The 56954-nt window shown below is 65.2% G+C and carries 48 protein-coding genes, 1 tRNA gene and 1 pseudogene (2 of these 50 only partly in view); 32 read left to right on the top strand and 18 right to left on the bottom strand.

Annotated features, from left to right (window positions below):
• The 3 genes from HNP98_RS15535 to HNP98_RS15525 all read left to right on the top strand — a co-directional run.
• On the top strand, positions 1-249 hold the end of the coding sequence (locus HNP98_RS15535) for an arabinan endo-1,5-alpha-L-arabinosidase (protein ID WP_173811076.1). It extends 1269 nt beyond the left edge of the window; 249 of the gene's 1518 nt are visible here — the last part of the coding sequence; its start codon lies off the left edge, out of view; its stop codon occupies positions 247-249.
• A 127-nt stretch (positions 250-376) separates the two neighbouring features.
• Complete coding sequence (locus tag HNP98_RS15530) at positions 377-2209, top strand: NPCBM/NEW2 domain-containing protein (RefSeq protein WP_173811075.1); 1833 nt, start codon at positions 377-379, stop codon at positions 2207-2209.
• Between the two features lie 44 nt (positions 2210-2253).
• Complete coding sequence (locus HNP98_RS15525; RefSeq protein ID WP_173811074.1) at positions 2254-4293, top strand: glycoside hydrolase family 127 protein; 2040 nt, start codon at positions 2254-2256, stop codon at positions 4291-4293.
• 154 nt (positions 4294-4447) lie between these two features.
• Here the strand turns inward: HNP98_RS15525 and HNP98_RS15520 are convergent, their stop codons facing one another.
• Together HNP98_RS15520 and HNP98_RS15515 are read right to left on the bottom strand one after the other, a co-directional pair.
• A complete protein-coding gene (locus tag HNP98_RS15520) occupies positions 4448-5422 on the bottom strand; it encodes a glycoside hydrolase family 43 protein (RefSeq protein WP_317171125.1) in 975 nt (324 codons plus the stop codon).
• Positions 5423-5517: 95 nt separating this feature from the next.
• Positions 5518-6576: an arabinan endo-1,5-alpha-L-arabinosidase gene (locus HNP98_RS15515; protein WP_246275158.1), complete on the bottom strand. Its 1059-nt coding sequence runs from the start codon at positions 6574-6576 to the stop codon at positions 5518-5520.
• 374 nt (positions 6577-6950) lie between these two features.
• Here HNP98_RS15515 and HNP98_RS15510 point away from each other — a divergent pair, with 374 nt between their 5' ends.
• Positions 6951-8018 (top strand): LacI family DNA-binding transcriptional regulator, encoded by a 1068-nt coding sequence (locus tag HNP98_RS15510; RefSeq protein WP_173811073.1) that lies wholly within the window; start codon positions 6951-6953, stop codon positions 8016-8018.
• 162 nt (positions 8019-8180) lie between these two features.
• Here the strand turns inward: HNP98_RS15510 and HNP98_RS15505 are convergent, their stop codons facing one another.
• Complete coding sequence (locus HNP98_RS15505) at positions 8181-8642, bottom strand: c-type cytochrome (protein ID WP_173811072.1); 462 nt, start codon at positions 8640-8642, stop codon at positions 8181-8183.
• A 10-nt stretch (positions 8643-8652) separates the two neighbouring features.
• The gene (locus tag HNP98_RS15500) at positions 8653-9936 is read right to left on the bottom strand and encodes a PQQ-dependent sugar dehydrogenase (RefSeq protein ID WP_173811071.1); all 1284 of its coding nucleotides are present in this window, start codon (positions 9934-9936) and stop codon (positions 8653-8655) included.
• 1046 nt (positions 9937-10982) lie between these two features.
• Between HNP98_RS15500 and HNP98_RS15495 the strand changes: the two genes are divergently transcribed.
• From HNP98_RS15495 to HNP98_RS15455, 9 genes are all read left to right on the top strand, one after another.
• Positions 10983-11537: a TIGR04282 family arsenosugar biosynthesis glycosyltransferase gene (locus tag HNP98_RS15495; RefSeq protein WP_394368142.1), complete on the top strand. Its 555-nt coding sequence runs from the start codon at positions 10983-10985 to the stop codon at positions 11535-11537.
• Between the two features lie 110 nt (positions 11538-11647).
• Positions 11648-14695, top strand: coding sequence for a TonB-dependent receptor (locus tag HNP98_RS15490; RefSeq protein ID WP_173811069.1), 3048 nt, complete (start codon positions 11648-11650; stop codon positions 14693-14695).
• Positions 14696-14766: 71 nt separating this feature from the next.
• Positions 14767-15996, top strand: a complete 1230-nt coding sequence (locus tag HNP98_RS15485) for an ABC transporter substrate-binding protein (protein ID WP_173811068.1) — start codon at positions 14767-14769, stop codon at positions 15994-15996.
• Complete coding sequence (locus HNP98_RS15480; RefSeq protein WP_173811067.1) at positions 15971-16825, top strand: ABC transporter permease subunit; 855 nt, start codon at positions 15971-15973, stop codon at positions 16823-16825. Before HNP98_RS15485 ends, HNP98_RS15480 begins: the two co-directional genes overlap by 26 nt.
• A complete protein-coding gene (locus tag HNP98_RS15475) occupies positions 16815-17621 on the top strand; it encodes an ABC transporter permease (protein ID WP_173811066.1) in 807 nt (268 codons plus the stop codon). The genes HNP98_RS15480 and HNP98_RS15475 overlap by 11 nt, the downstream gene beginning before the upstream one ends.
• 37 nt (positions 17622-17658) lie before the next feature.
• A complete protein-coding gene (locus HNP98_RS15470) occupies positions 17659-18279 on the top strand; it encodes a hypothetical protein (protein ID WP_173811065.1) in 621 nt (206 codons plus the stop codon).
• On the top strand, positions 18272-18925 hold the full coding sequence (locus HNP98_RS15465) for a hypothetical protein (RefSeq protein WP_173811064.1): 654 nt from the start codon (positions 18272-18274) through the stop codon (positions 18923-18925). Before HNP98_RS15470 ends, HNP98_RS15465 begins: the two co-directional genes overlap by 8 nt.
• Before the next feature lie 100 nt (positions 18926-19025).
• Entirely contained in the window at positions 19026-19757 is a 732-nt protein-coding gene (locus tag HNP98_RS15460) for an ABC transporter ATP-binding protein (protein ID WP_246275157.1), read from the top strand.
• Between the two features lie 161 nt (positions 19758-19918).
• On the top strand, positions 19919-20866 hold the full coding sequence (locus HNP98_RS15455) for a radical SAM protein (RefSeq protein WP_173811063.1): 948 nt from the start codon (positions 19919-19921) through the stop codon (positions 20864-20866).
• Between the two features lie 258 nt (positions 20867-21124).
• Here HNP98_RS15455 and HNP98_RS15450 read toward each other — a convergent pair.
• Positions 21125-21196: transfer RNA gene (locus HNP98_RS15450), tRNA-Glu, on the bottom strand.
• A 265-nt stretch (positions 21197-21461) separates the two neighbouring features.
• Here HNP98_RS15450 and gap point away from each other — a divergent pair.
• The 4 genes from gap to HNP98_RS15430 all read left to right on the top strand — a co-directional run bounded on the left by gap (position 21462) and on the right by HNP98_RS15430 (position 24334).
• Entirely contained in the window at positions 21462-22469 is a 1008-nt protein-coding gene (gap, locus tag HNP98_RS15445) for a type I glyceraldehyde-3-phosphate dehydrogenase (RefSeq protein ID WP_173811062.1), read from the top strand.
• Between the two features lie 88 nt (positions 22470-22557).
• Positions 22558-23430, top strand: coding sequence for a diacylglycerol/lipid kinase family protein (locus HNP98_RS15440; protein WP_173811061.1), 873 nt, complete (start codon positions 22558-22560; stop codon positions 23428-23430).
• 87 nt (positions 23431-23517) lie between these two features.
• Positions 23518-23859 carry a translation initiation factor gene (locus HNP98_RS15435; protein ID WP_173811060.1) on the top strand — a complete coding sequence of 114 codons (342 nt, stop codon included), beginning with the start codon at positions 23518-23520 and terminating at the stop codon, positions 23857-23859.
• Between the two features lie 61 nt (positions 23860-23920).
• Complete coding sequence (locus tag HNP98_RS15430; protein ID WP_317171123.1) at positions 23921-24334, top strand: DUF1622 domain-containing protein; 414 nt, start codon at positions 23921-23923, stop codon at positions 24332-24334.
• Here HNP98_RS15430 and kdsB read toward each other — a convergent pair.
• Positions 24331-25083, bottom strand: coding sequence for a 3-deoxy-manno-octulosonate cytidylyltransferase (gene kdsB / locus HNP98_RS15425; protein WP_173811059.1), 753 nt, complete (start codon positions 25081-25083; stop codon positions 24331-24333). The genes HNP98_RS15430 and kdsB overlap by 4 nt on opposite strands.
• A 167-nt stretch (positions 25084-25250) precedes the next feature.
• Here kdsB and HNP98_RS15420 point away from each other — a divergent pair, with 167 nt between their 5' ends.
• From HNP98_RS15420 to HNP98_RS15410, 3 genes are all read left to right on the top strand, one after another.
• Positions 25251-26276: a LysM peptidoglycan-binding domain-containing protein gene (locus HNP98_RS15420; RefSeq protein WP_173811058.1), complete on the top strand. Its 1026-nt coding sequence runs from the start codon at positions 25251-25253 to the stop codon at positions 26274-26276.
• A 40-nt stretch (positions 26277-26316) separates the two neighbouring features.
• Complete coding sequence (locus tag HNP98_RS15415; protein WP_173811057.1) at positions 26317-26835, top strand: hypothetical protein; 519 nt, start codon at positions 26317-26319, stop codon at positions 26833-26835.
• A gap of 76 nt (positions 26836-26911) precedes the next feature.
• Positions 26912-27772, top strand: a complete 861-nt coding sequence (locus HNP98_RS15410; protein ID WP_173811056.1) for a TIGR02757 family protein — start codon at positions 26912-26914, stop codon at positions 27770-27772.
• Between the two features lie 190 nt (positions 27773-27962).
• Here HNP98_RS15410 and HNP98_RS15405 read toward each other — a convergent pair whose 3' ends face one another.
• Entirely contained in the window at positions 27963-28187 is a 225-nt protein-coding gene (locus HNP98_RS15405) for a hypothetical protein (protein ID WP_173811055.1), read from the bottom strand.
• A gap of 302 nt (positions 28188-28489) precedes the next feature.
• On the opposite strand from HNP98_RS15405, the gene HNP98_RS15400 reads away from it, so the two are divergent.
• Together HNP98_RS15400 and HNP98_RS15395 are read left to right on the top strand one after the other, a co-directional pair.
• Positions 28490-30931 carry an endonuclease MutS2 gene (locus HNP98_RS15400; protein ID WP_173811054.1) on the top strand — a complete coding sequence of 814 codons (2442 nt, stop codon included), beginning with the start codon at positions 28490-28492 and terminating at the stop codon, positions 30929-30931.
• Positions 30932-30953: 22 nt separating this feature from the next.
• Positions 30954-31556, top strand: coding sequence for a CDP-alcohol phosphatidyltransferase family protein (locus HNP98_RS15395; protein WP_173811053.1), 603 nt, complete (start codon positions 30954-30956; stop codon positions 31554-31556).
• Between the two features lie 94 nt (positions 31557-31650).
• Here the strand turns inward: HNP98_RS15395 and murB are convergent, their stop codons facing one another.
• From murB to HNP98_RS15375, 4 genes are all read right to left on the bottom strand, one after another.
• A complete protein-coding gene (murB, locus tag HNP98_RS15390; RefSeq protein ID WP_173811052.1) occupies positions 31651-32691 on the bottom strand; it encodes a UDP-N-acetylmuramate dehydrogenase in 1041 nt (346 codons plus the stop codon).
• Positions 32692-32750: 59 nt separating this feature from the next.
• Positions 32751-34154 (bottom strand): sugar MFS transporter, encoded by a 1404-nt coding sequence (locus HNP98_RS15385; RefSeq protein ID WP_173811051.1) that lies wholly within the window; start codon positions 34152-34154, stop codon positions 32751-32753.
• 71 nt (positions 34155-34225) lie between these two features.
• Positions 34226-34699, bottom strand: coding sequence for a hypothetical protein (locus tag HNP98_RS15380; protein WP_173811050.1), 474 nt, complete (start codon positions 34697-34699; stop codon positions 34226-34228).
• A gap of 158 nt (positions 34700-34857) precedes the next feature.
• On the bottom strand, positions 34858-35448 hold the full coding sequence (locus tag HNP98_RS15375; protein WP_173811049.1) for a zeta toxin family protein: 591 nt from the start codon (positions 35446-35448) through the stop codon (positions 34858-34860).
• A 114-nt stretch (positions 35449-35562) separates the two neighbouring features.
• Here HNP98_RS15375 and HNP98_RS15370 point away from each other — a divergent pair, with 114 nt between their 5' ends.
• From HNP98_RS15370 to HNP98_RS15350, 5 genes and pseudogenes are all read left to right on the top strand, one after another.
• Positions 35563-36723, top strand: coding sequence for a THUMP domain-containing class I SAM-dependent RNA methyltransferase (locus tag HNP98_RS15370; RefSeq protein ID WP_173811048.1), 1161 nt, complete (start codon positions 35563-35565; stop codon positions 36721-36723).
• Positions 36724-36891: 168 nt separating this feature from the next.
• Positions 36892-37221, top strand: a pseudogene (locus HNP98_RS22475) (endonuclease domain-containing protein); the annotation flags it as partial.
• 186 nt (positions 37222-37407) lie between these two features.
• Positions 37408-39651, top strand: coding sequence for a DNA helicase RecQ (gene recQ / locus HNP98_RS15360; RefSeq protein WP_173811093.1), 2244 nt, complete (start codon positions 37408-37410; stop codon positions 39649-39651).
• A gap of 34 nt (positions 39652-39685) precedes the next feature.
• Positions 39686-40261, top strand: a complete 576-nt coding sequence (locus HNP98_RS15355; protein ID WP_173811047.1) for a hypothetical protein — start codon at positions 39686-39688, stop codon at positions 40259-40261.
• Positions 40262-40529: 268 nt separating this feature from the next.
• Positions 40530-41357 carry a LexA family transcriptional regulator gene (locus HNP98_RS15350; protein ID WP_173811046.1) on the top strand — a complete coding sequence of 276 codons (828 nt, stop codon included), beginning with the start codon at positions 40530-40532 and terminating at the stop codon, positions 41355-41357.
• Between the two features lie 105 nt (positions 41358-41462).
• On the opposite strand, the gene HNP98_RS15345 is transcribed toward HNP98_RS15350, so the two are convergent.
• Both HNP98_RS15345 and HNP98_RS15340 read right to left on the bottom strand, forming a co-directional pair.
• A complete protein-coding gene (locus HNP98_RS15345) occupies positions 41463-42059 on the bottom strand; it encodes a DUF4142 domain-containing protein (protein WP_173811045.1) in 597 nt (198 codons plus the stop codon).
• 41 nt (positions 42060-42100) lie between these two features.
• Entirely contained in the window at positions 42101-42763 is a 663-nt protein-coding gene (locus tag HNP98_RS15340) for a porin family protein (RefSeq protein WP_173811044.1), read from the bottom strand.
• A gap of 198 nt (positions 42764-42961) precedes the next feature.
• Here HNP98_RS15340 and HNP98_RS15335 point away from each other — a divergent pair, with 198 nt between their 5' ends.
• The 3 genes from HNP98_RS15335 to HNP98_RS15325 all read left to right on the top strand — a co-directional run bounded on the left by HNP98_RS15335 (position 42962) and on the right by HNP98_RS15325 (position 49183).
• On the top strand, positions 42962-43684 hold the full coding sequence (locus HNP98_RS15335; RefSeq protein WP_173811043.1) for a pirin family protein: 723 nt from the start codon (positions 42962-42964) through the stop codon (positions 43682-43684).
• 735 nt (positions 43685-44419) lie between these two features.
• A complete protein-coding gene (locus HNP98_RS15330) occupies positions 44420-47518 on the top strand; it encodes a SusC/RagA family TonB-linked outer membrane protein (RefSeq protein ID WP_173811042.1) in 3099 nt (1032 codons plus the stop codon).
• An 18-nt stretch (positions 47519-47536) separates the two neighbouring features.
• The gene (locus HNP98_RS15325) at positions 47537-49183 is read left to right on the top strand and encodes a RagB/SusD family nutrient uptake outer membrane protein (RefSeq protein ID WP_173811041.1); all 1647 of its coding nucleotides are present in this window, start codon (positions 47537-47539) and stop codon (positions 49181-49183) included.
• Positions 49184-49271: 88 nt separating this feature from the next.
• Here the strand turns inward: HNP98_RS15325 and HNP98_RS15320 are convergent, their stop codons facing one another.
• From HNP98_RS15320 to HNP98_RS15305, 4 genes are all read right to left on the bottom strand, one after another.
• Positions 49272-49607: a low molecular weight protein tyrosine phosphatase family protein gene (locus HNP98_RS15320; protein WP_173811040.1), complete on the bottom strand. Its 336-nt coding sequence runs from the start codon at positions 49605-49607 to the stop codon at positions 49272-49274.
• A gap of 11 nt (positions 49608-49618) precedes the next feature.
• Positions 49619-51055, bottom strand: coding sequence for a DEAD/DEAH box helicase (locus tag HNP98_RS15315; protein ID WP_173811039.1), 1437 nt, complete (start codon positions 51053-51055; stop codon positions 49619-49621).
• Between the two features lie 21 nt (positions 51056-51076).
• A complete protein-coding gene (locus HNP98_RS15310) occupies positions 51077-52192 on the bottom strand; it encodes an esterase-like activity of phytase family protein (protein ID WP_173811038.1) in 1116 nt (371 codons plus the stop codon).
• 63 nt (positions 52193-52255) lie between these two features.
• Positions 52256-53200: a YihY/virulence factor BrkB family protein gene (locus HNP98_RS15305; protein WP_173811037.1), complete on the bottom strand. Its 945-nt coding sequence runs from the start codon at positions 53198-53200 to the stop codon at positions 52256-52258.
• Between the two features lie 102 nt (positions 53201-53302).
• Here HNP98_RS15305 and HNP98_RS15300 point away from each other — a divergent pair, with 102 nt between their 5' ends.
• Positions 53303-53851, top strand: coding sequence for a DUF2062 domain-containing protein (locus HNP98_RS15300; protein WP_173811036.1), 549 nt, complete (start codon positions 53303-53305; stop codon positions 53849-53851).
• Between the two features lie 112 nt (positions 53852-53963).
• Here HNP98_RS15300 and HNP98_RS15295 read toward each other — a convergent pair whose 3' ends face one another.
• Positions 53964-54698, bottom strand: a complete 735-nt coding sequence (locus tag HNP98_RS15295; protein WP_173811035.1) for a YebC/PmpR family DNA-binding transcriptional regulator — start codon at positions 54696-54698, stop codon at positions 53964-53966.
• Between the two features lie 180 nt (positions 54699-54878).
• Between HNP98_RS15295 and HNP98_RS15290 the strand changes: the two genes are divergently transcribed.
• On the top strand, positions 54879-56954 hold the 5' portion of the coding sequence (locus HNP98_RS15290; RefSeq protein ID WP_173811034.1) for a tetratricopeptide repeat-containing sensor histidine kinase. 150 nt of this gene lie beyond the right edge of the window; 2076 of the gene's 2226 nt are visible here — the first part of the coding sequence; it begins with the start codon at positions 54879-54881; its stop codon lies off the right edge, out of view.

Here is a 56954-nt window from a genome sequence, read left to right as displayed (position 1 = left end):
GGCGACGAGCAGCGCACCCCCAACTTCCAGTACAGCACCGCCCTGACGCTCACCGCCGACGGCACCTTCGGCGGCGCCACCACCGGCACCTGGACCTACGCCGCGCCGTGGCTCACGCTCAAGTTCAGCAACGGCACCAGCGCCCCGGTGTACGTGCAAAAGGGCCGCGACTGGGAGAACAAGAAGGCGACAATTGTCTTCACCGGCCTTGATACCAGCGGGACGGCCATCTGGGGCAAGAAGAAATAGGGCTGGGGCCCCGTGGTGTTTGCTCCCGCGTTACAACGGAGCAACGAAGAAGGTCGTTGGACGGTCATGCTTCGACAGGCTCAGCATGACCGTCCAACGACTTTTCCTGCCTCCAAAAATTTGACCAATGAGCCATCTACGCAACTTCATACTCGGCAGCGCCTGGGCCCTGGGCAGCACTGCCCCAACTTTCGCCCAAACCGCGCCGAAGACCGACTTCCACCAGTGGGCCCCCACGCCGCCCATGGGCTGGAACAGCTGGGACTGCTACGGCCCCACCGTGACGGAAGCCGAAACCAAGGCCAATGCCGACTACATGGCCAAAAACCTAAAAAGTAGCGGCTGGGAGTACGTGGTGGTCGACATTCGGTGGTACGTGGGCAACGACACGGCCCACGGCTACAACGAGAAAGACCCGGACTGGAACATCGACGCCTACGGCCGCTTCGTGCCCGCGCCCAACCGGTTTCCGTCGGCGGCGGGCGGCAAGGGCTTCCGGCCCCTGGCCAATTACCTGCACGCCAAGGGCTTAAAATTCGGCATTCACCTCATGCGCGGCGTGCCCGTCATTGCCGTGCAGCGCAAGCTGCCCATCAAGGGCACCCGGCTGACGGCGGCCGATATTTACAGCCCCGACGGCCAGGCGGGGTGGCTGCACGACATGTACACGGTGGTGCCCACCCGGCCCGGGGCCCAGCAGTACTACAACGCGCTGTTTGAGCTGTACGCCGCCTGGGGCGTGGATTTTGTGAAAGTTGACGACCTCTCGGAGCCCTACCACGCGGGCGAAATCGAGCTGATTCGCAAGGCCATTGACCGCACGGGCCGCAAAATCGTGTTCAGCATGTCGCCGGGCGAAACGCCGCTGGCCGACGCCCGCCACGCCCAGCAGCACGCCAACCTGTGGCGCACCGTGGGCGACTTCTGGGACAGCTGGGAGCAGCTCAAGGAGCACTTCGCGGTGTGCGCCCGCTGGGCCCCCTACATTATGCCCGGGGCCTGGCCCGACGCCGACATGCTGCCGCTGGGCCGCCTGGGCATCCGGGCCGAGCGCGGCGACGACCGCCAAACGCGCTTTACCCCCGACGAGCAGCGCACCCTGCTGACGCTGTGGAGCATCTTCCGCTCGCCGCTGATATTTGGCGGCGATTTGCCCAGCAATACGCCGGCCACGCTGGCGCTGCTCACCAACCCGCGCGTGCTGGCCGTGCACCGCGCCAGCACCCACAACCGCCAGCTTTTCCGGCGCGGCGACCTGGTGGGCTGGGTGGCCGACGACCCGAAAACGGGCGACAGGTTCCTGGCCCTGTTCAACGCCCAGGACCAGGACCTGGCCCCCGCCAGCGCGGCGGCCGCGGCCAGCCCCATCCTCACCCGCCAGGGCCCCCAGGCGAAGCTCGACGTGGACATCACCGGGGCCCAGAAGCTGTACCTGAACGTGCGCGACGGCGGCGACGGCAACGCCTGGGACCACGCCGACTGGCTGAGCCCCACGCTCAGCAACGGCCCCCAAACCCTGGCCCTGAGCACGCTGGTCTGGCAAAGCGCCACCGCCGGCTGGGGCCAGCCCCAGGCCAATAAGAGCGTGAGCGGGGGCCCGCTCACCGTGGCGGGCCAGCCCTACGCGGCCGGCATCGGCACCCACGCCAACTCCCTGATTGAGTACGTGCTGCCGGCTGGCTACACCCGTTTCCAAACCACGGTGGGTCTCGACCAGGCCGGCGCGGTGCAGAATACCGGCGGCACGGTGCAGTTCCTGGTGTTCACCCGGCCGCCGCTGCTGCCCGCGCCCCCCGACTCGGTGCGGGTGCCGGTGACGCTGGCCGCGCTGGGCTTCGCCACCGGCTGCACCGTGCAGGACCTGTGGAGCGGCCGCACCTTGGGGCCCGCCGCGGGCGAGTTCGCGCCCTATGTGCGCCGGCACGCTGCGGGCTTCTACCGGCTCTCGGCGAAGAAGTAGGTGGGCCCCCGTCACTAAATTTAAACCAGTTTTCAACCCTGCCCATGCCCAAGTTCTTGGTTTTGCTGCTAGCCCTGGGGGCCCCGGCCGCCTACGCCCAGCGCCTCGATTACCCCATTCAGGCCGTGCCGTTCACGCAGGTGAAGCTGATGGATGACTTCTGGCAGCCCCGCCTGCGCACCAACACCGACGTGACCATTCCGGCCTCGTTCCAGCGCTGCGAGGCCACCAACCGGGTGAAGAACTTCGAGATGGCGGCGGCCCACCAGGGCAAGTTCGCCACCACTTACCCGTTCGACGACACCGACATCTACAAAACCATCGAGGGGGCCTCGTACTCGCTCAGCCTCTACCCCGATACCAAGCTGCAAGCCTATGTGGACCAGCTCATTGCCAAGGTAGCGGCCGCCCAGGAGCCCGACGGCTACCTCTACACCGCCCGCACCATCGACCCCGCCCACCCGCACGCCTGGGCTGGCCAGCAGCGCTGGGAAAAGGAGCGCGAGCTGAGCCACGAGCTCTACAACGCCGGCCACCTCTACGAGGCCGCCGTGGCCCACTACCAGGCCACCGGCCAGCGCAACTTCCTCGACATCGCCCTCAAAAACGCCGACCTCGTGTGCTCGGTATTCGGCCCCGGCCGGCGCAGCGTGGCCCCCGGCCACGAAATCGTGGAGATGGGCCTCGTGAAGCTCTACCGCGTCACGGGCAAGCCCGAATACCTGCAAACGGCGGCCTTTTTCCTGGCCGCCCGCGGCCATTACCCCGGCTACGACCCCCAGAGCCCCGACACCTGGAAAAACGGCTCGTACTGGCAGGACGACCGGCCCGTGGTGGCCCAGCGCGCAGCCGAGGGCCACGCCGTGCGGGCCGAATACCTGTACTCGGCCATGGCCGACGTGGCCGCCCTTACCGGCGACCGGCCACTGCTGGCAGCCGTGGACAGCATCTGGAACAATCTGGTGGCCAAGAAGATGTACGTGACGGGCGGCACCGGCGCGGTGCCCGCCGGCGAGCGGTTCGGGGCCGACTACGAGCTGCCCAACGCCACGGCCTACAACGAAACCTGCGCCTCGGTGGCCGACGTGTTCTGGAACCAGCGCATGTTCCAGCTCCACGGCGAGGCCAAGTACGTGGACGTGCTGGAGAAAGTGCTCTACAACGGCCTGATTTCGGGCGTGGGGCTCGACGGCAAGTCGTTCTTCTACTCCAACGCCCTGCAGATTAAAAACAGCGGCGGCTACCCCGACACCGAGCCGGCGCGGGCGGGCTGGTTCGAGTGCTCGTGCTGCCCCACCAACCTGGCCCGTTTTATGCCCGCGCTGCCCGGCTACGTGTACGCCCAGCGCGGGGCCGACGTGTACGCCAACCTCTTCATCAGCGGCACCACCGACCTGGTTATCAATAAACAAAAAGTGCGGCTGGTGCAGCAAAACAACTACCCCTGGGCCGGCGACCTGAAATTTACGGTGCAGCCCGCCGGGCCCTCAGCCAAGTTCAACCTGCTGGTGCGCATCCCCGGCTGGGCCCGCAACGAGGCCATGCCCTCCGATTTGTACGCCTTCACGGCGCCCTCGGCCGCCCCGGTGCGCATCACCGTCAACGGCCGGCCGGTGGCCTGCGAGCTGCACGACGGCTACGCCGTGCTGGCCCGCACCTGGCACCGAAACGATGCGGTGGTGGTGGAGCTGCCGATGGAAGTGCGCACCGTGCAAGCCAACGCCCGCGTGCGCGACGACCGCGGCAAGGTGGCCCTGCAACGCGGCCCGCTGGTGTACTGCGCCGAATGGGCCGACAACGACGGCAAAACCGCCAACATCCTCGTGCCCGCCGGCACGGCCTTCGCGCCCGTGGCCCGGCCCGACGTGCTCAACGGCATCACCGCCCTCACGGCTACCGTGCCGGTGGTGCGCGTCGACGCGGCCATGAACAGCATCAGCACCGCGCCGCGCACGCTCACGGCCATCCCGTACTACGCCTGGGCCAACCGCGGCAAGGGCGAGATGACCGTCTGGTTCCCTGCCCGCGTCACCGACGTGGACCTGCTCAGCCAGCCGGCCCCCGAGGCCCCACAGGGCAAGTGAGCAGGGTTTGTAGAGACGCGATACTTCGCGTCTCGGCCGATGAACGGGGCCTGGCGTGGCTTCGGAATTAATTAGCCAGGCTGCGCCGAATGCAAAACCGCACTGATGGAATCGGGCAGCGATTGAGACGCGAAGTGTCGCGTCTCTACACCCGCTACTTGGCCGGCCGCACGCCTTCCGTGGTCATCACCACGCGCTGGATAGTGCCGTTGGGGTTGTAGTGCAGGTAGTCGATGCACACCGAGCGGCGGAAGCTGCCCCCGTCCGCGTCGCGCCCGCCGTTGTGGTAAATGAAGTACGACTGGCCCTTGAAGTCGATGATGGCCTGGTGGTTGGTGTTGCTGTTGCCGGCCAGCTCGTTCAGGATGCCCTTGTACGCCCAGGGGCCCGCCAGGCTCCGGCTCATGGCGTACACGATTTTCTCGGGGAACTCGCTGGCGTAGCTCAGGTAGTACCAGCCGTTGTGCGCGTGCACCCAGGGGGCCTCGGTGTAGCGGGGCAAGTCGATGGTTTGGATGGGGCCGTCCAGCTCCGTCATATTGGGCTTGAGCTTGGCGTAGTAGCAGGCCCGGTTGCCCCAAAACAGGTAGGCCTGGCCGTCCTTGTCCACGATGACCGTGGGGTCGATGTCGTCCCAGGGCTGGGGGGCCGCCTTGGTCATGTCGTTGGTGATGAGCGCCGTGCCCCGGGCGTCCCGGAAGGGCCCCAGCGGGTTGTCGGCCACGGCCACCCCAATGGCCTTGCCGGGCACGGTGGCGTGCTCCACGGCCGCGTACCAGTAGTACTTGCCGCCCCGCGCCACCACCTGCGACGCCCAGGCGTCGTCCTTGGCCCAGGCAAAGTCGCTCACCTTCAGCGGCACCGGGTGGGGCGTCCAGGTTACCAGGTCGGTTGAGGAAAAGCACAGCCAGTCGTGCATCACGTAGCGCTCCTGCGGCGCGGGGGCCTCGTCGTGGCCGGTGTACAGGTACACCGTGCCGCCCTGCACCAGCGCGGCCGGGTCGGCGGTGTAGGCGCTGCGGATGACGGGGTTGCGGCCGGGCGCGGCCGGGGCGTCCTGGGCGCGGGCCGCCGGGGCGGCCAGCAGCAGGCCCAGGCCGGCCAGGGCAAATCGAGGGCTACGGAGCACGGGAAGGGGAGAAGGTAGTTGGCGGTGAATGGATTAACCGTTGGCCAGCAGCAGACAGCCGCCGGTGTGCCCGCGGCCCGCCCGCTCTTGAGCGGCTACTTGGCCGGCACGGCGCTGGCGCTGGCCGTGGGCTTGCTGGCCGCGGCCGTGGGCCAGCCCTCGGCGTCCCAGCGCAGGGGCTCGATGCACAGCTTCGGCCGGCCCCGCTCGTGGGCGTCGTAGCCGTGAAACACCAGGTAGTCGGCCCCGTCGAACGTGCACACGGCGTTGTGGCCCACGCCGTACCAGTCGGCGTTGCCGGCCAGCACCAGCGTGCCGCCGCCCTGCTCCAGGGGTTGGCCGGTGCGGTCCAGGTAGGGCCCGGTGATGGCGGCCGCCCGGCCCACCATCATCTTGTAGGTGCTCTGGGGCCCCCGGCAGCAGTAATCGAACGACGTAAACAAGTAGTAAAAGCCGCCCTTGCGGAAGATGAACGGCCCCTCGATGGCCCCGCCGCCGGGCAGCGAGTCGTTCAGGGCGGGGTCGCGGGGGCGGCGGGCAACGGTGCGCCACTGCTCGGGCTGGGCCGGCGCGGTGAGGTCGGGGCGCAGGCGCACCAGCTTGATGCCGCCCCAGAACGAGCCGAACGCCAGCCACGGCACGCCGGCCGCGTCGCGGGCCAGGTTGGGGTCGATGGCGTTCCAGAGGTCGCGCCCGGGCACCGACTGCACCACCCGGCCGTGGTCCACCCATTTAAAGCCGGGCGCGGCCGGGTCGAGCGTTTTGTTGGTGGCCAGCCCGATGCACGAGGTGTTTTTGCCGAACGCCGACACCGAGTAAAACAGGCTGTACTGGCCGTCGGCGAAGGAAATGTCGGGGGCCCAGATTTGGTTTTTGAAGCCCGGCACGGCCTGCACGGCCCAGGCCGGGGCGGCGGCAAACACGGCCTTTTCCGGCTGCCACGTCTGGCGGTCTTTCGACGACCACACGGCGATGCCCGTGCCGGTGCAGAACATGTAGTACGTGCCGTTCTGCCGAATCATGACCGGGTCGTGGGCCGGCACGGTGCCCAGGGGCCCGGCCACCGGCAGCGGCCGGTTCTGGGCCCCCACGGGGCCGCCGCCCATCAGCCCCATCAGCAAAACAATTCGGTGCAACAGCGGGAATCTATTCATTTGAATTATCGATTGTGTACGCGGCGCTAGTTACAAAATTTCCGCGGGAGCCAGCGCGGACAGGCGCTGGGGTGCGGCTAATTACGCAGTAAAATATTGAATAAAATACTGATAAGCAAACAGATAATTTCATAATTCTCCGACTATTTTAATAAAATAGCCAAACAAAAAAGGTGGCATGGCCGCCGTTAGCAGCGAAATAATACGTCCCGGCAGCAAATATTTTGCACAAACGATTGTGAATGCGTAGCTTGCCCAAGCGCTGCCAGGAGGGGCCTGCGCTCCGCCTTTGAGCCGCCATTCGGCGGGGAGCCCCTAATTTTGGCCTGCGCCGCCCTGCCAATTTCATTTCCCGGCGTGCTTATTTGCCCAGTATGGCCCGACGCGGCACTTCCGACGACCTGCCCGCCAACGGGGCCCCCGTGTCAATGGCCGACTTGGCCCGCGAGCTGGGCGTGTCCACGACGACCATTTCGCGGGCCCTGAGCGACCACCACAGCATCGGGCCCGCCACCAAGCAGAAGGTGCTCAAGCTGGCCAAGAAGCTCAACTACCAGCCCAACCACCTGGCCGCCGCCCTGCGCCGGGGCCAAAGCCGCTTGCTGGGCGTGGTGGTGCCCTACATCGAAGGGCGGTTTTTCGCGTCCGTGGTCCACGGCATCGAGCAGGCCGCCACCAAGGCCGGCTACAGCGTCATCATCTGCCAGTCGAGCGAAGACGTGGTGCAGGAGCGCCGCAACATCGACACGCTGCTCGGGGCCCAGGTGGCGGGCCTGCTCGTGTCGCTGGCCCGCGGCACGCACGACTTCCGGCACTTCGACAAGGTGCGCAAGCGCGGCACGCCGCTGGTGTTTTTCGACCGCACGCCGGCCGCCGAAGCCGTGAACGCGGTGGTGCTCAACGACCGGGCGGGGGGCTACATTTCCACCCAGCACCTGCTGGCGCAGGGCTGCCAGCGGGTGGCCCACATCGCCGGGCCCCCGCACATGACCATCTACCAGGGCCGCCGCCAGGGCTACCTCGACGCGCTGGCCGACGCCGGCCGCCCCGCCGACGCCGCGCTGGTCGTGGACGCGGACATGACCCAGGAAGACGGCGAGCGGGCCATGCGGGCCCTGCTGGCCCTGCCCGCCCCGCCCGACGCCGTGTTCGCGGCCGGCGACTCGGCCCTGCTCGGGGCCCTGCAAGTGCTGAAGGCCGCCGGCCGCCGCGTGCCCGCCGACGTGGCCCTGGCCGGCTTCAGCAACGAGGGCTTCACGCTCATCACCGAGCCCCGGCTCACGTCCGTGGACCAGCACTGCGAGGAGATGGGCCAGGCCGCCGTGCGCATGCTCCTGGAGCTGGTCGCCGACCCCGGCCGCGCCTCGGCCCAGCGCCAGGTGGTGCTCCAGCCCGAACTAATGGTGCGCGAATCGTCGCTGCGCGGCCCGGCCGGCGCGTGAGCCACGCCCCAGGCCGTTAGTTATCAATTGCTCGTTGTGAATGGTTAGAAAACCAATAACTTATTGACTGGCAACTGTTTTTGGATAGCTACCCAAGCGCAAGGCCCCGCCGCTACCAACGCGGTAGCGGCGGGGCCCTGGCCATTGAAACGGGGCCGCGGCTTACTTCTTGCCGGCGGCCCGGGCGGCTTTCACTTCGGCCACGCTCACGGCGCTGGCCTTGTTGCCGAACGAGTTGCGGACGTAGGTGAGCACGGCGGCCATTTGCGCATCGGTGAGGAAATCGTGGGCCGGCATGATGTTGTTGTACGTCTCGCCGTTGATGGCCACCTGCTCCGAGAAGCCGTGCACCAGGATGTTGGCCAGCCGGGCCTTGTCGCCGAGCACGTAGGTGGTTTTGATGAGCGGCGGGTTCATGTTCTGCACGCCGCCGCCGTCGGCTTGGTGGCAGGTGAGGCAGTACTGGGTGTACACTTTTTTGCCCTGGGCCAGCAGCGCCGGGGCGGGGGCCCCGGCGGCGGCGGCTTTGGGTTTGGGCTTGGTTTGGGCCCCCGCGGGCCCGGTGCCCGGCAGGGCCAGCGCCACGGCCAGGAGGAGGGATGCGGGCAGGAAACGGCGAATCATGCGGTGGGCGTTACTTGTTGTAAACGATGCGGAAAATGGTGCCTTTGTTGTCGTCGCTCACGTAGAGCGAGCCGTCGGGGCCCTGGGCGAGGCCGCAGGGGCGGTGGTCGGCGCGGCCCGAAGCGGCCTTTTCCGCCGAACCGGCGAAGTTGTCGGCAAATACCTCCCACTGCCCGTCGGGCTTGCCGTCCTTAAACGGCTGAAACACCACGAAGTAGCCCTTCTGGGGCTCGGGGGCCCGGTTCCAGGAGCCGTGGAAGGCGATGAAGGCCCCGTTGCGGTACTTGGCCGGGAACATGGTGCCGGTGTAGAACAGCAGCGCGTTGGGGGCCATGTGGGCCGGGTAGGCGGCCACCGGGTCGATGTACTGGCCGTTCACGGCCTTCTGGCCGTCGCCGCCGTACTCGGGGGCCAGCATTTTCTCGTGCTTGGTGGGGTCGTAGTAGATGTAGGGCCAGCCGGCGTTGTCACCCTTCTTGAGGGCATACATGCACTCGGCCGGCAGCGCCGCCGACGTTTTCTCGTCGTACATGGCCGGGAAGATGTCGTGCAGCTGGTCGCGGCCGTGCTGCATCACGAAGAGCTGGTTGTCCTGCTGGTTCCAGTCGAGGCCCACCACGTTGCGCAGGCCGGTGGTGTAGCGGGTGCCCTGCGGGTACGACTGCCGCTGCCCGTCGGCCTTGAACTGCCAGATGCCCCCGGCCGAGTCCAGCACCGGGCAGTTGGCGAGGCCCATCGAGCCTTTTTCGCGGTCCTTGGCCTGGCACGAGTTCGAGTAGGCCCCGATGTTCACGTACAGGTTGCCCACGTTGTCGAGGGCAATGGACTTGGTTTCGTGCTCGCGGCCCATTTTGAGGCCCGTCACCACGGTTTCGGGCTGGGCGGGGTTTACCACCTCGTTCTTCTCGTTCAGCTTGTAGCGGAACACTTCCTGGTTGGACGAAGCGTAGAGGTAGCCGTTTTTGGCGAACAGGCCCGTGCCGCCGTAGTTGCCGAAGCCGCCGGCCAAGGTGGCCTTGCCGCCCGCGGCGGGTTTCAGCACCAAAATGCCCTCGCCTTTGGCCGTGGGCTTGGCCAGCTTCACGTACAGCCCGCCCTCGGGCGTGACGACGATGTGCCGGGCGTGGGCCCCGGTTTCGGCCACCACCAGGGCCCCGAAGCCGGCCGGCAGTTTCAGGCCGGCGTTGCCGGGGTCGGGGGCCACCCGGCCGGCGTCGCCCGTGAGGGAATACAGCGCGAAGCTGCCGGCCAACGCGGTGGGCAGCAGAGCGTAGCGGAGAAGGGAAGATTTCATCAGAAAAAGAAAAGAAGGAATGACGGTGGCAAAGACCACAAATGTCCGGGCAATGCAGTGTACTGAAAACACCTCCCGTTGGTTAACGTGCTAAAATTACTACGTTAATTACTTTTCGGGCCCTGGCCCGGCCAGCAGCCGGAAAGGCGTGCGGGCCGCGTTGCGCGGGCTGGACCGGGCCGCCGACCCGCAACGCCTGGTTCTTGCCCGCCGGTTGCTGACTGCTGCTTGACGGCTGTTAATTGAAAAATGGTAAACGGTTACCAATCCCCCCGCCCGTTCCAGCCTGGCCCCGGCCCAACACCGCGCCCGACCGTCCGTCGGCAATACCAAACAGAAGCGTTCTTGCAAATCGCGCCCTCGGCCTTCTCCACCAGCCCAATCCGCCGGTCCCGGCCTGCGGCCGCCGCTGCTACGCCGCCGGGCTGGGGCCCGGCCGGTACCAGCGCCCGTCCCCAGCGCGTGCCCCAGCTGCGCCGTGTGCCGCCCAGGTTTTCGGCTTGCTGGGCGCGGCCTGTTTTGTTAGTATCGGGGGCAATAAGGGCCCCTGCGAGGTGTGGCAATTGGGGGAGGTGCCGGCCCCCGGTCTCGTTGCGCAGGGCCGCCAAAAGTGGGTTGCCTCACCGCGCTCTCCTGCCCGCTAAATGGCCGGCGGGCCCCGCTTCTCGGCCGTTCCGCTTCCGTTGGAAATGGCCGCAGGCAGCGCTAATTAATGGCCAGCTGCGACGCTAGGCCGCCCTGGCGGGTTGGCCGCCTGGCCAGGTGCTTGGCAACTGACGAGTCAAAGCCCCCGGTCGCAACCCCGGAAATGGAATTGTGGACGTAATATTAGCGTGCTTCGGCAGGTTCGGCTGTTACTGCCAGTGCCTGCGGTGCCGCCCGCCAACCCAACTGCTTTGCCTACCTCCCTGCCCACCAGCACCGTTGCCCTCCTGCTGTTCACCCGCTCGGCGGGGCAGGAGGCCACGCACAAGCGGTTCAGGAGCCACGGCCTGCGCACGGGCAACGCGGCCATCGCGGCCCAGCTCATCGGCCACGCCACGGCCGTGGCCCGCCAGGTCGGCGTGGACTTCATCTGCGTCGACTCGTCGCGGCAAACCGGCAATACGTTTGGCGAGCGGCTGAGCGGGGCCCTGCAACAGGCCTTTGCCAGCGGCTACGCGCAGCTGCTGGTTATCGGCAACGACTGCCCGCAGCTCGACGCCGCCCGCCTGCGCCGGGCCCTCGCGGCCCTGGCCCGCACCGGCGCGGTGCTCGGCCCCGCCACCGATGGCGGCGTGTACCTGCTGGGCGTAGCGCGGGCGCACTTTGAGGCGCGGGCCTGGGCCGCGCTGCCCTGGCAGACCGCGACGCTCGGCCGGGCCCTGGCCCGCCAGCTGCGCACCAGCGGCGCTGCCGTGGGATGGCTGCCCGAGCTGGCCGACATCGACAACGAGCAGGACCTGGCCCACGCGCTGCGGCAGGCCCTGCCCTGGGCGTTGCGTCGCGCCCTGCGGCGGCTGCGCCGCGGGCCAGCCGCCGCCGCCCCCAAGAACCCTGCCCCGGCCGACCGCCCCGGGGCGGCCCCGGCCCAGCCGCGCCGCGGGCCCCCGGCTTACTGAAAAACTACGGGTTGTTTGCCCACCCAACTGCTAAGTGCCGCTTCGACGAAGCGCGCGGAGCGGCCGGGCCGGCCGACGTATTCTTTTTTCAGCTTGCCTCACTTTTTCGCATGAAAAAGCTCTTCTCCCTCGTTGCCTTTTTATTCCTGCTTGTTGGGTTTCAGCCCCGCGCCTTTGCCCAGGTCGACCTGGTGGTGTCGGTGCAGGACAACGCCCGCAAGCCCGTGGTGGGCCTGCCCGTGCACCTCGACAACGCCGCCATTGGCTTCAGCACCGAGCAGCCCACCGATGCCCAGGGCAAGGCCCGCTTCCGGGGCCTGAGCACGGCCGGCAGCTACGCCGTGAGCACCACCGTGAGCGACCAGTACCAGGCCGTGCGCGAAGCCAACCTCGTGCTGCGCGCCAACTCCAGCCCCAGCGTGACGCTGGTGCTGCCCAGCGTGAGCACCCAGGCGCTGGAAGGCGTGGTGGTGCGGGCCCCCAACAACGCCACCACCGTCAACACCCAGAACGCGGAGGTGGCCTCGCAGCTCTCGGCGCGCGAGCTGCGCGAGCTTCCGATCGAGGCCCGCGACATCACCCGGGCCCTGTACCGGCTGCCCAACGTGACGCTGGCCACGGGCTTCTTTTCGGAAGCGCCCAACGTGAGCATCAACGGGGCCAACGGGCTGTATACCAACTACCTGATCGACGGGCTCGACAACAACGAGAACTTCCTGGGCGGGCAGCGCTTCGCCATTCCGGTGGGCTTTGCCCAAAACGTGAGCGTGCTCACCAACAATTTCTCCACCGAGTTCGGCAACTCGGCCAACGGCATCGTGAACGTGACCACCAAGTCGGGCTCCAACAACCTGACGGCAGAGGCGTTCTACCTGACCCGGCCGGGGCCCTCGATCGACGGCAAGACGGATTTTCCGCAGCGCGACCTCTCGGGCAACCAGGTGCAAAACGGCTTCCAGCGCCAGCAGTTCGGCTTTGCCGTGGGCGGGGCCCTGGTGAAAGACAAGACGTTTTTCTACGTGGACGCCGAGCAGACCTTCGACACCAAGGACAACGCGCTGACCTCGCCCGAGCTGGGCGTGGCCGCCACCGTGCGGGGCCGCAACCGCTTCACCTACCTCTCGGGCAAGCTCGACCAGCGCTGGAGCGAGCGGTTCCGCTCGTCGCTGCGGGCCAACGTGGGCATCGTGAACATCGAGCGCCAGGGCGGCGGGCTCGACGGCGGCGTGGCCTTTCCCTCGACCGGCAACCAGCAGGACCGCAACTCCGTCGAAATCGCCTCGCAGAACGTGTACGTGGGCCGGCGCGTCACCTCCGAAACCGACGTGCAGTACGCCCGCTTCCGCTGGAACTACGCCGGGGCCTTCAACCCCAACAGCCCCGACGTGACGGTGCTCGACCCCGCCGGCCAGGCCGTGGCCGTGCTCGGCCACCCCGGCTACCTGTTCGACTCGCACCAGAGCACCGTCCAGGCCCAGCAGAAATTCACGCTCCAAAGCGGCCGCAGCACGTTCAAAGGGGGCCTGGGCATCATCAGCACGGTGCACTCGCTCTACGGCGGCGGCAACCCCAACGGCAGCTACAATGTGTCGCTGAGCCAGGCGCAGCTCGACGCGCTGCGGGCCCGCAACCTTGGTGCGGACCTGAGCATCAACGATATTCCGGCCAACGTGCAGGTGAACAGCTACAGCGTGGAGCTGCGCCCGCAGTCTTTCGGGGCCACCCAAAACCTGTACAACATCTACCTCGAAGACCTCTACGCCGTGACCGACCGCCTGAACGTGACCCTGGGCGTGCGCTACGACTACGACAACCTCTCGAAGGGCGGGGCCGCGCACGGCGACCGCAACAACGTGGCCCCGCGGGCCAATTTCAACTACCGCCTCACCGACCGCAGCAGCCTGCGCGGCGGCTACGGCCTCTTCTACGACAAGATTCTGTACACCGTGTACAGCGATGCCTTGCAGCAGAATACGACCTCGGCCGACTACAAAACCGAGCTGCGCGAGCTGGTGCGCCTGGGGGCCCTGCCCGCCGGCACGGACGTGGACCGCATCACCTTCGACGGCAACCTGAGCGGCAGCGCCCGCAACGTGGCCTACCTGCAAGGGCCCTCGGGCGCAACCCTGCAAAACCAGCGCGCCGGGGTGCCCGGCTACGAACGCCGCATCCTGAACCCCAACGGCTACCAGAACCCCTATTCGCACCAGTCCACGCTGGGCTACCAGTACCAGGTGAGCCGCAAATCCCTGTTCTACGTAGACGTGATGTACAACCGCTCCTACGACCTGTTCCGGCTGCGCAACGTGAACGCCGCGTCGGAATACCCGCAGAACGACCCCAACAACGTGGTGGTGCGCACCCCCGCCCAGGCCGATGCCTCCCGGCCGGTGCCGATTCAGGCCGACGGCAGCGCCGTCATCGGCGGGCAAACGGTGGCGGGCGCGGCCCGCAACATCGTCGAAACCGAGTCGGCGGGCCGTTCGCGCTATATGGCCGCTAGCTTCAACATTCAACAAGATGAATCCCATTTTGAAGATGGCTTTGTGTACAGCTATCGCGTGTCCTACACGCTCTCGAACCTGAAAAACGACACCGAGGACGTGAACTTCCGCGCCGCCGACGCGAACAACTATGGGGCGGAATTCGCTAATTCCATCAACGACCGCACGCACGTCATCAACGCCATCGGCAGCTATTATCCCAGCCGGAGCCTGCGCTTTACCCTGGCCGCGCTGCTACAGAGCGGCCAGCCCATCAACCGCGTGGCGGGGGCCTACCCTATCCCCGGCGTGCTCAATCCCGACGGCACCCAGGCCTTCACCAACGACCTGAACGGGGGCGGCAACACCTTCAGCACCACCTACCAGGGCAACACCAACCGCTACCCCGGCGAGGGCCGCAACTCCGACCGCCTGCCCTGGTCGAAAACGTTCGACGTGGGCGCGCAGTACACCCTGCACCTGGGCGAGGGCCCGAGCCGCGTGGAGCTGACGGCCGACGTGTTCAACGTGCTCAACACCCAGAACCTGAGCGGCTACGCCAACAACGCCACCCAGAGCAACCAGATTCAGGTGGGCCCGGCGGGCTCGGGTATCGTGCGGCGCAACGCCAGCGCCCCGCGCCAGTTCCAGTTCGGGCTGCGCTACGCGCTGTAAACGCTGAGAGGCCGTCCTGCTCATCTGGCGGCCACGCCGTGAGGCATGACGGCCTTTTGCATACTTTTTCTATGAAAAAAATATCCTTCTTGCTCCTGACCGCCGCGGCCCTGCTCAGCGGCTGCGGCTCCGCGTCGAACAAAGCGCACACCCCGCAGCAGACCCTGGCCCAGACCTGGCCGCAAATCGAAGCCGCCGGCCGCGGCCAGCCGGTGAGCATGCAGATGTGGATGGGCGACCCGCTCATCAACCAGTACATGAGCACCTACGTGAAGCCCGAAGTAAAGCGCCGCTTCGGCGTCGATTTGCAGATTTCGGCGGCCCAGGGCGCGGGCCTGGCCCAGACGCTGGCTGCCGAAAAGGAGGCCGGCCAGCCCAGCCAGGCCGACCTGGTCTGGATAAACGGCGAAACGTTTTACCAGCTCCGGCAGGTGGATGCGCTGCTCGGCCCCTTCGTGGAGAAGCTGCCCAACGCCCGGCTGCTGGATTTGCAGAACCCCTTCATTAACACCGACTTCCAGCAGCCCATTGCCGGTATGGAGTGCCCCTGGGGTAACGTGCAGATGACGTTCATCTACGATTCGGCGCGGGTGCCCAACCCGCCCCGCTCGTTTGCCGCGCTGCCGGCTTTTGTAAAGGCCCACCCCGGCCAGTTCACCATCCCCAACGAGTTTACGGGCATGACCCTGCTCAAATCGTGGATGATAGCCCTGTCGGGCGACCCCAAGCTGTTTCAGGGCAAGTTTGACGAGGCCGTGTACAAGAAGTGGTCGGGTGAGCTCTGGAAGCAGATTAACGCCAGCCGGCCCTACTTCTGGAAGCAGGGCCAGACGTTTCCGGAGCAGCTCGCGCCGCTGCACCAGCTGTTTGCCAATGGCGAGGTGGCCTTCACGTTCTCCAACAACGACGCCGAGGTCGATAACAAGGTGAACCAGGGCGTATTTCCAGCCACGGCCCGCGCCTACGTGCCCCTGCCGGGCACCATCCAGAACTCGCACTACCTGGGCGTGGTGCAGGGCAGCCAGCACCCCGAGGCCGCCCTGCTGGTCATCAACTTCCTTATTTCGCCCGAGGCACAGCTCAAAAAAATGGACCCCAACGTGTGGGGCGACCATACCGTGCTGGACTTGGCGGCCCTGCCGGCGGCCCAGCGCCAGCAGTTCGAGCAGCTGCCCTCGCGGCGCTATGCGCCGCGGCGGGCCAGCATCCAGGGCCTCGCCCTGCTGGAGCCCGACCCGGAATACATGACCCGGCTGTTCAAAGATTTCCGCACCTATGTTATCGAAGCCCCGGTCCAGTAAGCTGCTGCTAGGCCTGTATGGCCTGCTGGTGGCCGGTCTGCCACTGGCCGGGCTATGCTATGCTTTGCTGGGTAGCCTGGGCCTGGTGGGGCCGCTGGCGGCGGGCTTCACCGGCCGCTACTGGCGGGCGCTGGGCACCGATACCGGGCTGCTGCAAGCGGCCCTGTTCAGCCTGTGGGTGGCGGGGGCCTCGCTGGCGCTGGCCGGGGGCCTGGCGCTGGCGCTGGTGCTGGGCGCGCAGGCCACGCTGCGGCGGCGGCCGCTGCCCACGCTGCTCTACGTGCCGCTGCTCATGCCCGCGCTGGTGATGGGCTTCTACCTGTTTCAGCTGCTGAGTGGGGCCGGCTGGCTGTCGCGCCTCAGCTTCGGGCTGGGGCTCACGCCCGGCGTCGAGGGCTTTCCCGAGCTGGTGCAGGATGCGGCGGGCGTGGGCATTATCATGGCGCACGTGCTGCTGCTGTTCCCGTTTTTCACGCTGCTGTTTCAGGCCATTTACCAAGAAAGCCGGCTGGCCGACTACTACCAGCTGGCCCAGACGCTGGGGGCGCGCCCCGGCCAGTTTCGATGGCGGGTGGCCGTGCCGGTGCTGCTGCGCCGGGCGGCCCCCACGCTGCTGCTCAGCGGCATTGCCACGCTCGGGGCCTACGATATTCCGCTGCTGCTGGGCCGGCCCTACCCCCAGATGCTGAGCGTGTACATCGCCACCCGCTTGCAGCGCTTCGACTTGCGCGAGCTGCCGGCGGCCTACCTGGCGGGCTTCCTGGTGGCCGTGGGCCTGCTGGGGCTGATTCTGGTACTCACCCGCCTCACCCGCCGCCATGCGCTCTAAGCCGCTCACGGGCACCTCACCCCCCCGCTCCGCCCGCTCCATCTTCCTCACCGCCGCCCTGGTGCTGCTCTTTGCGCTACCCTTTGTGCTGCTGGCCCTGCTGGCGGTGGCCCCGGCGTGGCGCTTCCCGGCCGCGCTGCCGGCCGCCTACTCGCTGCGGGCGCTGCGCGACCTGCTGGCCGCCGATAACGAGCTGCTGGCCGGCCTGGGCCGCAGCGTGCTGCTGGCCAGCGTGGTAGCTAGTGTGGCCACGGCCAGCGGCTTCTGGCTGGCGCGGGCCATCGCGCGCGCGGCGCGGCCGGGCCGCTGGGAAGCCCTCAGCTACCTGCCCTACGCCCTGCCGCCGGTGCTGCTGGCGGTGCTCATTCAGCCCTTTATTATCCGGCTGCGGCTGTCGGGCTCGGTGGGCGGGGTGCTGCTGGGGCTGCTGCTGATTGCCGTGCCCTTTGCCACGCTGCTGCTGCGCAGCTTCTGGACGCAGCAGGCCCGCGAGTACGAGCAGCTGGCCCGTACCCTGGGCTGCACGCCCCGGCAGGCGCTGTGGCAGGTGCTGCTGCCGCTGGCCTGGCCGCTGCTGCGCACGGCGCTGTTTCAGACCTTTCTGCTGGCCTGGTTCGATTTTGGCCTAACTAACTTATTGAGCGTGGGCAAGGTGCGCACGCTTACCGTGCAGGTGTTTACGTACGTGGGCGAGGCCAATGCGCAGCTGGCGGCCGTGGCCTCGCTGCTGCTGCTGCTACCCCCGGCGCTGCTGCTGTGGGCCAATAAGCGCGCTTTGCTGCGCAAGGCTGACTGAGGGCTTTTGCCCGTATATCCCCTTAATTCCCGCGCCCATGCTCCAAGCTTTGCTTATTTCCAACGGCCTCCAGGGGCTCGAAAAATACTACGTCTCCAGCGAACAGGTGCAGTACACTACCTGCCTCATCACCAAGGACTTCGACCCCGACCTGCGGCCCTACGACCTGCTGGTGGTGCCCAACGGCTCCGACCACGTGGCCCTGCTCAAAATCAAGGATAAGGTGCGGGATTTTCTGGCGGCGGGCCGGGCGCTGGTGTGCTGCGACGGCTTTTTTACGGCCTGGGTGCCCGGCAACCAGTGGGTGATGGACAACGCGCGCCGCACTCAGGACGTGCGCTACGCCCCCGGCACCGACCGCCACGGCCTGCTCGCGGGCCTCGACCTCGACCAGCTCAACTTCTCGCACGGTATGAGCGGCTGGTGGGCCTGCGGCTACATCGAGGCCGCGCCCGGCGCCGACGTGCTGCTGGCCGATACCTGGCAGCGCCCCATCGTGGTGCTCGACGAGGTGAGCACGCCCGGCCGGATGCTGCTCACGGCCAGCGGCCCGCTGGCCGACGTCAGCCGCGCCGGCCAGCCTGATAGCGCCCTGGTGGGGCTGTACCGCCATTTTATTCACCTGCTTTCCACTTCCACCGTTCCCGCTCATGGCTAAGATAGGCTTGATTTTCAACGGCGTATGGTCGCACTACGCCCTGGCCACCGCGCCCAAGTACCGCGACTTGTACCGCCTGCTGTACATCCACGACCTCGATGCCGACGCCGTGCGCGACCTCGACGCGCTGGCCATTCCGTTTCAGTCGAACCAGGCGGTGCTGACTGAGAAGCAGGTCATTATCTACGACTTTCTGGCGGCGGGTAAAAAGGTGTTTCTCGAAGGCGACTCCTCCACGGCCTGGCTCGATGCGCAGTGGGAAGACCGCCCGGTGAACAACTACTGGTGGGTGACGGACCCCACCAGCCCGCCCGTGTCGGCCACCGATTACGACCACCCCGTGTACCAGGGCCTCACGCCGCGCCAGGCCTGCTGGCACACCCACGGCGTGTATACCCGGGTGCCGGCCGCGGCCGAAATCATCCAGACCAACGCCGCCGGCGACGTCATTACCTGGCAAACCCGGCAGTATGGCGGCACCCTGCTGGCCACCACTCTCGACCCGCTCGTGGAGCACGGCGTGCAGCAAATCACGCACCTCGACCACTACGTGGACCGCCTCACCGAATGGCTCAGCGGCGTGCGCCCCGCGCCCGACCGCCTCACCATTGACGCGGCCGCTTACGGAGTGGGGGCCCGGCTATGAGCCCGCGCCCGCCCCGGGCTGGCGGTTGCTTTTCGCGCTGTTTCGTTAGTCGGGAATTAAAAGGCGGCCCGCCCCGTACCCTGCTCACCCCGCTTTCCTTATGCTGCTAACCGTTTCCCATCTTTCCAAAGCCTTCGGCGACCAGCCGGTGCTGCGCGACATCAGCTGCGGGCTGGCGGCCGGGCAGGTGCTGGCCGTGCTGGGCCGCTCGGGCGGGGGCAAAACCACCCTGCTCAAAATTCTGGCCGGCCTCGAAACCCCCGATGCCGGCGCGGTGCTGCTTGAGGGCCACGACCTGCTGCCGGTGCCGCCCAACGAGCGCCAGATGGTGTACCTCTACCAGGAGCCCCTGCTGTTTCCGCACCTTACGGTGTTCGAAAACGTGGCTTTTGGCCTGCGCATCCGCCGGGTAGCCAAGGCCGAAACGACCCAGCGCGTGCGCGAAATGCTGGCCGAGCTCGACCTGGGGGCCCACGCCCAAAAGGGCCCGCACCAGCTCTCGGGCGGGCAGCGGCAGCGGGTGTCGTTTGGGCGGGCCCTCATTATCCGGCCCCGCCTGCTGCTGCTCGATGAGCCGTTTGGCAACCTCGACGCCCAAACCCGCGCCGACATGCAGCAGCTGTTTCTGCGCGTGAGCCGCCAGCACCAGATTACCTCCCTCTTCGTGACCCACGACAGCCGCGAGGCCCTCACCGTGGGCACCCATTTTGGCTACCTCGACCAGGGCACGCTCACCAGCTTTCCCAGCGTGCGCGAGTTCATCCAGGACCCGCGCACCAGCATCGCCGCCGAGCTGGCTTTTTGGGAATCCGTGCAGCAAACAGGGCACTAGCGAAAATTTAGGAACGTCATGCTGAACGCAGGGAAGTGTCTCTATCGCATAAGTAACTCTAAGCGTTGGTGTTACGCTCGTGATAGAGATGCTTCGGCAAGCTCGTGGTAGAGATGCTTCGGCAAGCTCAGCATGACGTTCACATTGTCATTACATAATTTATGAAAACCGATTTCAACCACTGCGAGTCCGTCTATTGGGTGTTCACCCAGCTCTGCAACGACAAGTGCGACCATTGCTACAATAGCTCCGGGCCGCAGGGCACGCGCATCAGCGCCCAGGACTGCCTGCGCATCGTGCGCAACCTGCCCGACCGGGTAGACCGCCTCATCCTGTCGGGCGGCGAGCCCATCGCCGACCGCGCCAAGCTCTACCTCATCCTCGACTCCATCCAGGAGAAATACCAGGGCCGTACCCAGGTGATGCTGCAAACCAACGGCGACCTGCTGACCCCCGAAATTCTTGATTTGCTGATTGCCAAGGGTGTCACCCGCTTCGACATCGCCAGCATTGACCGCTACCACAAGCTGGCCGGCGCGCGCCTCATGACCCTGGCCGACCTCTTCGAAAGCCGCGGCGTGAACGGTGACGACCACGACCCGCTCATCGAAAAAGACCACATGCTGGTCGAGGGTCATCGCCTGAGCTGGGGCTACTGGGGCGCGTCCGAAGACATGTGGCTGGGCGGCAACTGGGCCCGGGGCCGCGCCCTCGAAAAAGACATCTGGCTGCGCGACCCCAGCCACAATTTCTGCGCCATCCTGTCGGGGGCCCGCGGCTTTTTGGGCGGTACCGAGCTGCCCCAGGAAATCAGCATTCAGCTCTGGAAAATCAACCCCTGCTGCCCCGGCACCAAATTCCCGCTGGGCGACGCCCGCCGGGAAAAAGTGGCCGACGTGCTGCTGCGCGCCTCCCAATCCGAAATCATGCAGCGCCTCAACGAGGGCGACCCCTGGAAGATGGGCGAGTCTATCGGCGTGACCGAGGCCCACGCCCTGGCCCGCGGCCAGGCCCTCGAAAACGTGTGCCGCTGGTGCGACGAGTTTTTTGAGCAGCACCCGGAGGAAGGCCAGCTCTCAAATCCCACACCGGCGGAATCACTCCTTTAGCGCCCCCTCACCGGGTAGCGGCCCAATCGCCGAAACTAACCGCACTACTCAGCACACCCCACGAGACAGCCTAGAGCACCGCCGCCCGCACCGAATCGGTCAACAACGGGCGGTTTGTGTTCGTATGCCCACCCTAACCAACCGATTGAGAGTACACCCTGGTATGAGAAAAAACGGCCTTAAAACGGGCAACCGCACGTAATGCTTTACCCCCTGAATGAAAAATGCCGCCCTACATGCTGTAGAGCGGCATTTTAGTAGTCCGTAGGGGAATCGAACCCCTGTTGGTAGAATGAAAATCTACTGTCCTAACCCCTAGACGAACGGACCGTTTTTTGGTTTGGTGGTGCAAAGATACGGGCGTGGGTTTGCCGCGCAAGCAGTTGAGGCAAAAAAGATGCCGCGCTGGACGTAACCAGCGTGTTTTTCAGGAAGAAAAAATGCCAACGCAGTTGGGGAAGAGCTGCGTTTGGGCCGGTTGGGAAGCAATCTGCGCGGTGGCCGCGGCCGGGCCCCGGGCTTCCTGCTATCTTCGCCCCGCGTTTTACCAAGCCGCCGAAGGGGCGGCTTGCCACCTTTTTTTTACTTGCTACCCATGGCAAAAATTAAAGTCGCCATCAACGGCTTCGGCCGCATCGGCCGCCTCACGTTCAAAGCCCTGCTGGGCCGCGACAACGTAGAAATCGTCGCCATCAACGACCTGACCGACAACAAGACCCTCGCCCACCTGCTCAAGTACGACTCGGTGCACGGGCGCTTCGACGGGACGGTGAGCTACGACGACAACAGCCTGACCGTGAACGGCCAGCACATCGTGGCCCTGGCCGAGCGCGACCCCAAGCTGCTGCCCTGGGGTAAGATGGGCGTGGACATCGTGCTCGAAAGCACCGGCCGCTTCGTGGACGAGGCCGGCGCGGGCCAGCACCTCACCGCTGGTGCCAAAAAGGTGGTGATTTCGGCCCCTGCCACCGGCAACATCCCCACGGTGGTGCTGGGCGTGAACGAGGACACGCTGAACGGCAGCGAAACCATTATCTCCAACGCCAGCTGCACCACCAACTGCCTGGCCCCCATGGCCAAGGTGCTGAACGACACGTTTGGCATTGAGAAGGGCTACATCACCACGGTGCACGCCTACACCTCGGACCAGAACCTCCAGGACGCGCCCCACAAGGACCTGCGCCGCGCCCGCGCCGCCGCCTACAGCATCATCCCCACCAGCACCGGCGCCGCCAAAGCCGTGGGCCTGGTGCTGCCCGAGCTGAAAGGCAAGCTCGACGGCCTGGCCATGCGCGTGCCCGTGCCGGACGGCTCGATGACCGACCTGACCGTGATTTTGAAGCGCGAAGTGACCAAGCAGGAAATCAACGACGCGCTGAAAGCCGCCGCCGAGGGGCCCCTGAAGGGCATCATCGAGTACAACACCGACCCGATTGTGAGCATCGACATCGTGGGCAACCCCCACTCGTGCATCTTCGACTCGGAGCTGACCTCGGCCAACGGCACGCTGGCCAAGGTGATTGGCTGGTACGACAACGAAACCGGCTACTCGACCCGCACGGCCGATCTCATCCAGCAGCTGGGCGAGAAAATGACCGGCTAGGCCGCCCCGCCGCACTACCTGGGCCGCCCGTTTCCTTTGGGGAGCGGGCGGCTTTTTTTGGCGGCCTCCGCTTGGCCCGCTCCCCTTCATGCCCCCAACCTGCTTCATCTTCAACCCCACGGCCGGCCCCAGCCGCCGCCGCGACCTGCCCACGCTCGTGGCCCGGCACTTCGGGCCGCTGGCGGCCGATGACTACGTTATCCGCCCCACCGAGGGCCCCGGCCACGCCGTGGAGCTGGCCCGCGCCGCCGCCGCCGAGGGCTTCGCCGTGGTGGCGGCCGTGGGCGGCGACGGCACCGTGAACGAGGTGGGCCGGGGCCTGCTGGGCACGGCCGCTGCCCTGGGCATCGTGCCGCTGGGCTCGGGCAACGGCCTGGCCCGCCACCTGAAAGTGCCGCTGGGCCTAGCCGCCGCGCTGCGCCGGCTGGCGCAGCCCGCGTTTGGCCGCATCGACGTGGGCCGCATCAACAGCCGGCCGTTTTTTTGCACGGCCGGGCTGGGGTTCGACGCGCACGTGGCCGAGCACTTTGCCCTGGCCGGCACGCGGGGCCTGGGCACCTACCTGCGCGTGACGCTGCGCGAGTACCGCCGCTACCGGCCCGTGCCCGTGCGCGTGGAGCTGAACGGCCAGGTGCTGGCCACCGATTGCTACGTGCTGGCCTTCGCCAACGCCTCGCAGTACGGCAACGACGTGTACATCGCGCCCCGGGCCGACCTGCGCGACGGCCTGCTCGACGTGTGCCTCATCGACGCGCTGCCCGTGGGGCGGGCCTTCCGCGTGAGCCTGGCCATGGCCTTGGGCAACCTGCCCGAAACCAAGGCCGCCGATTACTACCAAACGGCGCGGGCCCGCATCACGGCGGCGGCCCCGCTGGGCTTCCACGTCGACGGCGACTACCTGGGCCGCACCACCGAATTTGCCGTAGAGCTGCTGCCCCTGGCCCTCGCCGTGGCCGTATGAATGGTTAGTAGTCGGTCGGGTCGCTTGAGTCGTTGACCAATCTGACTACCGACTACCCAATACCGACAATGCATTGACAATCGCGCCATGAAAAAAGATACCCGCGCCGGGGTGGTGTACTCCACCAACCCCGACTTCGCTTACCAGGCCACCGACCAAAATGCCGAGGCCGCCACGCTGCCGCCCCAGCAGCAGCAGCTGCGCGTGCAGCTCGACAAGAAGCAGCGCGGCGGCAAGCAGGTTACGCTCGTTACCGGCTTCGTGGGCCCCGACGCGGACCTGCAGACCTTGGCCAAGCTGCTGAAAACCAAGTGCGGCGGCGGCGGCAGCGCCAAGGACGGCGAAATTCTGGTGCAGGGCGACTTCCGCGAGAAAATTCTGGCCCTGCTGGTACAAGGAGGCTACAAGGCCAAAAAAATTGGCGGCTGATGCCAGCGCGTCGGTCCCAACCAGCCCTTTGATAAAAATTGTTTGGTCCCAAGTCTTGCCCGTGCCCCCTGAACCCGCCACTCTGTACGCCCAAGCCGAAACCCACGTCATCGGGGCGGTACAATGGCTAAAGTTGGGCGTGGAAATGGTGGGCGCGTCCATTATCGCGCTGGGCATTGCCGTGGCCGGCTGGTTGCTGTTGCGAGCCCTCTGGGCGCGGCGCACCACCGATTTCACCGCCATCCGGCTCACGTTGTCGCGCTACCTGGCCTTGGCCCTGGAATTTCAGTTGGGGGCCGACATTTTGTCCACGGCCATTGCGCCGAGCTGGGACCAAATTGGCCGGCTGGGGGCCATTGCCGTGATTCGCACCGCCCTGAATTTCTTCTTATCGAAAGAAATGCGGGAAGAACGCCGCTCAACCAAGGCCGCCGGGGACGAAGCCGGGGCCCCGCCCGCCCCGGCCGGCAATTAGCCCGCCGCCAGCCGCTGCCGGGCCCGGGCCACGTCCGCCGGCGTGTCGATGCCGAAGGCGTCGAGCGCGGTTTCGGCGCAGCGGATGGCGTAGCCGGCCTCCAGCCAGCGCAGCTGCTCCAGGCTTTCGGCCGCTTCGAGGGCCGACACGGGCAGCTGCGTGAGCTGCGCCAGCACCGCCGGGCGGTAAGCGTACAGGCCCAGGTGGCGCAGGTAGCGGTGGTGGGCCAGCCACTCGGCCGGCGGGTGCTGGCGCTGGTAGGGCAGGGGGTGGCGGCTGAAATACAGGGCCTCCTGGCGGTGGTTGAGCACCACTTTGGGCAGGTGCGGGCTGAACAGCTCCTCGGCGCTCACCACCGGCTTCACGAGCGTGGCAATGTCGGGGGCCGTGCGCTCGTCCTGAAAAAAAGCCACCAGCGCATCGATTTGGGCCGGGTGGATGAACGGCTCGTCGCCCTGGATGTTGACGATGCAGTGCACGTCGGGCGGGCTGCCCAGCCGCTGGAAGGCTTCGTAGAGGCGGTCGGTGCCGCTGGGGTGGTCGGGGCGGGTGAGCACGGCCTCGCCCCCGAAATCGAGCACGTGCCGCAAAATCCGCTCGTCGTCGGTGGCCACCACCACGCGGTCGAGGCGGGCCTGCCGGGCCTGCTGCACCACGCGGGCAATCATGCTGCGGCCGCCGAGGTCGAGGAGCGGCTTGCCGGGCAGGCGGGTGGAGGCGTAGCGGGCGGGGATGAGACCGAGGACCATGGGCGGGGCGAAACGCAAAAAGTTGGGGCCCCAAAGAACGCCCCTGGGGCCGGGGCGCGGGGGCCCCGGGGCGCAAGCTGGGCGTATTCTTCGTTATTTTGCCCGCGCCGGCCGCTGGCCGGTCCCCACGGCGGGGTTTGGAACGACTTTCGCAACGCCGATTTTATATGACTGGATTACTGTTACTACTGACGGCGGCCCTGCGCGGCCCCGCCCTGGGGCCCCCGGCCCTGGCCCCGGCCGATTCGATTGGGACGGAAATGCGCGGTGGCCAGCGCTTCGTGCGCCACCGCGTGACGCAGGGCGAAACCCTCTCGGCCCTCTCGCGCCGCTACCACGTCAGCCTGGGCCAGCTCGTCGGGGCCAACCCGCAAATCGTCAACGGCCTGGGCATTGGGCAGGTGGTGCTGGTGCCGCGCCCGGCGGGCAGCGGCCCGGCTCCGGCCCCGGCCGAGGCGGCCTCGGCCAAAGCCCCCGCCCCCGGAGCCAAAACGGCCGGCAAGTCGGCCGGGGCCGCCCCGGCCCCCAGCCGCTACACCGTGGCCAAGGGCGACAACCTCTACGCCATTGCCCGGCGCTTCCAGGTGGCCCCCGACGAGCTGATCAAGCTCAACAACTTGCCCGCCGATGGCCGCGTGCGCCTGGGTCAGCGGCTCCAGCTGCGGGCCGCCGGGGCAGTGGCCGCCACTTCCGCGCCGGCCGCTACTGCCCCGGTTGCCGTAGCGGCCCCGGTCGCCGCCGCCCCGCGCCCCGCCGAGCCAGAAACCGTGCCCACCCCGCTCCCCGCGGCCGACAAGCCGGCCCAGGTGGCCACGGTGACGCCCGCTTCCCCGATGGAGAAAGAGGTAGCGAAGGCCGAGAAAAAAGCGGCCGACCGGTCCGAGCGCTCCGCCGAGCGCAGCCCCACCCGCGCCAGCGAGCTGGTGCCGCGCGTGACGGAAAGCGGCATGGCCGCCACCATCGACAACAACGGCACCGACAAGTACCTGGCCCTGCACAAAACGGCCCCCGTGGGCACCATCATGCAGGTGAAAAACGCCATGAACGGGCAGTCGGTGTACGTGCGCGTCATCGGCAAGCTGCCCGACACCGGCGAGAACAACAACATCCTGGTGCGCCTCTCGCCCCGGGCCGTGCAGAAGCTGGGCACCGCCGACCAGCGCTTCCGCGTCGAAACCAGCTACGTGCCGTAGGGCCCCCGTCGGTTTGGCAAGCCCCGTGTTTCCCGTTGAAATGCCCGGTGTGCGGCTGACGGCCGGCGAGTACGTGGCCGTGAATTTCCGGCTGTGGTGGCACGCGGCCGCCACCCGGCGCAACCACTGGCTGCTGGGCCTGGCCCTGGCGCTGCTGGCCGCCAGCGCGGCGCTGCAACTGCGCGGCCGGGCCCCGGACGGGGCATTCGCGTGGTCGTCGCCGGTGCTGCTGGCCGTGGGCCTGGCCTACGGGGCCCTGCGGCCGCTGCTGGTGCGGCGGCTGCTGCGGCGCACGTACCGGCGCAGCGCGGCCATGCAGGTGCCCATCAGCTATGAGTTAACGGCTGCTGAAATTCGCGGCCACAGTGCGCTGGGGCACTTTGCCTTGCCGTGGGCGGCCCTGCGCCGCGCCGTGTGGGTGCGGCCCGACTGGCTGCTGCTTTACCCCACCGAGGCCGCCTGCTACTACCTCGACCTACGCCGCCTGCCCGCCGCGTACCCGGCCGACGAGTTGGCGGCGCTGCTAACCGGGCACCAGGTGCCGCAGGTGAAATCCTGAGCCGCCGGTCGGGCCGGGCGGCCAGCTTTTCACCGGCTGTCCGGTAATCGTTGAATCATTTTGTGGCCTTGCGCTTATGACTACCGTTCGCAAAGCCCTGGTGATTGTCGGGCAGCCGGCGAAAAGTTGGCCGCCCGACGCGGCCATCACCCCTCACTTATTCCTTATCGTGGCCCACCACCTGAAAAACCTGGCCCACCTGCGGCACCAGCTCGATGCCCAGTACGACCGCTACAACCGGCCGGAATTCATTAAGAACGACCCGATTCAAATTCCGCACCGCTTCACGCAGCGGCAGGACGTGGAAATTAGTGCGCTGTTTGCCGCGCTGCTGGCCTGGGGGCAGCGGCCGACCATCATCAACAAGTGCAACGAGCTGCTGCGCCGCATGGACGACGCGCCGTATCAGTTCGTAACCCAGCACCACGACGAGGACCTGAAGAAGCTGCTCGGCTTCTGCCACCGCACGTTCTGCGACACCGATTTGCTGTACTTCGTGCACTTCCTGCGCGATTGGTACGGCCAGCACGACACGCTGGAAACGGCGTTTCTGGTGGGGGCCACCCAGCGCGAGCGGCTCATTAACTTCCACCACCGCTTCTTCAGCCTGCCCGACGCGCCCGCCCGCACCCGCAAGCACGTGGCCACGCCGGCCCGCAAGTCGGCCTGCAAGCGCGTGAACATGTACCTGCGCTGGCTGGTGCGCCGCGACGACCGCGGCGTCGATTTTGGCCTCTGGACGCGCCTTTCCCCGGCGGATTTAATTATGCCCATTGACCTGCACGTCGAGCGCCAGGCCCGCCCCCTGGGTCTGCTCACCCGCAAGCTCGTGGACTGGGAAGCCGCCGAAGAACTGACAGCGAACCTACGCGAGTTGGACCCGCTGGACCCGGTGAAGTACGATTTTGCGCTGTTCGGGGCGGGGGTGGATAGGTAGCTTGCTATGCGCTGATTTTAGATTGATGCTTTTGAAATAGCAGCCTCAAGGCCCAAATATGTGTGATGTAGTAGACAGCGTAGTTTACAAAATTCAATGGATCTAATTGCAATCGGTGACGCGACGCCACAAAGTCGTATGCTGTCATTAGCGTGCTTGACATCACCAGCACCAATAATGTAATTCGAAGCTAATTCTTACCCAGCCGCACAGAATAATAGAACCATGTGATAAGGGCAACTCCAACAAAAAGCGATGCTGTAATCAGTGTTGTAGACTGAGTGGTTGGCGTATCCGGAACTATTTGGAGAAATTTACGAATGCCCCAAATTACGGAACTAATACAAAGTCCATAAAGCAAAATATTCGAAGCTTTTTCGGCGATTGTTTTGTCAATCTGTTTGATTTGTTTCACAAAAATGCTTGGAAGAGGGCGGTGTAAATGGCCAAAGGTAATGGCTTCAAAAAATGATTTTTGAAATCTGCTGGCGCGCATCTATGACGCGCTGCCAATTTGACATTGGACCTGTGGTTTGGGAAACAAAAATCCAGCGCAACTAGCCCGCGCCCGAACCGAACGAGATGCTCAATGTCACTCAGCAGTATGTCGTCGCCGCATGCCGACGCTGGGCCAATGTACCAAGCCGGCCTTCTTTGCGAAATCTTTCCCCCTTGCCTGCGGTTTATCTTCGTAGCTATATACCAACGCCTGCTTACTTGCTACTTCCCCAAAACTTCGAACACAAAATCGGCTTCGCCGCGCTGCGCCAGCGGCTCGAAGCCAACTGCTTATCGGCCCTGGGCCGCCAGTACGTGGCCAAGCTGGAGTTCCAGACCAAGGCCGAGCCGCTGCTGAAGCTGCTGCAACAAACCAACGAATTTGCCTTTTTGCTGCGCTCGGGGGCCGACTTTCCGGCCTCGCACTACTACGACCCGCAGGTGCACTTCAAGCGGGCGGCGCTGCCGGGGGCCTTCCTCGACGTGCCCGCGTTTTTTGAGGTGAAGATGAGCCTGCGCACCATCCGGCAGGCGCTGACTTTCTTCACCCAGGCCTCCGAGGGGCAGTACCCCACGCTGCGCCTGCTGGGCATCGGCGTGCAGGTGGACCGCAACCTGATGGCGGCGCTCGACAAGGTGGTGGACGACGAGGGCGCGGTGCGCGACGACGCGTCGCCGCTGCTGCGCCAGCTGCGCCAGGAGCTGATTGTGCGCCAGGGCCAGCTGCGCCGCCAGCTGGCGGGCATCCTGCGCCACGCCATCACGGAAGGGTGGGTGCCGGCGGGGGCCGAACCAACGATTCGCGGCGGGCGGTTGGTGCTGCCGGTAATTGCCGAGCACAAGCGCCGGGTGAAGGGTTTGATTCATGACGAGTCGGCCTCGGGCCAGACCGTCTATATCGAGCCGGCGGCCGTATTCGAGCTGAACAACGACATCAAGGACCTGGAGAATGCCTACCAGCGCGAGCTGGTGCGGATTCTGACGGCCCTCACCGACCAGCTGCGGCCCCACCTGCCCGACCTGCGCCGCGCCTACCAGTACCTGGGCCTGCTCGATTTCATCCGCGCCAAGGCCCGCCTGGCCGTGGAGCTCGACGGCCAACTGCCCCGCCTCGACCCCAAGCCGCTGCTGTGCTGGAAGCGCGTGCGCCACCCGCTGCTCACGCTGGCCTACGCCGAGCACAAGCGCCTCACCGGCGAAACCCGCGAGGTGGTGCCCCTCGACCTGGAGCTGAACCACGAGCAGCGCATGCTGGTGATTTCGGGCCCCAACGCCGGTGGTAAGTCGGTGACTTTGAAGACGGTGGGCTTGGTGCAGTACATGCTGCAACTGGGCCTGCTCATCCCCTGCGGCGACGAGTCGGAGGCCGGGGTATTCGACGATATTTTCCTGGACATTGGCGACGAGCAGAGCCTGGAAAACGACCTTTCGACCTACTCCTCGCACCTGCTGGCCATGAAGCAGTTCCTGCTGCTGGCGGGCAAAAAGAGCCTGGTGCTGATCGACGAATTCGGCACCGGCACCGAGCCCAGCCTGGGCGGGGCCATTGCCGAAGCCGTGCTGGAGCAGTTCAGCCGGGCGCGCACCTACGGCGTCATCACCACGCACTATACTAATCTTAAGAATTTTGCCGAGCGCACGCCGGGCTTCGTGAACGGGGCCATGCGCTACGACCCCGAGCGCCTCCAGCCCCTGTACCGCCTCGAAGTGGGCAAGCCGGGGTCCAGCTTCGCCATCGAAATTGCCCGCAAAATTGGCCTGCCCAAGGACCTGGTGGAGCGTGCCTCGCAGCTCGTGGGCAAGGATAAAATCCGTTACGACCAGCTGCTGGAGGGCCTGGAGCAGGAAAAAACCGAGCTGGAGCGCCACACCGCCGAGGCCGCCAAGCAGGAGCGCCGCCTTAAAAAGGCCGCCCAGGACTACGCCGACCTCAAGCAGCACATCGAGGACACGCGCCTCGAAACCCTGCGCGCCGCCAAGCAGGAGGCCAAGGCCCTGCTGCGCGACACCAACCAGCAGATCGAGGCCACGATCACCGAAATCCGCCGCGGCCAGGCCGACAAGGAAATCAACAAGCTGGCGCGCGAAAAGCTGGACAATTTCGTGCGGAAAGAGCTGCACATCGAGCCGCCGAAGGCCCGCGCCACCCGCGAGTTGGCCACCGTCGGCGGCCTGCAAGCCGGCGACAAAGTGGCCCTATTGGGCCAGGACGGCTACGGCGAGCTGGTGGGCGTGAAGGGCCAAACCGCCGAGGTGATGTTCGGGGGCCTCAAAACGCTGGTGAAGGTGAGCCAGCTGGAGAAGCTGGGCCGCGCCGAAATCCGCGACCGGGAGCAGGCCGCCAAGGCTAAAACCTCGCGCCTCAGCGGTGGGGGCCCCAGCGGCAACGGCGTCAACATCACCGACCGCATGGCCGGCTTCAGCCCCACGCTTGACCTGCGCGGCGAGCGGGCCGAAGACGCCCTCACCAAAACCATGAGCTTCGTGGACGACGCCGTGATGCTGGGCATGCCGGAAGTGAAATTCGTGCACGGCCGCGGCAACGGCGTGCTCCGCCAAGTGGTGCGCGACTACCTGCGCTCCGTGAAAGCCGTGGCCAGCGTGGCCGACGAGCACGCCGACCGCGGCGGCGACGGTGTGACGCTGGCGGTGCTGAAGTAATAGCAAGCGCTAATTTGCCGTAATGAAACACGCCCCGGTAATTTTAATCTATTCGAGATTGGTTATCGGGTCGCTTTTGGTTTTCCTGAGCTGGCTTAAGCTGGAAAGCTTTCCAATCGTTGCAATTGTATTGATTTCAATAGGCTTGCTGACCGATGTTTTTGACGGAATAATTGCCAGGCAGTTAAAGGTTTCAACAGAGAAACTGCGGCGGCTTGACTCCACCGTTGACCAGATTTTTTGGTTGTTAGTGGTCGGGGCAGTCTATTTGGAGTGCCAAAGCTTTTTCGAATTAAATGCCCTGAAACTGTTGGTGCTGCTGGCACTCGAAGTTGCAACGTATGCCATTTGCTTTATTAAATTCAGGAAGGAAATAGCAACGCATTCGTGGGGTGCTAAACTGTGGGTGTTAATTTCTTTTGCTACACTCATTCAAATAATAACTACTTGTAAATCAGGCGTTTTATTTAATATTTGCTTCTGCATAGGTGTGGTAAGTAGAATTGAAATAATAGTAATTATTCTCATTCTCAAGGGCTGGGTGAACGATGTGCCTACTTTTTACCATGCACTATTGCTTCGAAAAAATAAGCCCATTAAGCGTCACAAATTGTTTAATGGCTAGGTATAAAAAATGGCTGTTCCTAGCTTAGGAACAGCCGTTTTTTACGTCTGCGAACCGCTTGATAATTATCGGTTAGGCCATAAATTGTGGCAGCCTACAAAATGTTCACCTCCGGGTGCAACTCCACGCCGAACTGGCTGCGGACGGACTGGATGATTTCCTCGGCTAGTAGGCGTAGCTCGTGGCCGGTGGCTTCGCCGTGGTTCACCAGCACCAGGGCCTGGCGGTCGTGCACGCCGTGGGTGCCCGCGCCGGGGCCCCGGCGCAGGCCTTTCCAACCGGCCTGCTCGATGAGCCAGCCGGCGGGCACCTTCACGCCGCCGGGCACGGGGTAGCCGGGGATGGCCGGGTGTTGTGCTTTCAGCTCGTCGAACTTGCGTTGGGAAACCTCGGGGTTTTTGAAGAACGAGCCGGCGTTGCCGATTTCGGCCGGGTCGGGCAGCTTGGAACGGCGGATGTGCACCACGGCGCGGCTGATGTCGTGCGGCGTGGGCTCGCCCGCGATGCCGAAGCTGGCCAGCGTTTCCTGCAGGGCCCCGTACTGTACGTTGGGGCGGGCCTGGCGGTGCAGGCGCAGCACCACGGCCGTGACCACGAACTGGTTTTTGAGGGGGCCCTTGAACACGCTTTCGCGGTAGCCGAAGCCGCACTCGGCGGCCCCGAACGTGCGCAGGGCCCCGGTGGCCAGCTCCACGGCTTCGAGCCGCTCGAAGGTGTCGCGCAGCTCGGCCCCGTAGGCCCCGATGTTTTGCAGCGGTGCGGCGCCCACCGTGCCGGGGATGAGCGAGAGGTTTTCGAGGCCGCTTAATTCCTGGCTTAAAGCGTATTCTACCAGGCCGTGCCAGCTTTCGCCGGCCCCGGCCCGCACCAGGGCGGTGGTGGCATCGTCGGTGTTTTCGGTGAGGATTTCCAGGCCCCGAATCTCGTTTTTCAGCACCACGCCGGCAAAGTCCTGCGTAAAGAGTAGGTTGGAGCCACCGCCCAAAATGAGCTTTTCGGCGGCTTGCACCTGCGGCAAAGCCAGCAGCTGGCGCAGCTCGTCGGCGCTGCCGAAGCGGGCAAAGTAGCGGGCCTGCACCTCCAGGCCAAAGGTGTTGTAGGGGCGGAGGGAGACGTTTTCTTCGAGCGAAAGCATGGGCAGAACGGGCAGCAAAGGGCGGGGGCGAAGGTACGGCCCGGCGGTGCCCGGGGCCCCTACCGCACCCGGTAGCCGCGCAGGGCGTAGTAGAGCAAGTACACGTAGCATAGCGCCGGTACCACAAACGCCACCCGCAGCCCGCCGCCGTGGGTGGCCAGCCAGCCCATGAGCGGCGGGATGAGGGCCCCGCCCACGATGGCCATGATGAGGTACGACGAGCCCTGCTTGGTGAAGGGCCCCAGCCCGGTGATGGCCAGCGGGAAAATGACCGGCCACATAATGGCGTTCATCAGCCCGCAGAGCACGATGAGCCACAGCGCCGTTTCGCCGTGGCTCAGGATGCTGGCCGCCACCAGCGCCGCGCCGGCCGCGCACACCGCCACCAGTAGCGCCCGGTTGGGGAAGCGCAGCAGCAGCGGGATGCCCACCACCCGCCCCACCAGCGACCCAAACCAGTACGACGAGACCAGCACCGCGCCCACCGCCTTGGTGAAGCCCGCCGATGTATCAATCGCCGCCGGGGCCTGCCCAAACAGGGCCCCCGCCCAGCCCGTGGCTGCGTTCAGGCCGCGCACCAGGCTCTGGGTGAAGCCGGACAGCTGCGCAATATTCTGGCTCTCGCCGTAGCGAATCAGCAGCGAGCCCAGCCCCACCTCCACGCCCACGTACACGAAAATGGCCCCGATGCCTAGCACCAGGTGCGGGTAAGCCAGCGCCGACGTGCGCCCGGCGGCCACGGGGCGGTGCTCCAGGGCCTCTTCCTCGGGAATGCTCTCGATGTCGGGCAGCTTTACGGCGAAGAAAAACACGCCCGCCAGCAGCACCAGAAACGCCGCCAGTCCCAGGTAGGGCCCCTTCACGAGCTGCGACTCCTGGCCCAGGCGCTCGGCCAGGGGCAGGGCGGCCAGCTTGGCCTTCAGCGCTACCGAGCCGCCGAACAGCACCAGCCCGCCCACCAGCGGCGAGAGGGCTCCGCCGAAGTTGTTGGCCACGCCCACCACGCTCACCCGGGCCGCCGCGCCGCGCGCGGGCCCGAGCACACTCACGTAGGGGTTGGCCGCCACTTGCAGCAGCGTGATGCCCGCGCCCAGCACCCCCAGCGCCGTGAGGAACAGCCCGAACGTGCGCGAGTTGGCCGCCGGCACGAACAGCAGGGCCCCGGCCGCCATCACGAGCAGGCCCGCCACGATGCCGCGCTGGTAGCCCAGCCGCTTCAGCACCCACCCGGCGGGCAGCGACATCAGAAAGTAGGCCCCGAAAAAGGCAAACTGCACGGCCGTGGACTGAAAATCGGTGAGCTGGCAGATGTCCTTGAGGTAGGGCATCAGCACGTCGTTGAAGTTGGTGACGGCCCCGAACAGGAAGAACAAGCTCGTCATGAGCACCATGGGCCCCGCGTAGGAGCGGGCCGGCGCGGCGGCCGTCGAAGCCGCGGAAGCAGTAGTAACAGGAGTAGCCATACGGCGCGGAAGGTACAAAAAAGCCGGCCACGGGGGCCGGCGGAATAATACTCTACATAGCTGCGGCTAAATCAGTCTTCGTCTTCAAACCAAGCTATACCAACCTTATCGATGTCACAAACAATAATGCCCGAGTCGAACGTAGCTTCTGTCAATGGAGTCCAAGATTCAAAATTTAGCTTGGAATTGTCGCTTATATCATAATTTCTATTAGTCTTCCAACTTGAGTTTGAAAGAAAAAAAGCCTGCTCGCTGAATAACGAGCAGAATTCATTAGCAAATTTATTGGCTTTGTCAAACGGCATTAATTCTGCTTCATAGGCCATGTCTTTATTCAATAGCTCCGCTAGAATTACACGCGCTTCGTCTCTATTCAATCTGATAAGCGACGCAATAAAATCTTTGATTGAGATATTATTTTTTACAAGATTTGCAAAAACTAATGTTTCCCATTTTGTATTTTCTGGCTTTTCTTGAATTGCAAGATGAACAGTGCCGCATCCTCTCGAAATTATTATTTTCTCAAAAATATCAGTTGAATTCACGTCGTTGAATTAATAATTAAAGTAAATATTGGGTTTATGGCTTTAGCCGCATAATCTCCCCATTGCGCGCCACTACCACTTCACTATTCTTATAGCGCTTGAATTCCAGCATTTGTGCGTAGGCGATTTTTAGACCGGCTAATATTTTGTCCCGTCGTTCAATTGCGGGTTCGGTTTTCATAGTAAGTGCGTAGTTGACTGTAGATATGATTGTTGACGATGTGAAGGTTGCTACTAATCTTCTCGGCTAGCAGTACGTGTTCACCGGCTGAGTTGTCAAAGATTAACGCCTCATCCACCAGCGGTAAATAATTATCGAAAAGGTTGATAATGCCTTGCTGGTACCTTCTGGTAATTACATCGGGCTCGATGCTGTGGCCGCCTTCGGAAATCCTGGTTTTTACTCTTTCCTGGGCCAATTCTACGTCGTTTAGCCAGAAAAATAACAGGATAACGGTGTAGCCTTGCTGCTGAGCCGCCACAATATTTTGCTGGTAGATTTTGGTGGCCAGTGTGGTTTCAACGGCAAACGTTTCACCGCGGGCAAATAGCTCATCGACGCGGTGCAGCATGATACGGCCGGCTTCGAAGGCTACTTTTTCGGGCTGGAAGGGCGAGAGGCCCCGGGCAATTTCGTCGGCGTTTACGAACTCGCGGCAATCCAGCACCTCCGGTAGAATGGTGAACGAGGCCGTGGTTTTGCCCGCCCCGTTGCAACCGGCGATAATGTAGAGGTTTTTGTCCGGCATGGCCGCGTACTAGAGAGAATTTCAAGCGCGTTTGGCGCGGGGCCGCAAGATAGCGGCCGGGGCTATTTCGGGCGGAAGGGGGCCCCAACGCATTCCTGCCCGACCTTTGCGGCCATGCACCTCACCGCCACCACCCAGTTTGGATTAGAAGAATTGCTCGCCGACGAGCTCTACGCCCTCGGGGCCGACATCACCCACGTGGGCAGCCGCGCCGTCGAATTCATTGGCGACCAGCGGCTTCTTTACGAAACCGTGCTCTGGAGCCGCCTCTCCATGCGCCTGCTGTGCCCGCTGGCCGGCTTCTACGCCCCCGACGAGCGGGCCCTGTACCGCGAGGTGGGCCGCGTGGATTGGAGCGAGTACATCGGCCCGGGCCAAACCTTCGCCATCACGGCAGTGGTCAACAAGTCCACCTTCGAGCACTCGCTATTCGTGGCCCAGCTGATGAAGGACGCCATCGTGGACCAGTTCCGCGACCGCACCGGCCACCGGCCCGACGTGGACACGCGCCACCCCGACATCCGTCTGCACCTGCGCATGCTCGAGAACGAGGTCATCATCAGCCGCGACGCCGCCGGCGACTCGCTGCACCGCCGCGGCTACCGCCAGGCCACCAACGACGCGCCCCTGAACGAGGTGCTGGCCGCCGGCCTGGTGCTGCTCGCCGGCTGGGACGGTAAGCAGCCCCTAATTGACCCCATGTGCGGCTCGGCCACCATCCTCACCGAGGCGGGCCTCATCGCGCAGCGCATCGCCCCGGGCCTGTTCCACCAGGGCAAGTTCGGGTTCGAGAACTGGGCCGATTTCGACGCCGACCTCTGGCAGCAAGTACGCGCCGAAGCCGAGGCCCAGCGCCTGGAAGAGCCCCAGGCCTACCTGGCCGGCTCCGACATCGACCCGAAAGTGATTGACCAGGCGGCCCAGAACATCACCGCCGCTGGCCTTGAAGACTGCATCCGCCTATCGGTGCGCGACGTGAAGGCCGCCGCCGCGCCCGCCGCTGAGGGCCCCGGCCTCGTGGTGACGAACCCGCCCTACGGCGAGCGGATCGGGGAGGAGGCCGAGATGGCCGCCTTCTACAAAACCATCGGCGACGCGCTGAAAACCAACTTCCAGGGCTACGAAGCCTACGTGCTCACCGGCAACTTGGACGCGGCCAAAACCATCGGCCTCAAGGCCACGCGCCGCATCCCGCTCTTCAATGGGCCGATTGACTGCCGGCTGCTGAAGTATGAGCTGTACCGGGGGAGCCGGCGGGAGCCGCGGGTGGCGTAACCTCACCGCCTGGGGAACCTCACCCCCTAGCCCCCTCTCCAAAAAAGAGGGGGAACTAGTCTTTAGTCTTAGCTTCTAAAACCTAGAACTAGCGCTAGTTCCCCCTCTTTTTTGGAGAGGGGGCTAGGGGGTGAGGTTCCCCTGGGGCCGGGGCCCTATCTTAGGCTAATGAACGAGCCTCCCAAGCTCAGCGGCCCGCGTGAGCATATTTACACCACCGACGTGCGCACCTGGGACAAGGCCAAAGCCTACGCCCGGCAAAACCGCAGGGCCCCTACCGCCGCTGAACAATTGCTGTGGCAACGGCTGCGGGCGGCGCAACTCGGTGTCAAGTTTCGACGCCAGCACGCCATTGATTTTTTTATTGTTGATTTCATTTGCCTCAGCTACCGGCTTATTATTGAAGTTGACGGCGAAATCCATAACCGCCCCGACCAGGCCGAATACGACCAAGGCCGTACCCACACGCTGACGGAATTAGGTTTTCACGAACTTCGTTTCACCAACGACCAAGTGTTGCGCGAAACAGCCCGCGTTTTGGCTGTCATCGAACAATACTTGTTTACTGCTCGCCGACCAATAGGCCAAGGAGCCGAACCGTCTGGCATCCCTCTCTTTTGGAGAGGGGCCGCCCCGCAGGGGTCTCGTGAGGTTCATCCGCTTAGCATTGCCCAATTACCCGTTATGCCCGATACCCTGACTGCCGCCGCCGAACTCCTGCCCGCCGCCCGCCGGGCACTGAAACGCTACTACGGCTACGACAACTTCCGGCCCATGCAGGCCGACATCATCCAGAGCGTGCTGGCGGGGCAGGACACGGTGGTGCTCATGCCCACCGGCGGGGGCAAGTCGGTGTGCTTCCAGGTGCCGGCCGTGGTCAGCGAGGGGCTGTGCGTGGTGGTGTCGCCGCTCATTGCGCTGATGAAGGACCAGGTGGAAGCTCTGAAAGGCAACGGCATCGCGGCGGCCTTCATCAACTCCAGCGTGGGCACGTCCGAGGCCAACGACATTGCCCGGGCGGCCGTTAGCGGGCACCTCAAGCTGCTGTACGTCAGTCCCGAGAAGCTGCTCTCGGACGGGTTCATGCAGTTTTTGGGGCGGGTGAACATCAGCCTGTTTGCCATCGACGAGGCGCACTGCATCTCGAGCTGGGGCCACGACTTCCGGCCCGAGTACACCAAGCTGGGGGCCCTGCGCACGCAGTTCCCCAACACGCCCATCGTGGCCCTGACGGCCACCGCCGACCGCCTCACCAAGCGCGACATCATCACCCAGCTCAACCTGCACGAGCCCAAGGTGTTCCTTTCGAGCTTCGACCGGCCCAACATCAACCTCATCGTGCGGCCGGGCCAGGACCGCGTGGGCTCGGTGGTGGAGTACATTACCCGCCACCCGCAGGACCCCGGCATCATCTACTGCCTCTCGCGCAAAACCTGCGAAACCATTTCGCAGAAGCTTCAGCAGAAGGGCATCAAGGCGGCGCACTACCACGCCGGCCTCACGCCCAACCAGCGCAGCAAGGCCCAGGAGGCCTTTTTGCAGGACGACGTGCAGGTGATTGTGGCCACCATCGCCTTCGGCATGGGCATCGACAAGAGCAACGTGCGCTGGGTGATGCACTACAACTTGCCCAAAAACATCGAGGGCTACTACCAGGAAATCGGCCGCGCCGGGCGCGACGGGGCCCCCAGCACGGCCATCCTGTTCTACAGCTTCGCCGACGTGATGCAGATGCGCGAGATGGTGACCAAGGACGTGCCCGCGCGCCAGGCCCAGCTCAACACGGCCAAGCTTGAGCGCATGCAGCAGTTTGCCGAAGCCGCCTCCTGCCGCCGCAAAATCCTGCTCCACTACTTCTCCGAAACGCTGGCCCACGACTGCGGCAACTGCGACATCTGCCGCAACCCGCCCACCACGTTCGATGGCACGTTGCTGGCCCAGAAGGCGTTGTCGGCCGTGACGCGGGCCCGGGAGCGGCTCAGTGTCACGCTGCTGATTGACGTGCTGCGCGGCATGCGCAACCAGGCCGTCATCGCCGGGGGCTACGACCAAATCAAAACCTACGGCGCGGGGGCCGATTTGCCGTACCTGGATTGGTACAGCTACGTGCACCAGATGCTGAACGATGGCCTGTTCTACATCGCCTACGAAGAAGGCTACGCGCTGAAAATTACGCCCCGCGGCCACGAGGTGCTGAAAGGCGAGTTGCCGCTGCTGCTCAAGAAGTTCCAGCCCGCCGAGAAGGCCGAGAAACCCACCCGCGCCAGCCGCAAAGCTGCCACCGAGGCCGCTGCCACCGGCTCGCCCGAGGCCCGGCTGTTCGAGCACCTGCGCCAGCTCCGCAAGCAGCTGGCCGACGAGCAGGGCGTGCCGCCCTACGTGGTGTTCAGCGACGCTACCTTGCAGGAAATGGCCCAGGAGCAGCCCACAACCCGCATGGCCATGCTGGCCGTGTCGGGCGTGGGCATGAAGAAATTCGAGACCTACGGCGAGGTATTCATCCAGGCCATTTTGCAGCACGGGGCCCCGCGCAACGTGCCGGCCGGCGACGACGAGCTGCCCTTCGGGGCCCCCACGGCGCGCCCCAAAGCCGAGAAAGCCGCCGCCAAAGCGCCCGCCGACCCCGCCGCCGTCAACGACTCCGAAGAAGCCACCTTCCAGCTGCACCGCCAGGGCCTCAGCCCCTTGCAAATTGCCGAGCAGCGCGGCCTGGCCGAAAGCACCGTCAAGGCCCACCTGGAGCGCGCCTACACCAAGGGCCTGCCCCTGCGCCTGGAAGAATTCGTGACCGACACCCAGCTGGCCGAAATCGCCGCTGCCCGCGCCCAGCTCGGCGGGGCCCCGGCCCTGCGCGACTTGTTCGACCACCTGCGCGAGAAGTACGACTACTTCCAGCTGCGCCTGGCGGGAATAAGGTTGCGGAGGTAGAGTGCAGGGAAACCGACGGAAAAGCAGCTTGAATATGGAATTCTACCAAAAGCATCCCGTGTGGGGGCATACACGGCTAACGACCACGGAAGACGGGCTGTTGGTGGACCGTAAACGGCTGACGAACTATGTAAGAACTGAAATTCCTTACGAAGAGCTACTACCAGTTCGGGGAAAAATGGAGCGTTCATTTCCATTGGTGCTTAGCTTTTTCGTTGCCTTCGGAGTGGTTGGGTCTTGGGCGCAGGAGCTTGGCAAGCCCATTGTTAACCAGGCTTATCTGGTGGCATCGGGTGCGGCGTCGCTGGTAGTAGCCGGGGTATGCTACTTTACCTATACCCGCTGGCAGAACCGATTTGTTTTGACAACCGGCAAAGGCGATTTCTCCGTGGTTGCGCAGCCCGAAAACGATGCTGAGATGCAACAATTTGTGGATGATTTAAGGGCCTATACGAGGGCTTATCTTCATCAACGATACGTGTACCCCAATCAAGAACTGACCACAAAAAAAGGGGTGTCGCGCTGGTATTGGCTGCACGAGATGAAGGTCATTTCAACGGAAGAGTTTCAAGCCGGCTTTACAGCAAATATTGGCAAGGGGGCTAAATAATCAAAAGATTCTGGCCCCTAATCGGCCATGATTGGCTTCCCTTGCCAATATGAACTTCTGTTGCCCTCGTGGTCATGCTCATCGCTGCCTTGCTTGCACATGTGGGGCCATAAATAAGCTGAACTTTAGCCTGTATGTCCTAATTTCGATAGGGTGAAGAAATAAGAAAAAATTTAAGCTAACGGAATTAGTAACTTCGCGGCGGCGTTGCCAACTTTGTCGGCCTGGGCCCCTTGTCCGGTGCCCGTTTCCTGGCCGTTCCTTTCCGATGATAAACACCAACCTCAAATTCTGGCGGCGCGAGCTGGCCATCACCCAGGCCCAGATGGCCGAGAAGCTCGGCATCAAACGCTCGCTCGTGGGCGCTTACGAAGAAGGCCGCGCCGAGCCCCGCCTCGTCACGCTCGTCAACATGGCCCGGCTGTTTGGCATCACGCTCGACCAGCTGGTGACCACCGACTTTAGCAAGCGCAAAAATGCCAAAGCCGCCGCCACTATGCGCCAGCTGGAGCCCGCGCCCGCCACCCCCGACGGCGACGACGACCCCGAGCCGCCCGCGGCCGCCGGCAAGCTCCGCATCCTGGCCCTGACCGTGGACCGCGACCAGAACGAGAACATCGAGCTGGTGCCCCAGAAAGCCGCCGCCGGCTACCTCAACGGCTACGCCGACCCCGAATACCTGGGCGAGCTGCCCAAATTCCGGCTGCCCATGCTGCCGAGTACGGGCAGCTACCGGGCTTTCGAAATCTCCGGCGACTCGATGCTGCCGCTGGTGAGCGGCACGGTGGTGGTGGGCCGCTACGTGGACGAGCTGGCCCACCTCAAGGACGGCACGCCCTGCGTGGTGGTGAGCCCGCGCGACGGCATCGTGTTCAAGCGCGTGTTCCACAAGGCGCGGCCCGCCGGGGCCCTGGCCCTGCACTCCGACAACCCCCAGTACAAGCCCTACGACCTGCCCGGCACCGAGGCCCTCGAAATCTGGGAAGCCAAGTGCTACATCAGCAGCCACTTCCCGGCCGCTGAAATGTCGCTGGAGCGGCTGGCCAGCGTGGTGGCCGAGTTGCAGCAGCAAGTGGCCGGGCTGCGCCGCGGCTAAGCTGTGGTGGGCAATTAATCCGGCGGTGCACGGGACTGCTTAACCCATAAAAAGGCCCCCGCGCACTCGCGGGGGCCTTTTTGCGTAGCGCGACGGCCGGGCCGGCTACTTGCGGGCGTTGGCGCGGTCGAACAGTTGGGCGGTGGTGGTTCCGTGCGCCCGCAGCTTGGGCAGGGCGTCGGCCGCGAAGGCCCGCAGCTCGGGGTTGGTGGCCTGGGTGGCCGCGTCGGCGTAAAGGGCGATGAGGTGCTGGTGCAACTCCTTGAGGTCGCGCAGGTACTTTTTGTCGAACCCGAGGTACTTGCGGTCGTTCACGTCGTCGTAGGTTTTGCGGTCGGCGGCGCTCATCGCGGCGGGCAGCGCGAAGGCGGCGCGGCCAGCAATGCCCTGGAGCTGCGTTTGCAGCTGGGTGAGGTCGGCATCTTGCTGCTTGCCCCAATCCTTCACCTCCAGCGCGGTAGCTTTTTGGGCCGCCAAGCCGCCCAGCGCCGCCGCCAGCAGGTTGCCGCTGCTGGCGGCTACCGCAAAGCCCGAGTCGTACTTCAGCTGGGCCTGGACCAAGGCCGCGTCGGCGGCCGCGGCCTTGTCGCGGGCTTTATCGACGGGGCTGGCCTCCTTCGGCGGCGGGGCTTGGGCCGCGGCGGGGGCCAGCGGCAGGGCGCTGAGCAAGGCGGCGGCCAAAAAATGCAGGCTTCTGGGCATGGGATTGGGGTTAGCGGTAACGGGCCGGCCGGGGCCGGGGCCTACTTGCTGGGCAGCAGGAAGCCTACCGACGCCTGAAACACCGAGTTGCGGGCGTTTTTCAGGTCCGAGTCCTGGTAGCCATCCTTGGCAAAGTCGGTGAAAGAGCCATTGTAGCGCACGTCGAGAAACACGCCGCTCGAAGCTTCGAAGCCCAGGCCGGCCGCGTAACCGATTTCGTTGCGGTTCACGTGGTCCAGGTTCTGGGTGTTGGCGGTGGTGTAAACGGAGCTGCCGTTCGAAGTCGTGTTGGAGTTGTCGCGCACGTTCAGCAGGTAGCTGTACTGGGGACCGGCCTCAAAAAACAGCCCGCCGGCCTTCACTTTCAGCAGCACCGGCACGTCGATGTAGTTATAGGTGCGGTTGCCGGTGTATTTGTACGTGTTGCCGAGTACCGTGTAGGAGTCGTCGGCGTACTTAAAGCCCTTCTGCGAAAACAGTACTTCGGGTTGAACCGAGAGCAGGTCGTGGACGATGCCCACGTTGAGCAGCAGCCCGCCCTCGAAGCCGAACTTGTTCTTGTACTTGTCCTGGTTCATCAGGTTGCCGGACAGGTTCGAGAGGTTGGCCCCGGCCTTGAGGCCCAGGCGCACGGTTTGGGCGTGCGCCGAAGTGGCGAGGCCCGCGCCGAGCAATGCGGCGAGGGCGATGGATAATTTTTTCATAACGTGGGAAAATGATGGGTTGATAAAGGTGTGCCCGGGCCTAAGCAAGCACCGTGCCCGGCCCCATACGCAGCCCGGGGCCCCGGTGGCCGAAACGGCCAGCGGCTACGGCGGCGCTTCTGCCGCCGGGGCCCGCCCCGGAACTTCGCCCCCGCCGCCGCGTATGCAGCCCCGTCTGCCCTTCCCCAGCCGCTTGCCATGCTCCAGCACATTCCCGCCGCCGACCGCCACCACGCCGCCCCGGCCCCGTGGCTGAGTAGCTACTTCCTGTTTTCGTTTGCCGACTACCACGATCCGCACAACCTGCAGCTCGGGCCCCTGCGCGTGTTCAACGACGACAGCGTGGCCCCGCAGAACGGCTTTCCGCAGCACCCGCACTCCGACATGGAAATCGTGACGCTGGTGCTGGAGGGCGAAATCACGCACCAGGACACGCTGGGCAACCACACGGCCATTGCGGCCGGCGAGGTGCAGCGCATTACGGCGGGCACCGGCGTGGCCCATTCCGAAATGAACCTGCAGGACAAACCGCTGCACTTCTACCAACTGTGGTTTTTGCCCTCGCAGCGCGGCCTGGCCCCCAGCTACGAACAGAAAGACTTGGGTTTCCTCGGGGGCCGCAAGGATGAGCTGGTGCCGCTGGCCACCGGCCAGAAAGTGCTGGAGGACGTGGTGTACATGAATTCCAACAGCACTGTGTACTGGGCCAACTTGGGCATGGGCAAGGAAATCGACTTCAAGACTTTCCCCCTGCGCCTGGCCCTGGTATACGTAAAAGAAGGAGGCCTGCTGGTGAACGGCGTGGCCCTGGGCCCCAACGACCAGGCCCGCATCGGCGACGAAAATTCGGTACGCATCGTGGCCGAAAAAGACACCCAGTTCATCCTGGTCGACCTGCCCGGTAGCGAGGCCAATTACTAAGTAGCCACCTGGGTCGGCTAAAAAACCTTTTTGGCACAAGCTTTTTAACAGCACCAATGGCTGCTGAGCCGTCCTATTAAGCGCTGGTGGGCTATTCGTGGTCAGTTTTCAATCGACTGGTTTCAAGGGCCTGGCAGGTAACGATTTGTTGGCTCCGGCCCACGCGCAAAATTGAACGCATCACTGGGCTGCTGGTCATCGCCATAGCTTGGGCAGGAGTAGTTGACCACATCCGCTTACCGTGCTCTATCCCGCCGGTGCTGAGCGGCACCAGGCCGAAGGCGGCATTATTTTACTTCCGATACCAGTTGTTCGCACCACGTGCCAAAAGCCCCGTGGCCGCCGCAACGGTAAAACCAGAACAGCACCAGCACAAGGATTTGGAGTTAAGCGCGGGCTGTTACCTTGGAGGGGTACAATGGGCAGCAACCGATAGTCGCAACGGTAGCAAACCATTGCGTAAAATTGGTCGGCAGCGAAAACGCCTGAACTTGTGAAAAATAATCATCACAAAAACAGGTTGTTGCCGCAAAACAGCTAAAATTAGTATTGCCGGATTTTTAGGTGTTAATCAAGGCTTGCAGTTGTCATAAGGCTGGTTTTCATTGGCGTGTACGCACACGCTTCAGCGTTTCTTTGAGAAAATTTACGGATAATAAACGTTGGAATAGTATTAGCGCAAACGTATGCGACAGAATACTTTTGTTGCTATCAATTCACTAATTCATTCTACCTATGAAATCCGTTCTACTAGCGGTGCTCGTGATGCTAGCGCTGGTGTGCCGACCCTTTGGTGCGGCCGCCCAGGAGCAAACAGTTCAAGGAACAGTTAAGGATGGCAAGGGCGAAGCCCTGCCAGGAGCAACAGTTGTCGTGAAAGGCACCACGGCCGGTGCGAGCAGCGGCGCCGACGGCCGGTTTTCGGTGCAAGCGCCTTCCAACGCCGTGCTCGTGTTTAGCTCGGTTGGGTTCACGCGCCAGGAGGTGCCCGTCAACGGGCAGTCCACCATCAACGTGGTGCTGGCCGCGGCCGACCAGGACCTGAACGAGGTGGTGGTAATCGGCTACGGCACGGCCAAGAAAAGCGACCTCACCGGCTCGGTGGCTTCCGTGAGCGGGGCCCAGCTGACGCAGGTGGCTACTTCCGACCCGGTGCAGGCCCTGCAAGGCCGCGTAGCGGGCGTGGAGGTCACCTCCAACAGCGGCCAGCCCGGTTCGGGTACCCGCATCCGCATCCGCGGCGTGGGCACCATCAACAACGCCGACCCGCTGTATGTGGTGGACGGCATCCAGACGGGGGACATCAGCTTCCTGCTGCCCACCGACATTGAATCGACCGAAATCCTGAAGGACGCCTCGGCCACGGCCATCTACGGCTCGCGCGGGGCCAACGGCGTGGTGCTCATCACCACCAAGCACGGCAAGGCCGGCAAAACCCAGTTCAACCTGTTCGGCTACACCGGCTACCAGGAAATCCGCAAGAAGCTGGACCTAACCAATGCCCAACAGTACGCAACGCTGGTAACGGAGGCGTACGCCAACGGTAAACAAGCCATTCCGGGCGATTATACCGCCATCCTCAACAGCGCTTTGCAAGGGGGGGCCACGGGCACCAACTTCCAGGATTTTGTGACCCAGAAGGGCCTGATTACCAACTACGCCCTGTCGGCCTCAGGTGGTACCGAGCAAAACCGCTACCTGATAAGCGGCAACTACTTTCAGCAGGACGGCATCATCGCGGCCACGGGCTTGAAGAAGTACGTCATCCGCGTGAACGACGACGTCGTGCTGACCGACCGGGTAAAGGCCGGGGTTTCCGCCACCTTCACCACGGCCAACCAAACGGGGGCCGGCGACGGCACGGGCAACGCTTTCTACAGCCCGGTGCTTCAGTACGCCACCCAGGCCAACCCCATCGGGTCGCCGTACAATGCCGATGGCAGCTACTCGTACGACAACATCACCAGCTTCACGCCCAACCTGGCCCGCTACATCAGCGAGCAGCAAGGCAACAAAACCCAGAGCAGCACCCTCTTCTCAAATGCTTACCTCGACGTAACCATTCTGAAGGGCCTGACCTTCCGCTCTACTTTTGGTGTCAACTATAACAATTACCACCCCAAGTACTACCAGCCGCAGTACTTTTTGGGGGCCAACGACCAACGCTCGCAAAGCGCGTTGATTGAAACCCGCGGCGAAAATGTGGGCTGGGTGTCGTCGAACTACATTAACTACACCAAGGACCTGGGTAGCAACAGCTCGTTTTCGGCCACGCTGGGCCAGGAGGCGCAGCGGGGCTACGGCAACAGCATTTCCATCTCGGGCTACAACGTGCCGGCCGACCCCACGCTTCAGTACATCTCCGCCGCTCGTTCCTCCAGTTCTACTGTGCGCAGCGGGCAGTACGATGGGGGCCTCATCTCGTACTTCGGCCGGGCCAACTACAACTTCCGCGACCGGTATTTGCTGACGGCGACCCTGCGCTTCGACCAGACGTCGCGCTTTTTGCCTGCCCACCGCACGGGTACTTTCCCTTCCGCTGGTGCCGCCTGGAACATTTCCAACGAGGATTTCATGAAAGGCCAAACCATCTTCTCCGTGCTGAAGCTGCGGGGCAGCTACGGCCTGGTGGGCAACCAGAACGCCGCACCCAACTACGGGTACGCCTCGACGGCCGTCAACAACCAATTGTACGTGTTCAACAAGACCGTGGCTCCCGGTCTGGCGGTCGCGACGCTCAACAACCCGGACCTGAAATGGGAAACGGCCATCACTACCGACTTCGGTATTGACGCGTCTTTCCTGGACAGCAAGCTGACGTTCACCGGCGATTACTTCAATCGCCGTACCAAGGACATGATTGCCCTGCTGCCCGTGCCGGACTACATCGGCCAGTCCCCGGCCAGTGCCAACGTGGCCTCGCTGTACAACCGCGGCGTAGAGCTGGCCCTGAACTACCGGAACGAAATTGGTAAGTTTGGTTACAACGTTGGGTTGAACTTCACCAAAATCAACAACCGCATCACCGACCTGGGCGGGGCCAGCCCCATTGCCGGGGCCAACGTCGATTCGCACCTTGGTTCTACCACCCTCACGTCTGTGGGCCACGAGATTGCCTCCTTCTACGGATTGCAAGCCGACGGCGTCTTCCACTCGCAGGACGAAGCCAACGCGTACAAAATTCAGCCCGGGGCCCAGGCCGGCGACGTTAAGTACATCGACGTCAACGGCGATGGCAAGATTGACTCCAACGACTACACTTACTTAGGCAGCGCCACGCCCCGCTTCACCTACGGGGCCTCGGTCAACCTGAGCTACAGCGGCTTTGACTTCAAAGTCCTGCTCTACGGCGTGCAAGGGGCTGAGGCCATCAACGCGGCTGGCTTCAACCTGAACAAGTCAAGCAACTTTGCCGGTCTGTGGACCAACTTCTACGCCTCGCGCCTGGACCGTTGGACGCCCGCCAACCCCAACAGCAACCAGCCCCGCGTTACGTCGTTTGACACCAACAACAGCGGCGACCTCACCTTCAAAACTGCCGGCGGCTACAACGACCGCTTCAGCAGCCGCTACGTGGAAGACGCCAGCTACCTGCGGGTGCGCAACATTGAGCTGGGCTACTCGCTGTCGAAAGCGGTGCTCAACACGTTCCGAATGAACGGGCTGCGTGTTTTCGCTTCCGTGGACAACGCCTTTACCATCACCAAGTACACCGGCCTCGACCCCGAGATTTCCACCACGGGCTACTACGGCAACGCCCTGGCATACGGCGTGGACAACGGCAACTACCCCCAGCCCCGCACTTATCGTTTGGGCCTCAACGTTCAATTTTAACGATATCCTACCATCCACATGAAAATTTCCCACGCAGCCCGAATTATGGCCGTAGCGGCCATCGCGGTGCTCTCGCCAGGATGCAAGAAATTCCTGGATAAAGACCCCCTCGGGGCCACCACCCAGAGCAACCTGTTCAACGACCCCACCAACGCTGTGCAGGCCGTGAACGCCATTTACGATGTTGCCTCCTGGGACCAGGGCCCCAAGTTCGGCGTCGGCGATTACGTGCCGCAGACCTATGAGTGGATGTTCGGCGACGTGATGAGCGACGACGCGGCCAAGGGCAGTAACCCCACCGACTTCACGCCCCTGCTGGAGCTGAAAACCTGGACGGTGACGTCGGGCAACGGGCCCATCAGCAGCCTCTGGGTGCACAGCTTCACCGGCATTGCCCGCGCCAACACCGTCATCAACAACATTGACGCCGGCACCATCGACGCCGCCCTGAAAACCCGCCTCAAAGGCGAAGCCTTATTCTTGCGGGGGTACTTCTACTTTAACCTGGTGAAAACGTTTGGGGGGGTGCCACTTTTTGAACAAGCGGTGTTGCCAACGCAAGCGGCGAGCGTGACCCGCGCCAGCATTGCGGATACCTACGCTTTCGTTGAGAAAGACCTAAAGGCCGCCGCCGCGGCGCTGCCCGAAAAAGGGGCCTACGCCGCCGCCGACCTGGGCCGCGCCACCAAAGGGGCCGCCAACGGCTACCTGGCCCGCGCCATCATGTACCAGTTGGGTACTGATAACACTAACAAGCACACCTGGCAGGAAGTGTACGACCTGACCAGCACCATCATTTCTTCGAGTCAGTACACCCTGCTACCCAACTACGCCATGATTCACCAGGCCCCGGGTGAAAACAGCAGCGAATCGGTATTTGAGATACAATTCTCCACTTCCAACGACGGTTACGGACCCATTTCGATCGGTACCACGAGCAACGTGTTCCAAAACAACCGCACGGCTGCCAAAGACGCCAGCGGCATGACCATCCCGGGCACCGGCTGGGGGTATGGTTTCAACAACCCCACCGCAAGCCTTGTGGGCGAGTTTGAAGCCAATGACCCGCGCCTGCTGGTAACAGTTTACAAAAACGGGGACTCGGTGCTCGGCCTTCCCATGGTCATCGACCCGGGCTTCAACGACACCGGGTATATGGACCGGAAAGTAGCCATTTTACAACCCGTCAACAACCAATCGGGCCCCCAGAACATCCGTAAAATGCGCTACGCCGACATTCTGCTGATGAAGGCCGAAGCCGCCGCTCAGCTCAACAAAAATTCGGAAGCTGTAACACTGGTGAACATGGTACGGGCCCGGGCCCGCAACTCCACTAAGCCTCCGGGCACGGTGTTAGGCACGCTTACCTACGACCCGGCCAACACACCGGCCGGTACCCTGCCCGACATCTCCGCCGGCCTCGCGGGTCCGGACCTGCTCAAAGCCATCTACCACGAGCGCCGGGTGGAGCTGGCCGAAGAGTCGCTGCGCTTCTGGGACCTGATTCGCACGGGCCGCTACTTTGGCGTGCTGCCTGCCGATGTGGCTTCCCGCGCCATGTCGCACAGCATCACTACGGGCGTGGTGAACCCCATCCCGCTGTTGCCCATCGAGCTGAACGATGCGCAAGTGTGGAAGTTGCCCCAGAACCCCGGGTATAACTAGTCCTTCCCGGGGCCCACAAAAAAGCCCGCCGACTCAGTTGAGTCGGCGGGCTTTTTTGTGGGTTGGGCAAAAGCCGCGTGACGGCGGGCTATAAGTACCCCGCCGGCTTCTCGCGCAGCAGGGCCACCAGGGCCGGGTCGTTGAATTGGTAGTCGTCGGGGATGCGCAGGTTGACGACGGTTTTGCCGGCCAGCGCATCGGCGAATTTCGCGTGCAGGCGCTCGGCGTGGCGCTTTTCCATGACGAAGATGACGTCGGCCCAGCCCAAGTGGCCGGCCGTGACGCGCACCCGGGCCCCGGCCTCGGTGCCGGCCGAGCGGGCCGCTACGGTGGGGTGGCCATCGAATAACAGTTCGGCGGTGGGGCTGCGCCAGCGGTTCTGGCTGCACACGAACAGGAGCTGGCGGGGCGGGGTTTCCGGCACGTTAGCGCACGTTAGCGCACGATGGCTACCTTCACTTTTTTGCCCTTTACCTTGGCGTTCTGCATCCTGGCCAGCACGGCTTCGGCCTGGGCCTCGGGCACGGCCACGAAGCTGTAGTGGTCGTGCACCTCGATGCGGCCCACGGCGTCGCGCTCCAGGCCGCCCACGCTTACCAAGGCCCCCACCAAGTCGCCGGCGCTGATTTTGTCGCGCTTGCCGGCCGACACGTGGAGCGACACCGTGCTGGGGCGCGGGGCCTTGGGCGCGGCGGTGGGCAGGGCGGGGGGCACCAGGCGGGCCCACTGCACGGTGCCGGCGGCGGGCCAGCTTTGCAGCTTGGCCTGCTCGGGGGGCGTCACGAGGAGGTGGGCGGTGCCGGTGGCCCCGGCGCGGGCCGTGCGGCCGGCCCGGTGCTGGAAGGTGTCGGCCTGCTCGGGAGCATCGTACTGCACCACGGTGTCCAGCTCGTCCACGTCGAGGCCGCGGGCGGCCACGTCGGTGGCCACCAGGGCGGTGGCCGAGCCGTTGCGCAGCTTCATCAGGGCCTTGTCGCGCTCGGGCTGGAGCATCTTGCCGTGCAGGGCCTCGGCGGCCACGCCCCGGCCGCGCAGGAAGCGGGTCAGCTCCTCTACCCGGTCGCGGGTGTTGGCAAATACCAGCGAGCGGCCCGCGTCGGGCTGGCTGATGACGTGGAACAGGGCGGCGGGCTTCTGGTCGGCGGCGGCCACCACGTGGCCGCGCAGCACCAGGCTGCTGGGCAGGGCGGCGGCATCGGCCGTGCCGCCGGCCACGTTGATGACCTTGGGCCGGGCCAGGTGCGAGCGCACCAGCTGCAACACCTTGTCGGGCATGGTGGCCGAGAACAGCAGCGTCTGGCGGCGCTGGGGCAGGCGGCTCACGATGGTCGCCATTTCTTCCTGGAAGCCCAAGTCGAGCAGCTTGTCGGCCTCGTCGAGCACCAGCACCTTCAGCTGGTTGGGGATGAAGGTGCGCTGCTCCAGGTGGTCGAGCAGGCGGCCGGGGGTGGCCACGATGACGTGCGGCAGCTGGTTTTCCATCGCCTTGCGCTCGTCGCGCATGGGGTGGCCGCCGTAGTAGGAGGCCACGCGCAGGTTGGGCAGGTGCTTGCCGAGCTGGCGCAGGGCGTCGCGCACTTGCAGGGCCAGCTCGCGGGCGGGCACCAGCACCAGCACCTGCACGGCGGCCTCGGCCAGGTCGAGGCGCTGGAGCAGGGCCAGGCCGTAGGCGGCGGTTTTGCCCGAGCCGGTGGGGGCCTGCCCGGCCACGTCGTGCCCACCCAGGGCGTAGGGCAGCACGGCGGCCTGCACGGGGGTGGGCGCGGCCCAGCCCAGCTCGGCCACGGCCGTTTGCAGGGCGGGAATTAAATCGAAGGCGGCGAAAGCGGCGGCGCGGGGCGCGGCGGGGAAATCAGAATCAGTCGGTTGCACCCGGCAAAGGTACGGCCGGCGCTACGGCAACACCTCGAAGGCCAGGAACTGGTTGATTTCGCGGGCGCTGAAGTTGTTGTCGGCCACGATGACCAGCGTGCGGTGGCCGTTGGGCAGCGGGGGCCCGAAGGCCAGCCCTTCGAGGTTGTCGAGGCGGTGGCCCAGGCGGGTGAGGTCGGCCACGAGGCGCTTGCGCACCGGCACGTAGGCGGCCCCGAACAAGGCGTCCCGGCCCTGCACGTCGGTGGCCCCGCGGGCGTCGATGGCGTACACCCGCACCCGCACTTCACCGGCGAAATACGAGCATTCGAGCGTCAGAAACTCGTGGTCGTTCAGGGCCAGGATTTCCGAGGTGCGGTTCACGTGGCCGGGCGTCGTCACCGGGTCGAGGGCGTACACGTACTGGTGCAGCAGGGCCCCGGTGCGGGCGTCGAGCTGGCTGAGGCGGTTGGGGTAGGGCGCGGCGGCGGGGGCGTCGTCGGGGCGGTCCTGCCGGACGGGGCTTTCCATCAGCAGCCACAGGCTGCGGCCGTCGGGGGGGCGGGCCAGGCCCTCGTAGGTGGCGTTGGCGCGGGGCCCGCGGCCGGGCGCCTTGTCGAAATGGAACAGCGGCAGCGCGGGCAGCGTGCGCCGGAAGGTCCCGGTGGTGTCCATTTCGCGCACAAACGGGTCGCGGCCCAGGGCCGGGTCGCCCTCGCTGGTCCAGTACAGGCCGGCGGTGGCGGGGTCGTAGCGGATGGCCTCGGGGTCCACGTAGGGGGCGGGGCGGGCCGGCTCGCCGGGCGCGGGCTGCATAAAGTGCACGCCCGTCACGTCGACCCCGTAAAAGCCCTGGGCGTCGTAGCGCAGGCGGGCGGTGTAGAAGCGGGCCGGCGAAAACTCGCCCTTGTCGTCGCTGAGCAGGTACCACGTCCCGTCCGGGCCCCGGTCCAGGCCCGAAATGCCGCCGAACACCGTGCCCTGCACCGGCAGCCCGTTCGGCACCACCACCTCCCCAATCAGCCGCAGCGCCCCGACCGTAGCCTGCTGAGAATGGGCGGGGCCACCGCCGGGGCTCCGGGGGGCGCAGGCCGTGGCCCCGGCGACCAGCAGCAGCGCGGCCGCGCGGCGCAGCGGCAACAAGAAAGGGCGTTTCATAAGGGAAAGGGACAGGCAGCGCTTGGTGGAACAATTGGGGGGCCCCCGTGGGCCGTGCCGCCCTCAGTTCGGGTCGTCCTCCACGTTCACCAGGCGGTAGCGCACGGCTTTCTTCTTGGGCCGGATGGGCAGGCCCAGGCGCAGGGCGTACACCTTGGTGAAGGTGGCCCCGAAGTAAAAAATCATGGCGCAGTAGAACACGAACAGCAGCACCAGCACCAGCCCGGCCGCCGGGCCGTACACGGGCCCCAGGTCCTGGCCCACCAGCAGCTTGCCCAGCACCAGCTCGCCCAGGCTGATGAGCGCGGCCGTGAGCAGGGCCCCCCGCCGCACGGCCCGCCAGGGCACCTTGGCCAGGCTGAGCGTGCGGAAGGTAAGCCCGAACCACACCGCCAAAATGAGGAAAGCCGCCAGCGAATTCAGCCCCCGCACCAGGTAGTACACGAAGGTGGTGTCGAAGTCGCGGATGGCGTCGGCGAACAGGCTCAGGGCGGCGTCGGTGCTGAAGGCCAGCACCGCCAGGCCCCCGGTGGCCAGCAGCACGCCCCCCGAGCGCAGCCGCTCGGCCACGGCCAGGCCCACCGAGCCGCTGCTGCGCCGGGGCCGGATTTGCCAGAGCTGGTTCAGCGAGTGCTGGATGATGGTGAAGAGCGTGGTGGCGATGAACAACAGGAACACAAAGCCCGCCCACGTCACCAGCCGCGAGCGGCGCGGGTCGGCCACGTTGCTGAGAATCTGCTCGATGAGGCCCGTGGCCGCGCTGCCCAGCAGGTTGCTGAGCTTGCCCAGCAGCATGGTGCGCACCAGGCTGCTGGGGTAGAGGGCCCGCAGCAGCTGGATGAGGATGATGAGGATGGGCGGCAGGGCAAACGAGGTGAAGAACGCCGTGGCGGCCCCCAGGCGCAGGGGGTCGTTGGCGGCCAGCTCGCGGGCGGCGTGGCGCAGCAGCAGCGGCAGCTCGTGGTACCAGGGCCCGCGCCGGTGCACGGGCAAGAAAGTGTGTGGCATGGGGCCCGGACGGCGGTAATTTTGCCCCGGCCGTAAGCGCAGCGGGGCCCGGCGAAGATACGCCCCGCCGGGCGGACCCCGTTTTTTCCCGATACCCCATCTATGACGGTTGATTCCTCCTCGCCTACGCCCGCCCCGCCGGCCGGCCCCGCGGCCCGCCCCGGCTGGCTGCGCCGGGTGCTGCTCGACCCGCTGGTGAACCTGCTCAAGGCGGGCCTCTCGCCGGGGCAGCTGGCCCTCACGGTGGGGCTGGGCGCGGCCCTGGGGGTGGCCCCCACGTTCGGCCTCACCACCGTCATCGCCACGGGCGTGGCCCTGCGCCTGCGCCTGAACGTGGCCGCGTTGCAGCTCATCTGCCACCTGCTCACGCCGGTGCAGCTGCTGCTGCTGCTGCCGTTTCTGCGCTACGGCGGCGAGCTGCTGGGCCAGGGCAACGTTATGGCGCACTTCACCCTGGCGCAGCTCCAGCGCCAGGTGCGCCACGAGCCGCTGGCCATCCTGCGCCTGCTGTGGCGGGCCGAGCTGGGGGGCCTGCTCGTCTGGGCGGTGGCGGCGGTGCCGGTGGTGGCGCTGCTGTACTTCGGGCTGCGGCCGGTGTTCCGGCGCGTGGTGCGCAAGCAGGAGGCGGAAACTGCGGCAGTGGAGCCCTAGAAGCGTTTCGCACCGAGTTAAAAGGGGCTTGCCGAGTTACACAGAGTAAAATACTTCCTCTGTGCAACTCGGCAAGCCCCTTTTAACTCGGTGCGAAACGCTCCAAAGGCCCTCACCCCATCGTGTGGTACACGGCCTGCACGTCCTCGTCTTCCTCAAACTTTTCGATGAGCTTTTCTACTTCTTCGGCCTGCTCGTCGCTGAGGGCCACGGTGGTGTTGGGCACGCGCTGGAGGGTGGCGCTCATCACGTTCAGGCCCTTGGCTTCGAGGGCCTTCTGCATCTGGCCGAAATCGGTGAAGGCGGTTTCGACCACCATGTAGGCGTGCTCGGCGCCGTGCTCGTCCTCCTCGTGGGTTTCGTACACGTCCTCGGCGCCCACGTCAATCAGCTCCAGCTCCAGCTCGTCGCGGTCGAGCCCGGCGGCGGCCAGCTTGAACACGCCCTTGCGGGTGAAGGTGTAGTCGGAGCTGCCGGCCGTGCCCAGGGCCCCGCTGTTGCGGTTGAAGTAGAGGCGCACGTTGCTCACGGTGCGGGTGGGGTTGTCGGTGGCGGTTTCCACCACGATGGCGATGCCGTGGGGGCCGTAGCCTTCGTACACAACCTCTTGGTAGTCTTTCTCCTCGCGGCTGCTGGCGCGCTTGATGGCAGCGTCCACGCGGTCCTTGGGCATGTTCACGCCCTTGCCGTTTTGGATGGCCGTGCGCAGGCGGGCGTTGCTGTCGGGGTTGGGGCCGCCTTCTTTCACGGCCATCACGATTTCCTTGCCGATGCGGGTGAAGTCTTTCGACATCCGGTCCCAGCGCTTCATTTTGCGGCCTTTCCGAAATTCAAATGCGCGTCCCATTATACAGTGAGCAGTTAGCAGTTAACAATAATCCGCGCGGGCCAAGGGTGGGAGGGCGGCCGAACGGGGGCGCAAGTTAGCAAGGCCGGGCCGGGGCGGGTAAAATTGCCGCGGCCCGCACCGCGTAAGCATTGTAAAATAGAATATTACGACTACTTTGCTCTCCTATACCCACCCCGTATGATTCGACCCGATACCCTCGCCCGAATTGCTTGCCTGGCGGCCCTGGCCGGGGCCCTGGGATGCCCCGCCGCGCCGGCCGCCCCGCCCCGGCCCAAGCCCACCGCCGTGCTCGACAGCCTGCGGCACCGGGCGGCGGCGCTGCCCCCCGACACCGCCCGCGCCCAGACGCTGAACGAGCTGGGGTACGCGCTGGCGCAGTTGGGGCAGTTTGCCGAGGCCCGGCCGGTGCTGCGCCAGGCCCAGCGGCTGAGCGAGCGGCTGCACTTTGCCACCGGCCAGGTGCGCGCGCTCACCGGGCTGGGCACGAGCTACCAGAACGAGGGCCAGTTTCCGCGGGCCCGGGCAGTGCTCGACTCGGCCGTGGCGCTGGGGCAGCGGCTGGGCGAGCAGCGCCGCCTGGGGGCCGCGCTGCTCGGCCGGGCCCGCCTGTGCAACGCCCAGGACGACTACGCCTGCGCCCTGGCCTCGGTGCAGGCAGCGCGGCAATTTTTTGCCGCGCGCGGCGACTGGGCGCACACCGCGCAGGCCCTGAACGGGTTGGGCAGCATCTACGTGAACCGCGGCGACTACCCCCGGGCCCTGGCCGCCCTCTTCGAGGCCGTGCAGCTGGCCCGCCGGCACCACGACGCCCAAACGGAAGTGAACTCGCTGGGCAACATCGGCAACACCTACCTCAAGCAGGAAGAGTACGCCCAGGCCCTGCGGGCCTACGAGCAGCTGCTGCCCCGCCTCGACTCGGTGCCCGACCAGCGGGTGCGGCCCATCGTGTACCAGAACATGGCCACCGCCATGACCCACCTGCACCGGCCCGAAACGGAGGCGTACTTCCAGAAATCGATGGCGGGGTTCGAGGCGCTGCACGAGCCCGCCGACGTGGGCCAGGTGCTGGGCAGCTACGCCCACTTCCTGCTCGAAAGCGGCCGCCGGCCCGAAGCCATCCGCGCCTACGCCCGCGCCCTGGCCCTGCTGCGGGCCGCCGACGACAACAACGCCGCCGCCGACGTGCTCAACGGCCTGGCCCGGGCGTACCGGCAAGGCGGCCAGCCGGCCCTGGCCGCCGCCCGCGCCCGCGAGGCCCTGGCCTTGGCCCAGCGCATCCACGACGTGGCCGACGTGCAGGCCGCCGCGTCCTTGTTGGCCGGCTTGGCCAAGGCCGGCGGCGACTACCGCCGGGCCCTGGCCTACACCGAGCAGGCCCAGGCCGCCAACGACTCGCTCTTCAGCCGTGCCAAGTCCGAGCAAATCGGGCGCTTGCAGGGCGACTTCCAGCTGGGCCAGGAACGCGCCCGGCGGCAGGCCCTGGCCCGCACCAGCGCCGCCCAGGCCGAGACGCTGCGCCTGCGCCAGCGCCAGCTGCGGGGCCTGGTGGCGGGCCTGGTGGCGGTGGCCCTGGGCGGGCTGGTGCTGGCCTGGCTGGCGCGGCAGCTGCGCCGCCGCAACCGCCTGGTGGAGAAGCAGCGGGCCGAGCTGACGGAGCTGAACGCCACCAAGGACCGGCTGTTTTCCATCATCGGCCACGATCTGCGGGCCCCGCTGCACGCGCTGCACGCCTTCGTGGAGCTGGTCAGCGGCCCGGCCCTGCCCCCCGAGCGCCTGCGCCAGTACACGCGCCACCTCACCCAAACCCTCGACCAGACGCTGATTTTGCTGGAAAACCTGCTGAGCTGGGCCGCCCTGCAAATGCGCGTGGCCGGCCCGCCGCGCACCGAAGCCCTGGCCCTGGCCGCCGCCGTGGACGACGCCTTCGCCCTGCTGGGCCCCGCGGCCGAAGCGGCGGGCCTCGCGCTGCACAGCACCCTGGCGGGCGGCGAGTGGGTGCGGGCCGACCCCGCCGCCGTGCGCCTCGTGCTGCGCAACCTGCTCGGCAACGCCCTCAAGTTCACGCCCGCCGGGGGGCGCGTCACGGTGGCCGCCGCGCCGCACGGCCCCGGCTGGCAGCTGGCCGTGGCCGATACCGGCCGGGGCCTGCCCGTGCCCACCCCGCGCCAGCTACTGCCCCCCGCCGGCCTGCCCCGCCGCCCCGCCGAAGGGCCCGGCCGGGCCCCCGGCGCGGGCCTGGGCCTGGTGCTGAGC

The sequence above is a fragment of the Hymenobacter caeli genome (genome assembly GCF_013294115.1).
Classification (GTDB): Bacteria; Bacteroidota; Bacteroidia; order Cytophagales; family Hymenobacteraceae; genus Hymenobacter; species Hymenobacter caeli.
This window is presented reverse-complemented; position numbering and strand designations above follow the sequence as displayed.

What these genes read in the sequence shown, in the direction of transcription:
- HNP98_RS15530 (WP_173811075.1), top strand. Translation starts at nt 377, where the DNA reads ATGAGCCATCTACGCAACTTCATACTCGGCAGCGCCTGGGCCCTGGGC.
- HNP98_RS15525 (WP_173811074.1), top strand. Translation starts at nt 2,254, where the DNA reads ATGCCCAAGTTCTTGGTTTTGCTGCTAGCCCTGGGGGCCCCGGCCGCC.
- HNP98_RS15515 (WP_246275158.1), bottom strand. Translation starts at nt 6,576, where the DNA reads ATGAATAGATTCCCGCTGTTGCACCGAATTGTTTTGCTGATGGGGCTG.
- HNP98_RS15510 (WP_173811073.1), top strand. Translation starts at nt 6,951, where the DNA reads ATGGCCCGACGCGGCACTTCCGACGACCTGCCCGCCAACGGGGCCCCC.
- HNP98_RS15505 (WP_173811072.1), bottom strand. Translation starts at nt 8,642, where the DNA reads ATGATTCGCCGTTTCCTGCCCGCATCCCTCCTCCTGGCCGTGGCGCTG.
- HNP98_RS15500 (WP_173811071.1), bottom strand. Translation starts at nt 9,936, where the DNA reads ATGAAATCTTCCCTTCTCCGCTACGCTCTGCTGCCCACCGCGTTGGCC.
- HNP98_RS15490 (WP_173811069.1), top strand. Translation starts at nt 11,648, where the DNA reads ATGAAAAAGCTCTTCTCCCTCGTTGCCTTTTTATTCCTGCTTGTTGGG.
- HNP98_RS15485 (WP_173811068.1), top strand. Translation starts at nt 14,767, where the DNA reads ATGAAAAAAATATCCTTCTTGCTCCTGACCGCCGCGGCCCTGCTCAGC.
- HNP98_RS15480 (WP_173811067.1), top strand. Translation starts at nt 15,971, where the DNA reads ATGTTATCGAAGCCCCGGTCCAGTAAGCTGCTGCTAGGCCTGTATGGC.
- HNP98_RS15475 (WP_173811066.1), top strand. Translation starts at nt 16,815, where the DNA reads ATGCGCTCTAAGCCGCTCACGGGCACCTCACCCCCCCGCTCCGCCCGC.
- HNP98_RS15470 (WP_173811065.1), top strand. Translation starts at nt 17,659, where the DNA reads ATGCTCCAAGCTTTGCTTATTTCCAACGGCCTCCAGGGGCTCGAAAAA.
- HNP98_RS15465 (WP_173811064.1), top strand. Translation starts at nt 18,272, where the DNA reads ATGGCTAAGATAGGCTTGATTTTCAACGGCGTATGGTCGCACTACGCC.
- HNP98_RS15460 (WP_246275157.1), top strand. Translation starts at nt 19,026, where the DNA reads ATGCTGCTAACCGTTTCCCATCTTTCCAAAGCCTTCGGCGACCAGCCG.
- HNP98_RS15455 (WP_173811063.1), top strand. Translation starts at nt 19,919, where the DNA reads ATGAAAACCGATTTCAACCACTGCGAGTCCGTCTATTGGGTGTTCACC.
- gap (WP_173811062.1), top strand. Translation starts at nt 21,462, where the DNA reads ATGGCAAAAATTAAAGTCGCCATCAACGGCTTCGGCCGCATCGGCCGC.
- HNP98_RS15440 (WP_173811061.1), top strand. Translation starts at nt 22,558, where the DNA reads ATGCCCCCAACCTGCTTCATCTTCAACCCCACGGCCGGCCCCAGCCGC.
- HNP98_RS15435 (WP_173811060.1), top strand. Translation starts at nt 23,518, where the DNA reads ATGAAAAAAGATACCCGCGCCGGGGTGGTGTACTCCACCAACCCCGAC.
- kdsB (WP_173811059.1), bottom strand. Translation starts at nt 25,083, where the DNA reads ATGGTCCTCGGTCTCATCCCCGCCCGCTACGCCTCCACCCGCCTGCCC.
- HNP98_RS15420 (WP_173811058.1), top strand. Translation starts at nt 25,251, where the DNA reads ATGACTGGATTACTGTTACTACTGACGGCGGCCCTGCGCGGCCCCGCC.
- HNP98_RS15415 (WP_173811057.1), top strand. Translation starts at nt 26,317, where the DNA reads ATGCCCGGTGTGCGGCTGACGGCCGGCGAGTACGTGGCCGTGAATTTC.
- HNP98_RS15410 (WP_173811056.1), top strand. Translation starts at nt 26,912, where the DNA reads ATGACTACCGTTCGCAAAGCCCTGGTGATTGTCGGGCAGCCGGCGAAA.
- HNP98_RS15395 (WP_173811053.1), top strand. Translation starts at nt 30,954, where the DNA reads ATGAAACACGCCCCGGTAATTTTAATCTATTCGAGATTGGTTATCGGG.
- murB (WP_173811052.1), bottom strand. Translation starts at nt 32,691, where the DNA reads ATGCTTTCGCTCGAAGAAAACGTCTCCCTCCGCCCCTACAACACCTTT.
- HNP98_RS15385 (WP_173811051.1), bottom strand. Translation starts at nt 34,154, where the DNA reads ATGGCTACTCCTGTTACTACTGCTTCCGCGGCTTCGACGGCCGCCGCG.
- HNP98_RS15375 (WP_173811049.1), bottom strand. Translation starts at nt 35,448, where the DNA reads ATGCCGGACAAAAACCTCTACATTATCGCCGGTTGCAACGGGGCGGGC.
- HNP98_RS15370 (WP_173811048.1), top strand. Translation starts at nt 35,563, where the DNA reads ATGCACCTCACCGCCACCACCCAGTTTGGATTAGAAGAATTGCTCGCC.
- recQ (WP_173811093.1), top strand. Translation starts at nt 37,408, where the DNA reads ATGCCCGATACCCTGACTGCCGCCGCCGAACTCCTGCCCGCCGCCCGC.
- HNP98_RS15355 (WP_173811047.1), top strand. Translation starts at nt 39,686, where the DNA reads ATGGAATTCTACCAAAAGCATCCCGTGTGGGGGCATACACGGCTAACG.
- HNP98_RS15350 (WP_173811046.1), top strand. Translation starts at nt 40,530, where the DNA reads ATGATAAACACCAACCTCAAATTCTGGCGGCGCGAGCTGGCCATCACC.
- HNP98_RS15345 (WP_173811045.1), bottom strand. Translation starts at nt 42,059, where the DNA reads ATGCCCAGAAGCCTGCATTTTTTGGCCGCCGCCTTGCTCAGCGCCCTG.
- HNP98_RS15340 (WP_173811044.1), bottom strand. Translation starts at nt 42,763, where the DNA reads ATGAAAAAATTATCCATCGCCCTCGCCGCATTGCTCGGCGCGGGCCTC.
- HNP98_RS15335 (WP_173811043.1), top strand. Translation starts at nt 42,962, where the DNA reads ATGCTCCAGCACATTCCCGCCGCCGACCGCCACCACGCCGCCCCGGCC.
- HNP98_RS15330 (WP_173811042.1), top strand. Translation starts at nt 44,420, where the DNA reads ATGAAATCCGTTCTACTAGCGGTGCTCGTGATGCTAGCGCTGGTGTGC.
- HNP98_RS15325 (WP_173811041.1), top strand. Translation starts at nt 47,537, where the DNA reads ATGAAAATTTCCCACGCAGCCCGAATTATGGCCGTAGCGGCCATCGCG.
- HNP98_RS15310 (WP_173811038.1), bottom strand. Translation starts at nt 52,192, where the DNA reads ATGAAACGCCCTTTCTTGTTGCCGCTGCGCCGCGCGGCCGCGCTGCTG.
- HNP98_RS15305 (WP_173811037.1), bottom strand. Translation starts at nt 53,200, where the DNA reads ATGCCACACACTTTCTTGCCCGTGCACCGGCGCGGGCCCTGGTACCAC.
- HNP98_RS15300 (WP_173811036.1), top strand. Translation starts at nt 53,303, where the DNA reads ATGACGGTTGATTCCTCCTCGCCTACGCCCGCCCCGCCGGCCGGCCCC.
- HNP98_RS15295 (WP_173811035.1), bottom strand. Translation starts at nt 54,698, where the DNA reads ATGGGACGCGCATTTGAATTTCGGAAAGGCCGCAAAATGAAGCGCTGG.